Annotated in this window: 39 protein-coding genes and 1 pseudogene; 28 read left to right on the top strand and 12 right to left on the bottom strand. The window is 71.9% G+C overall.

All coding sequences use genetic code 11. The features are described from left to right. The first annotated feature begins 6 nt into the window (after positions 1 to 6). Positions 7 to 2,097 carry an elongation factor G gene (gene fusA, locus ACWDEW_RS02020; RefSeq protein WP_450508655.1) on the top strand — a complete coding sequence of 697 codons (2,091 nt, stop codon included), beginning with the start codon at positions 7 to 9 and terminating at the stop codon, positions 2,095 to 2,097. 300 nt (positions 2,098 to 2,397) lie between these two features. After that, a complete protein-coding gene (locus tag ACWDEW_RS02025; protein WP_450508657.1) occupies positions 2,398 to 2,724 on the top strand; it encodes a putative quinol monooxygenase in 327 nt (108 codons plus the stop codon). Positions 2,725 to 2,776: 52 nt separating this feature from the next. On the opposite strand, the gene ACWDEW_RS02030 is transcribed toward ACWDEW_RS02025, so the two are convergent. After that, on the bottom strand, positions 2,777 to 4,549 hold the full coding sequence (locus tag ACWDEW_RS02030) for a coagulation factor 5/8 type domain-containing protein (RefSeq protein WP_450508658.1): 1,773 nt from the start codon (positions 4,547 to 4,549) through the stop codon (positions 2,777 to 2,779). Positions 4,550 to 4,759: 210 nt separating this feature from the next. Here ACWDEW_RS02030 and ACWDEW_RS02035 point away from each other — a divergent pair, with 210 nt between their 5' ends. The 6 genes from ACWDEW_RS02035 (at position 4,760) to ACWDEW_RS02060 (ending at position 12,337) form a co-directional block, all read left to right on the top strand. After that, entirely contained in the window at positions 4,760 to 6,076 is a 1,317-nt protein-coding gene (locus ACWDEW_RS02035; RefSeq protein WP_450508660.1) for an ABC transporter substrate-binding protein, read from the top strand. A gap of 8 nt (positions 6,077 to 6,084) precedes the next feature. Continuing rightward, on the top strand, positions 6,085 to 7,080 hold the full coding sequence (locus ACWDEW_RS02040) for a carbohydrate ABC transporter permease (RefSeq protein WP_450508662.1): 996 nt from the start codon (positions 6,085 to 6,087) through the stop codon (positions 7,078 to 7,080). Further along, on the top strand, positions 7,073 to 7,933 hold the full coding sequence (locus ACWDEW_RS02045; protein WP_078532652.1) for a carbohydrate ABC transporter permease: 861 nt from the start codon (positions 7,073 to 7,075) through the stop codon (positions 7,931 to 7,933). Before ACWDEW_RS02040 ends, ACWDEW_RS02045 begins: the two co-directional genes overlap by 8 nt. 38 nt (positions 7,934 to 7,971) lie before the next feature. Further along, positions 7,972 to 9,330 (top strand): GH1 family beta-glucosidase, encoded by a 1,359-nt coding sequence (locus tag ACWDEW_RS02050; RefSeq protein WP_450508664.1) that lies wholly within the window; start codon positions 7,972 to 7,974, stop codon positions 9,328 to 9,330. A gap of 182 nt (positions 9,331 to 9,512) precedes the next feature. Continuing rightward, the gene (locus ACWDEW_RS02055) at positions 9,513 to 11,378 is read left to right on the top strand and encodes a discoidin domain-containing protein (RefSeq protein WP_450508666.1); all 1,866 of its coding nucleotides are present in this window, start codon (positions 9,513 to 9,515) and stop codon (positions 11,376 to 11,378) included. A gap of 116 nt (positions 11,379 to 11,494) precedes the next feature. Next, on the top strand, positions 11,495 to 12,337 hold the full coding sequence (locus ACWDEW_RS02060) for an alpha/beta fold hydrolase (protein WP_450508668.1): 843 nt from the start codon (positions 11,495 to 11,497) through the stop codon (positions 12,335 to 12,337). On the opposite strand, the gene ACWDEW_RS02065 is transcribed toward ACWDEW_RS02060, so the two are convergent. Together ACWDEW_RS02065 and ACWDEW_RS02070 are read right to left on the bottom strand one after the other, a co-directional pair. Continuing rightward, positions 12,324 to 12,716, bottom strand: coding sequence for an SCO5389 family protein (locus ACWDEW_RS02065; RefSeq protein ID WP_450508670.1), 393 nt, complete (start codon positions 12,714 to 12,716; stop codon positions 12,324 to 12,326). The two genes, ACWDEW_RS02060 and ACWDEW_RS02065, sit on opposite strands and share 14 nt — an antisense overlap. A gap of 62 nt (positions 12,717 to 12,778) precedes the next feature. Then, positions 12,779 to 13,726, bottom strand: coding sequence for an ATP-binding protein (locus ACWDEW_RS02070; protein WP_450508671.1), 948 nt, complete (start codon positions 13,724 to 13,726; stop codon positions 12,779 to 12,781). Positions 13,727 to 13,862: 136 nt separating this feature from the next. Between ACWDEW_RS02070 and ACWDEW_RS02075 the strand changes: the two genes are divergently transcribed. The 6 genes from ACWDEW_RS02075 to ACWDEW_RS02100 all read left to right on the top strand — a co-directional run bounded on the left by ACWDEW_RS02075 (position 13,863) and on the right by ACWDEW_RS02100 (position 20,441). Continuing rightward, entirely contained in the window at positions 13,863 to 14,399 is a 537-nt protein-coding gene (locus ACWDEW_RS02075; protein WP_450508673.1) for a GNAT family N-acetyltransferase, read from the top strand. Next, a complete protein-coding gene (locus tag ACWDEW_RS02080) occupies positions 14,396 to 15,913 on the top strand; it encodes an ABC transporter substrate-binding protein (RefSeq protein WP_450508675.1) in 1,518 nt (505 codons plus the stop codon). The genes ACWDEW_RS02075 and ACWDEW_RS02080 overlap by 4 nt, the downstream gene beginning before the upstream one ends. Positions 15,914 to 15,916: 3 nt before the next feature. Next, complete coding sequence (locus tag ACWDEW_RS02085; RefSeq protein WP_450508676.1) at positions 15,917 to 17,683, top strand: ABC transporter permease subunit; 1,767 nt, start codon at positions 15,917 to 15,919, stop codon at positions 17,681 to 17,683. Next, positions 17,680 to 18,909 (top strand): MDR family MFS transporter, encoded by a 1,230-nt coding sequence (locus ACWDEW_RS02090; RefSeq protein WP_450508678.1) that lies wholly within the window; start codon positions 17,680 to 17,682, stop codon positions 18,907 to 18,909. Before ACWDEW_RS02085 ends, ACWDEW_RS02090 begins: the two co-directional genes overlap by 4 nt. A 146-nt stretch (positions 18,910 to 19,055) precedes the next feature. Then, positions 19,056 to 19,658: a hypothetical protein gene (locus tag ACWDEW_RS02095; RefSeq protein ID WP_450508680.1), complete on the top strand. Its 603-nt coding sequence runs from the start codon at positions 19,056 to 19,058 to the stop codon at positions 19,656 to 19,658. A 39-nt stretch (positions 19,659 to 19,697) separates the two neighbouring features. After that, the gene (locus tag ACWDEW_RS02100; RefSeq protein ID WP_450508682.1) at positions 19,698 to 20,441 is read left to right on the top strand and encodes a YcnI family copper-binding membrane protein; all 744 of its coding nucleotides are present in this window, start codon (positions 19,698 to 19,700) and stop codon (positions 20,439 to 20,441) included. Between the two features lie 67 nt (positions 20,442 to 20,508). Here ACWDEW_RS02100 and ACWDEW_RS02105 read toward each other — a convergent pair whose 3' ends face one another. Then, positions 20,509 to 21,279: a CDP-alcohol phosphatidyltransferase family protein gene (locus tag ACWDEW_RS02105; protein WP_450508683.1), complete on the bottom strand. Its 771-nt coding sequence runs from the start codon at positions 21,277 to 21,279 to the stop codon at positions 20,509 to 20,511. 105 nt (positions 21,280 to 21,384) lie between these two features. Here ACWDEW_RS02105 and ACWDEW_RS02110 point away from each other — a divergent pair, with 105 nt between their 5' ends. The 5 genes and pseudogenes from ACWDEW_RS02110 to ACWDEW_RS02130 form a co-directional block, all read left to right on the top strand. After that, complete coding sequence (locus ACWDEW_RS02110; RefSeq protein ID WP_450508685.1) at positions 21,385 to 22,365, top strand: zinc-dependent alcohol dehydrogenase; 981 nt, start codon at positions 21,385 to 21,387, stop codon at positions 22,363 to 22,365. Between the two features lie 150 nt (positions 22,366 to 22,515). Then, positions 22,516 to 22,914 carry a 6-pyruvoyl trahydropterin synthase family protein gene (locus tag ACWDEW_RS02115; RefSeq protein ID WP_019073017.1) on the top strand — a complete coding sequence of 133 codons (399 nt, stop codon included), beginning with the start codon at positions 22,516 to 22,518 and terminating at the stop codon, positions 22,912 to 22,914. Further along, positions 22,911 to 24,095: a glycosyltransferase family 4 protein gene (locus ACWDEW_RS02120; RefSeq protein WP_450508688.1), complete on the top strand. Its 1,185-nt coding sequence runs from the start codon at positions 22,911 to 22,913 to the stop codon at positions 24,093 to 24,095. Before ACWDEW_RS02115 ends, ACWDEW_RS02120 begins: the two co-directional genes overlap by 4 nt. After that, positions 24,092 to 25,210: a trans-aconitate methyltransferase gene (locus ACWDEW_RS02125; protein ID WP_450508690.1), complete on the top strand. Its 1,119-nt coding sequence runs from the start codon at positions 24,092 to 24,094 to the stop codon at positions 25,208 to 25,210. Before ACWDEW_RS02120 ends, ACWDEW_RS02125 begins: the two co-directional genes overlap by 4 nt. An 11-nt stretch (positions 25,211 to 25,221) precedes the next feature. Continuing rightward, positions 25,222 to 26,337: pseudogene (locus ACWDEW_RS02130) on the top strand (lysylphosphatidylglycerol synthase transmembrane domain-containing protein); the annotation flags it as partial. Between the two features lie 98 nt (positions 26,338 to 26,435). Here the strand turns inward: ACWDEW_RS02130 and ACWDEW_RS02135 are convergent. Continuing rightward, positions 26,436 to 27,191 carry a creatininase family protein gene (locus ACWDEW_RS02135; RefSeq protein ID WP_381251436.1) on the bottom strand — a complete coding sequence of 252 codons (756 nt, stop codon included), beginning with the start codon at positions 27,189 to 27,191 and terminating at the stop codon, positions 26,436 to 26,438. A gap of 38 nt (positions 27,192 to 27,229) precedes the next feature. Between ACWDEW_RS02135 and ribA the strand changes: the two genes are divergently transcribed. The 5 genes from ribA to ACWDEW_RS02160 are packed head-to-tail and all read left to right on the top strand — an operon-like array spanning position 27,230 to position 31,416. Then, positions 27,230 to 27,892, top strand: coding sequence for a GTP cyclohydrolase II (gene ribA / locus ACWDEW_RS02140; protein WP_359609727.1), 663 nt, complete (start codon positions 27,230 to 27,232; stop codon positions 27,890 to 27,892). A gap of 33 nt (positions 27,893 to 27,925) precedes the next feature. Then, positions 27,926 to 28,063: a hypothetical protein gene (locus tag ACWDEW_RS02145; RefSeq protein ID WP_381251438.1), complete on the top strand. Its 138-nt coding sequence runs from the start codon at positions 27,926 to 27,928 to the stop codon at positions 28,061 to 28,063. Then, positions 28,060 to 29,205, top strand: coding sequence for an NAD(P)/FAD-dependent oxidoreductase (locus ACWDEW_RS02150; protein ID WP_450508693.1), 1,146 nt, complete (start codon positions 28,060 to 28,062; stop codon positions 29,203 to 29,205). Before ACWDEW_RS02145 ends, ACWDEW_RS02150 begins: the two co-directional genes overlap by 4 nt. Next, positions 29,202 to 30,269: a saccharopine dehydrogenase gene (locus tag ACWDEW_RS02155; protein ID WP_450508695.1), complete on the top strand. Its 1,068-nt coding sequence runs from the start codon at positions 29,202 to 29,204 to the stop codon at positions 30,267 to 30,269. The genes ACWDEW_RS02150 and ACWDEW_RS02155 overlap by 4 nt, the downstream gene beginning before the upstream one ends. Next, the gene (locus tag ACWDEW_RS02160; protein ID WP_450508697.1) at positions 30,262 to 31,416 is read left to right on the top strand and encodes a saccharopine dehydrogenase family protein; all 1,155 of its coding nucleotides are present in this window, start codon (positions 30,262 to 30,264) and stop codon (positions 31,414 to 31,416) included. Before ACWDEW_RS02155 ends, ACWDEW_RS02160 begins: the two co-directional genes overlap by 8 nt. 15 nt (positions 31,417 to 31,431) lie before the next feature. Here the strand turns inward: ACWDEW_RS02160 and ACWDEW_RS02165 are convergent, their stop codons facing one another. The 3 genes from ACWDEW_RS02165 to ACWDEW_RS02175 all read right to left on the bottom strand — a co-directional run bounded on the left by ACWDEW_RS02165 (position 31,432) and on the right by ACWDEW_RS02175 (position 34,669). Next, positions 31,432 to 32,661, bottom strand: coding sequence for a serine hydrolase domain-containing protein (locus ACWDEW_RS02165; protein WP_450508699.1), 1,230 nt, complete (start codon positions 32,659 to 32,661; stop codon positions 31,432 to 31,434). Positions 32,662 to 32,726: 65 nt separating this feature from the next. Further along, positions 32,727 to 34,088 (bottom strand): MFS transporter, encoded by a 1,362-nt coding sequence (locus tag ACWDEW_RS02170; protein ID WP_450508701.1) that lies wholly within the window; start codon positions 34,086 to 34,088, stop codon positions 32,727 to 32,729. Next, entirely contained in the window at positions 34,085 to 34,669 is a 585-nt protein-coding gene (locus ACWDEW_RS02175) for a TetR/AcrR family transcriptional regulator (RefSeq protein WP_450508703.1), read from the bottom strand. Before ACWDEW_RS02175 ends, ACWDEW_RS02170 begins: the two co-directional genes overlap by 4 nt. 74 nt (positions 34,670 to 34,743) lie before the next feature. Here ACWDEW_RS02175 and ACWDEW_RS02180 point away from each other — a divergent pair, with 74 nt between their 5' ends. Next, the gene (locus tag ACWDEW_RS02180) at positions 34,744 to 35,187 is read left to right on the top strand and encodes a PPOX class F420-dependent oxidoreductase (RefSeq protein ID WP_450508705.1); all 444 of its coding nucleotides are present in this window, start codon (positions 34,744 to 34,746) and stop codon (positions 35,185 to 35,187) included. Then, complete coding sequence (locus tag ACWDEW_RS02185) at positions 35,184 to 35,771, top strand: hypothetical protein (RefSeq protein WP_450508707.1); 588 nt, start codon at positions 35,184 to 35,186, stop codon at positions 35,769 to 35,771. Before ACWDEW_RS02180 ends, ACWDEW_RS02185 begins: the two co-directional genes overlap by 4 nt. Positions 35,772 to 36,020: 249 nt before the next feature. On the opposite strand, the gene ACWDEW_RS02190 is transcribed toward ACWDEW_RS02185, so the two are convergent. Together ACWDEW_RS02190 and ACWDEW_RS02195 are read right to left on the bottom strand one after the other, a co-directional pair. Continuing rightward, positions 36,021 to 37,361, bottom strand: a complete 1,341-nt coding sequence (locus ACWDEW_RS02190) for an MFS transporter (protein WP_450508709.1) — start codon at positions 37,359 to 37,361, stop codon at positions 36,021 to 36,023. A gap of 211 nt (positions 37,362 to 37,572) precedes the next feature. Then, entirely contained in the window at positions 37,573 to 38,238 is a 666-nt protein-coding gene (locus ACWDEW_RS02195; protein WP_450508711.1) for a TetR family transcriptional regulator, read from the bottom strand. A 157-nt stretch (positions 38,239 to 38,395) separates the two neighbouring features. Here ACWDEW_RS02195 and ACWDEW_RS02200 point away from each other — a divergent pair, with 157 nt between their 5' ends. Both ACWDEW_RS02200 and ACWDEW_RS02205 read left to right on the top strand, forming a co-directional pair. Further along, positions 38,396 to 39,301 carry a shikimate dehydrogenase gene (locus tag ACWDEW_RS02200; RefSeq protein ID WP_450508712.1) on the top strand — a complete coding sequence of 302 codons (906 nt, stop codon included), beginning with the start codon at positions 38,396 to 38,398 and terminating at the stop codon, positions 39,299 to 39,301. A 515-nt stretch (positions 39,302 to 39,816) separates the two neighbouring features. After that, positions 39,817 to 41,616: a bifunctional sugar phosphate isomerase/epimerase/4-hydroxyphenylpyruvate dioxygenase family protein gene (locus ACWDEW_RS02205; RefSeq protein WP_450508714.1), complete on the top strand. Its 1,800-nt coding sequence runs from the start codon at positions 39,817 to 39,819 to the stop codon at positions 41,614 to 41,616. Here ACWDEW_RS02205 and ACWDEW_RS02210 read toward each other — a convergent pair. Further along, positions 41,603 to 43,066: a membrane-associated oxidoreductase gene (locus ACWDEW_RS02210; protein ID WP_450508716.1), complete on the bottom strand. Its 1,464-nt coding sequence runs from the start codon at positions 43,064 to 43,066 to the stop codon at positions 41,603 to 41,605. The genes ACWDEW_RS02205 and ACWDEW_RS02210 overlap by 14 nt on opposite strands. A 101-nt stretch (positions 43,067 to 43,167) precedes the next feature. After that, entirely contained in the window at positions 43,168 to 43,755 is a 588-nt protein-coding gene (locus ACWDEW_RS02215) for a histidine phosphatase family protein (protein ID WP_450508718.1), read from the bottom strand. Between the last annotated feature and the right edge of the window lie 62 nt (positions 43,756 to 43,817).

Genomic DNA, 43,817 nt, shown 5'->3' on the forward strand with positions numbered 1-43,817 from the left:
CGGGCCGTGCGCACCGAACGCCCTGTCACCAACCCGCTCGCCGCCGTCCGCAACCTGGGCATCCTCGCCCACGTCGACGCAGGCAAGACCACCGTCACCGAGCGGTTCCTCTACCTCACCGGCACCACGCACAAGCGCGGTGAGGTCCACGACGGCACCACCGTCACCGACTTCGACCCCCAGGAACGCGACCGCGGCATCACCATCTTCGCCGCGGCCGTCAGCTGCGCCTGGGACGGCCACCGCGTCAACCTCATCGACACCCCGGGACACGTCGACTTCGCCGACGAGGTGGAGCGCTCACTGCGCGTCCTCGACGGCGCGATCGCCGTGTTCGACGCCGTCGCGGGCGTGGAGCCGCAGAGCGAGTCGGTGTGGCGCCAGGCCGACCGGTACGGCGTGCCGCGCATCGCCTTCGTCAACAAGCTGGACCGCGCGGGCGCCGACCTCGACACGGCCGTCGCCTCCATCCGCGAACGGCTCCATCCGGCGCCGCTGGTGGTGCAGTTGCCGATCGGCACGGAGGGCGGCTTCACCGGAGTCGTCGACCTGCTGCGCCTACGGGCGCTGGTGTGGCCGGACACGGACGGCCCGGCGGCCGAAGTCCCGGTGCCGGACGGCCTGTTGGCGGAGGCACGGCGGCGTCGGCGGCTGCTGGAGGAGGCGGTGGCGGAACTGCATCCGGGTGCGCTGGAGGAGTTCTGCGCCGAATCCACCCTGTCCGCAACGACGTTGAGCGCGGCACTGCGCGACCTGACCCGTACCGGCGACGGTGTGGTCGTGCTGTGCGGCTCGGCCTACCGCAACCGGGGCATCGAACCGCTGCTGGACGCCGTGGTGGCGTACCTCCCCTCGCCGTTGGACGTGCCCCCGGTCCGGGGAACGTACGACGGCGGCGAACAGGAGCGGGCTGCCGATCCCCAAGTGCCGTTGTCCGCCCTGGCGTTCAAGGTGAGCGCGGCGGGGACCGGACGGCTGACGTATCTGCGGATCTACTCGGGCACGATCGAGAGGGGCGACACAGTGTGGGATCCGGGCACACGGCGCACCGAGCGGATCGGGCGGATCCTGCGGGTGCAGGCCGACCGGCACGAACGGCTGGAGCGGGCGTTCGCCGGGGACATCGTCGCCGTGGCCGGACTCAAGTCCGTCCGCGCCGGTTCGACCCTGTGCGCGCCCGACGCCCCGCTCGTCCTCGAACCGCCCGCGGTCGCCGACCCGGTGGTCTCGGTGGCGGTCGAGGCCCGCAGGAGCGCCGACACCGAACGGCTGGCGTCGGCGCTCGCCCGACTGGCCGAGGAGGACCCGTCGCTGGTCGTGCGGACCGACGCCGAGACCGGTCAGACGGTCCTGTCCGGCATGGGCGAACTGCACCTGGAGGTCGCGGTGGAGAAGATCCGCCTGGCCACCGGGGTCGAGGTCGACGTCGGCCGGCCGAGGGTGGCCCACCGGGAGACGGTGGTGCGCGGGGTGTCCGGTTTCGTGTTCCGGCACGTCAAACAGGACGGCGGCTCAGGCCAGTTCGCGCACGTCGTACTGGACGTGGAACCGCTCGACGGCACCGGCACCGGCACCGGCACCGGCTCGGGCTCGGGCTCGGATTTCGAGTTCCGTTCGGCGGTCGTCGGCGGGCGGGTGCCGCAGGAGTACGTCCGCTCGGTGGAGGCCGGCTGCCGCGACGCCCTCGCCGCGGGGCCGGTCGGCGGGTTCCCGGTGACCGGGCTGCGCGTCACGCTGACCGACGGGGCGACCCATGTGAAGGACTCCTCGGAGCAGGCGTTCCGCACGGCCGGCCGCCTCGGCCTGCGGGAAGCGTTGCGCGCCTGCGAGACGGTCCTCCTCGAACCGGTCGCCGAGGTCACGGTCACCGTGCCCGAGGACGCGGTTGGCACGGTCCTCGGCGACCTGGCCGCCCGCCGCGGCCGGATCACCGGCTCGACGACCCGCACGGGCACCGCGCTCGTCACGGCGACCGTGCCGCTGGCCGAACTCTTCGGCTACGCGACGAGGTTGCGCAGCCGCACCCAGGGCCGCGGCACGTTCACGGCCCGGCCGACGGGGTACGCGCGGGTGCCGGGCGCGGTGATGGCCCGGTAGCGGGCACGGCGGGAGACGTCTCCACGTGGGGGCGCCTCCCGCCGTGGTGTCGGGGGGACGCTCTCCGCGTGGGTGTGGGTGTGGGTGTGGGTGTGGGTGTGGGTGTGGGTGCGGGTGCGGCGGCGGTGCCCCGGCGCGTGGACGGGGTGTGCGCCGACATCGGCCGCGGTAGTGAACCAACCGGTGCCCGCCCCCGTAGGGCAGGTGTCCACGGTGGGGCACCTCCCGCCGCCTGTCCGTGGGAGGCACGCTCGGAACGGCACGTTTCCGCGTGTCGGCCCGACACCCCAGGAGCACCGCATGATCTTCATCGCCGTACGGTTCCCCGTCCGCCCCGAGTACCGGGACGAATGGCTGGACCGGGTCGCCGAGTTCACCGCCGCGACCCGGGCCGAGCCCGGCAACCTGTTCTTCGAGTGGTCCGTCGACGCGGCCGACCCCAACCGCTTCGTCCTGCTGGAGGCGTTCGCCTCCCCGGAGGCCGGCGCCGTCCACGTCGGCTCCGAGCACTTCAAGGCCGCCATCGCATGGATGCCGGACGTCGTCGCCGCGACGCCCGAGATCATCCATGTCGAGGTGGAGGGCGGGGGCTGGTCGCCGATGGCGGAGATCACACCACGGGGGTGACGGTGGTGGGTGCGGACCGGAGGGGGAGCTCCGGCCCGCACCCACCACGACCTCAGGGGTACGACACCACGGTGGACGGGACCGTCGACGTGCCCGAAGTCGCCGCGCCCGTCTCGTTGATGACGTGTTCGTACTGGCCCTGCCCGCCGAGCGAGACGACCAGCAGGTCGTGGAACTTCACGCCCGAACGGTTGGGGGCCGCGAAGCCGTTGTGCTGCACGATCGTCGGGTCGACGTTGTAGTAGCAGTAACTGCCCAGGCCCCAGCCCTCGTGCACGGTCACGTTGTCACCGACCTTGTAGGCCGCGTACCCCTTGATCGAGCCGTTCTGGATGGCCGCCTGGTTCGGGGCGTCGTACGCCTTCTCGTTCTGGAAGAAGATCGTGCGGCCCCGCTCGCCGTTCCACTGCACGTCGTACTTGTTGAAGTGCTCGACGAACAGGCCGGTGGTCAGTACGTCGGCGCCGTTGACGACGAGGCCGTAGTCGGCCCGGTTGACGTCCCAGCCGATGCCCGTTCCGTGGTCGGCGCGCCAGAGCCAGGTGTGGTCGACGATGGTGTGCCGGTTGTTGATGACCATGCTGGTGGTGGCCTTGCCCGCGCCCGCGCCGCCGATGCGGACGAACACGTCCTGCACGGTGGTCGGGTTGGCGGAGTGGTCCTTCGTCGTGCCCGAAGGGCCCACTTCCAGCAGGGTGTTGGAGTTGACCGTGCCCGCGTCGATCAGAAACCCGGCCAGGCGTACGCCGTCCACGTCGGCGGTCTTCAGGGCCGTGACTCCGTTGTCGGGGACGAGAGTCGCGTAACCCAGGCCCAGGACAACGGTGTTGGCGCGGTTCACCTGGATCGGCTGGTCGAGATGGTAGATGCCCGGCGTCAGCAGGAGGTGAAGTCCCTGCGTGAGAGCCTGGTTGAGGGTCGCCGCCGTGACGCCCGGCTTCGCGACGTAGAACTGCGACAGCGACAGCGAGGTGCCGCGCGGGGTGCCGTTGCCCCAGGTCACGCCACTCGCGTTGGTGCGCTTCTCGGGGAGGAAGACGCGGTACTCGGTGCCGTTGAGGTAGAGGAAGGGCTTCTCGCGGGAGACGGGGGTCGTGGCGAGGGTGGTGTACACGGGGTTCGGGAAGCTCTGGGCGGGGGCGCCCTGGACGCCCGAAAAGACCATGTTCCAGACGCCGTTGAGCCAGCTGCCGATCGCGCTGTCCCGGGTGTACCACTGCTGCTGCGAGTACGGCTGGACCTGGCCGTCGATCCGGCTGTCGGCGATGTAGCCGCCGCTGGCCCAACCGTAGCCGTTGGGCGCGAGGTTGAGGTTGCCGCGTACGTGCATACGACGGAAGGGGGCCGCCTGAGCCACGGCCCACCTGTTGGTTCCGCTGACGGGCACGAGCGCGAGGTTCTCCGCCGAACGCCAGAAGTTCTGGGTGGCGTTGCCGTTGAACCAGCCCGCGTCGACGGTGACGTCGCCGTTGATGGTTGTGTCGTCGGGGGAGAGGCCGAGGCCCGCGATCGAGGTGTAGAAGCCGAGCTGGGCGTTGAGCCCGGAGTAGGTGCCGGGCTTGAAGAAGAAGGCGTAGCGGCCGGTGCCGAACTGGGCCGTCTCCTGCTGGGCGAAGACCTGGTCCAGCTTGGCCTGGATGCCGGCGGTCGACGGGTCGAAGACGATGACGTTCGGACCGAGGTCGCCGCCTCCGGGCAGGGCGCGCGGTGTCACCGCGGTGGGGGTGGGGGTGGAGGCGGCGGCGGAGGCGGCGGTGGGCAGGCCGGCCAGCGCCGATGCGGCCGCGGCCGCGCCGAGAACGGTTCTGCGTCGCACTGAGGACATAAGGCGGCTCTCCTTGTTCATGAAATGAACGCCGGTGGGGTTGGGAGCGCTCTCTCGCGGGGGAATGCTTCAGGTCCGTGAACGCGGCCGTCAAGAGGTACGACCGAGTTCGACGAGTGGCGTCCAAACTCTTGACGCGTCTTCCTTCCGAGGTTTAACTCACGTCCTAAATTAAGTCGTGAGTGCATTCCCTGAAGGGACACCCGGAGTATGCGCAGCATCCGAGCCGCGGCCGTAGGCGCCGTCACCATGTCAATCGCCCTGGCGGCCACGGCCTGCGGAGGCGGTTCGTCCACGGGTGGGGGATCCAACGACTCGCCCAAGACGCTCACCTACTGGGCCTCCAACCAGGGCGCCAGCATCGCGATCGACAAGAAGGTCCTGCAGCCCGAGCTCGACAAGTTCAAGAAGCAGACCGGCATCACGGTGAAGCTGGAGGTCGTGCCCTGGTCCGACCTGCTCAACCGGATCCTGACCGCGACGACTTCCGGCCAGGGCCCCGACGTCCTGAACATAGGCAACACCTGGAGCGCCTCCCTCCAGGCCACCGGCGCCTTCCTGCCGTGGAACGCGGCCAACTTCGCGAAGATCGGCGGCAAGGACCGCTTCGTCGACTCCGCGCTCGGCTCGACCGGCGCCACCGGCAAGGACCCGGCCGCTGTCCCGCTCTACTCGATGGCGTACGCGCTCTACTACAACAAGCAGATCTTCGCCGACGCGGGCATTGCCCAACCCCCCGCCACCTGGGCCGAGTTGGTGGCAGACGGCAAGAAGATCCAGGCGAAGGGCAAGCAGGTCCTCGGCGCCGAGGGCGCCAACGTCTCCGAGAACATCCACCACACCTTCGTCTTCGCCAAGCAGCACGGCGCCGACTTCTTCACCGCCGACGGAAAGGCCGACTTCACCAACGACGGTGTGGTGGCGGCCGTCAAGCAGTACGTCGACCTGATGGCCAAGGACAAGGTCATCCCGGTCGGCAACGCCGAGTACGCGCAGAACCAGTCCGTGAGCGACTTCGCCAAGGGCAAGACGGCGATGCTGATGTGGCAGTCCGCGTCCGCCAACCTCAAGTCCCAGGGCATGAGCGACAGCGCGTACGGCATCGCCCCGATACCCGTGCAGTCCGGCACCCCCGGCACCGGCACGCAGGTCAACTCGATGGTGGCCGGCATCAACCTGGCCGTCTTCAAGAACACGAACAACTTGGACGGTTCCACCAAGTTCGTGAAGTTCATGACGAGCGACGCCGAGCAGAAGATCCTCAACACCGCCTACAGCTCCATCCCGCCGGTCAAGACCGCGCAGACGGACACCGCGTTCAACACCCCCGCGAACGCCGTCCTGAAGAACACTCTCGCCACCAGCGCCGCCGCGCTGCCGCAGGTCGCCGACGAGTCGCAGTTCGAGACGGCGGTCGGTACGGCCGTCAAGAACCTGTTCGCCGATGCCGCCGCCGGACGCGCGGTCACCACCGCCTCGGTCAAGGCGGAGCTCGAAAAGGCCCAGCAGCAGATGCCGGCGAAGTGAGTGCGACTGTGACGAGCACTGTCACCCCGGAGGCCGCCGTGCGGAAGAACCCTTCCGACCCGGCGGCCCCCGGCCCGCGCCGGCGGCGCGGCGAACGGATCCGCCGTATCGGACTGCCCTACCTGCTGCTCCTGCCCGCGCTGGTCCTCGAACTCCTGGTCCACCTGGTGCCGATGGTCATCGGTATCGTCATGAGCTTCAAGGAGCTCACCCAGTTCTACATCCGCGACTGGGGCACCGCGCCCTGGTCCGGCTTCGACAACTACAAGGTGTCGGTGGACTTCGACGCTCCCGTGGGCAAGGCGCTCCTCCACTCCTTCTTCGTCACCGTCGGCTTCACCCTGCTCTCGGTCGCCTTCTGCTGGCTGATCGGCACGGTCACCGCGATCTACATGCAGGACAACTTCCGCGGCCGTGGCTTTCTGAGAGCGCTCTTCCTCATCCCGTACGCGCTGCCGGTCTACGCGGCGGTCATCACCTGGGTGTTCATGTTCCAGCACGACAACGGCCTGGTGAACCACGTCCTGCACGACCAACTGCACCTCACCGACAAGCCGTCGTTCTGGCTGATCGGCGACAACAGCTTCTACGCGCTGCTGATCGTCTCGGTCTGGAAGGGCTGGCCGTTCGCCTTCCTCATCGTGATGGCCGGCCTGCAGAACATCCCCAAGGAGCTGTACGAGGCCGCCTCCATCGACGGCGCCGGCCTCCTGCAGCAGATCCGCCGCATCACCCTGCCGTCCCTGCGCCCGGTCAACCAGGTCCTGGTCCTGGTGCTGTTCCTGTGGACGTTCAACGACTTCAACACGCCGTACGTCCTGTTCGGCAGGTCGGCCCCCGAGGCCGCGGACCTCATCTCGGTGCACATCTACCAGGCGTCGTTCGTCACCTGGAACTTCGGCACCGGCTCGGCGATGTCGGTCCTCCTGCTGCTGTTCCTGCTCGTCGTCACCGGCGTGTATCTCGTGTTCACCTCACGCGGACGGAAAACCGCCGATGTCTAGCCCCACCTCGCCCATGGCCCCGCCCCGCTCCTTCATCTGGTCGCGGCGGATCTTCCTCACCCTGCTCACCGGCTTCGTCCTGGTGCCGGTGTACGTCATGCTCTCCAGCTCCCTGAAACCGCTCTCGGACGTCACGGGCAAGTTCCGCTGGCTGCCGAGCGGGCTCACGATCCGCCCGTACATCGACATCTGGTCGACGGTCCCGCTGGCGAAGTACTTCATGAACTCGCTGATCGTGTCCGTCGCCGCGACGGTCTGCTCGGTGGTCATCGCCGTCTTCGCCGCCTACGCCGTCAGCCGCTACGAGTTCCGCGGCAAGCGCGTCTTCACGGTCACCGTCCTGTCGACCCAGATGTTCCCGGGCATCCTCTTCCTGCTCCCGCTGTTCCTTCTCTACGTCAACATCGGCAACGCCACGGGCATCGCCCTGTTCGGCTCGCGCGGCGGCCTGATCCTGACGTATCTCACCTTCTCGCTGCCCTTCTCCATCTGGATGCTGATCGGCTACTTCGACTCCGTCCCGAAGGACCTGGACGAGGCGGCGCTGGTGGACGGCTGCGGTCCGCTCGGCGCACTGCTGCGGGTCGTCGTACCGGCCGCGATCCCCGGCATCGTCGCGGTCGCCGTCTACGCCTTCATGACCGCGTGGGGCGAGGTCCTCTTCGCCTCCGTGATGACCAACGACTCCACCCGCACCCTCGCCGTCGGACTCCAGGGCTACTCCACGCTCAACGACGTGTACTGGAACCAGATCATGGCCGCCTCGCTGGTCGTCAGCGTGCCCGTGGTCGCCGGCTTCCTGCTGCTGCAGCGCTATCTCGTCGCCGGGCTGACGGCGGGCGCCGTCAAGTGACCGACCCGACCAACTCCGTTGACCGTAAAGGGACTTCAGTGACCATCGACTTCGCCGCACTCCCGCACGACTTCCTGTGGGGCACGGCCACCGCGGCGTACCAGATCGAGGGGGCCGTCGCCGAGGACGGGCGTTCGCCGTCGATCTGGGACACCTTCTCGCACACCCCCGGCAAGATCGACAACGACGACAACGGCGACGTCGCCTGCGACCACTACCACCGCTGGCGCGAGGACATCGGTCTGATGCGCCGACTCGGCGCCAACGCCTACCGGTTGTCGATCGCCTGGCCCCGGGTGGTCCCCGGCGGCGACGGCCCGGTCAACCCCAAGGGCCTCGCGTTCTACGACGAGTTGGTGGACGGACTCCTGGAGGCGGGCATCACCCCCTCCGTCACCCTCTACCACTGGGACCTGCCCCAGGCGCTCCAGGACCGCGGCGGCTGGCCCGAGCGCGCGACCGCCGAGCACTTCGCCGCGTACGCCTCGGTCGTCGCCGAACGGCTCGGCGACCGCGTCACCCACTGGACGACCCTCAACGAGCCGTCCTGCTCGGCCTGGATCGGCCACCTCGAAGGCAAGATGGCACCCGGTTGGACCGATCTAACAGCCGCCGTCCGAGCCTCCTACCACCTGCTCCTCGGCCACGGCCTCGCCGCCCAGGCGATCCGTGCCGCCGCCCCGAACGCCCAGGTCGGCATCGTCAACAACCTCTCCACGGTGTACCCCGCCAGCGACCGCGACGAGGACGTGCAGGCCGCCCGCAGGCAGGACGGCCACGTCAACCGCTGGTGGCTCGACCCGGTCCACGGCCGCGGCTTCCCGGCCGACATGGTCGAGACGTACGGCGTCGAACTCCCCGAGCAGCCGGGCGACTTGGCGACCATCGCCGCCCCGATGGACTGGCTCGGCCTGAACTACTACTTCCCGGCGACCGTCGCCGACGACCCCACCGGCCCCGCCCCCTTCACCCGCGCCGTGCGCCGCCTCGACGTCCCTCGCACCGGCATGGACTGGGAGATCGACGCCTCCGGCATCGAGACCCTGCTGCTGCGCCTCACCGAGGAGTACGACCCGCGCCGGATCTACGTCACCGAGAACGGCTCCTCGTTCCCCGACGTCGTACGCCCCGACGGCACCGTCGACGACCCGGAGCGCCAGGACTACCTGGTCCAGCACCTCGCCGCCTGCGCCTCGGCGGCCCGCAAGGGTGCCCCGCTGGCCGGGTACTTCGCCTGGTCGCTGCTCGACAACTTCGAGTGGGCGTACGGCTACGAGAAGCGCTTTGGACTGGTCCACGTCGACTACGACACCCAGGTCCGCACGATCAAGGGCTCCGGCCACCGGTACGCGGAGATCATCCGCGACCACCGCAGCCGGGCCCGGCGCGCGGCCTGACCGAGACCGCCCCGGTGGGTGCGGGCGGGGGAGCCCGCGCCCACCGGGGCACCAACAGCCCCAGCAGTCCTATGAGTTCCGTCAACCCCATGAGTCCCGTCAGTTCCATCAACCCCGTGAATGTCATGCGCACGTCAGCACGAGCACCCCCAGAAGGAGATCCGCCCCTCAGGGAGACCCGCATGCGAACCCGCACCCTGCTCACGGCGCTCACCGCGCTGACCCTGCTCTGCGCCACCCCGGCCCTCGCCGCCCCCGCCGCGCAGGCCGCCGCCGCGGCGACCTGGGACACCGACCGCGCGGCCGCCGCCTACGCGGCGAACCCGGCCGCCGTCACCGCCTCCGGCAGCGAGAACGCCGGCACCACCCCCGGCCTCGCCTTTGACGGCGACGGCGTCACCCGCTGGTCCAGCAACTTCGCCGACGACGCCTGGATCCGCCTCGACCTCGGCACCACCCTCCGCGTCGACCGCGTCACCCTCGACTGGGAGGCCGCCTACGGCAAGAGATACGTCCTGGAGATCTCGAAGAACGGCACCGACTGGACCCCTTTCTACACGGAGACGGCCGGCACCGGCGGCTCGGTCACCACGAGCACCCACCCCCAGGAGGCGACGGGCCGCTACATCCGCCTGCGCGGCCTGGAACGGGCCACGCCCTACGGCTACTCGCTCTACTCCTTCAAGGTCTACGGCGGCGAACCGGCCCCCGCGTCCACGACGCGCATCAACCTCGCCCTGAACCACCCCGCGTACTCCAACTACTACCAGCACAACGGCAATTCACCGTCGTACGTCACCGACGGAGGCTGGCCCGCCAACCTCAAGGACGACGCGACCCGCTGGTCCAGCGACTGGAACGCCGACCGCTGGGTCTCGGTCGACCTCGGCGCCACCTCGACGATCGACACGGTCGACTTCTACTGGGAATCCGCCTACGCCGTCGACTACTTGCTCCAGGTCTCCGACGACAACAGCACCTGGCACACGGTGTACGAGCCGCCGGCCGCCGACATCGTCGCGCGGAGGGCGAACATTCAGGCCCCCGCCGACGCGACGGGCCGCCACGACACGGTGACCCTGCCCCAGCCGGTCACCGGCCGTTACGTCCGCATGCTCGGCAAGGAACGCCGCTCCTTCTACAACCCGGCCCCCTACACAGCCCAATTCGGCTACTCCCTCTACGAGTTCCAGGTCTGGGGCACCGGCGGCAACGCGTCCGCCGCCTACCCGGCCCTCCCCGGCGACCAGTCGGGGACGTACCGGACGACGTTCTTCGACGACTTCACCTCCACCGCCCTGGACCGCTCCAAGTGGCGGGTCCTGCGGACCGGCACGGAGATGGGCCCGGTCAACGGCGAGTCCCAGGCGTACGTCGACTCGACGGACAACGTTCGTACGCAGAACGGTGAGTTGATCCTCGCGGCGAAGTACTGCGAGGGCTGCACCCGGGCGGGCGGCGGCACCTACGACTTCACGTCGGGCCGCATCGACACCAACACCAAGTTCGACTTCACGTACGGCAAGGTCAGCGCCCGTATGAAGCTGCCGGTCGGCGACGGATTCTGGCCCGCCTTCTGGCTGCTCGGCAGCAACGTCGACAACCCGTCGGTCTCCTGGCCGGCCTCCGGCGAGACCGACATCATGGAGAACATCGGCTACGCGAGTTGGACCAGCACCTCGCTGCACGGCCCCGGTTACTCGGCGGACGGCAACATCGGCGCCCGCCAGACCTACCCGAACGGCGGCACCGCCGACCAGTGGCACACGTACGCCGTCGAATGGACCCCGACCGCGATGCGCTTCTCCGTCGACGACAACCTCGTCCAGGAGACCACCCGCAACAAACTCGAATCCACGCGCGGGCAATGGGTCTTCGACCACAACCAGTACGTCGTCCTCAACCTCGCGCTGGGCGGCGCGTATCCGGCCGGCTGGAACCAGGTGACCACGCCTTACCGGGGCCTGCCGCAGTCGAGCGTCGACAAGGTCGCGGCCGGGGGAGTTCAGGCGGAGGTGGACTGGGTGCGGGTCGAACAGAAGCAGTGAGAGCTGGGCCGGTCCGGAGCGCGGAACCGGACCGGCCCGTCCGCCGCACGCGGGGCGCCGAGCCGTACCCGGGAATCAAGTTGCCGCACATCGTGCCCCCTGACACGCTCACGTCCATGCCGACCTTCACCGCACCCGACGGAACCCGCCTCGCCGCGCACGTCTTCGGCGACGGCCCGCCCCTGGTCTGCCTGCCCGGCGGACCGATGCGGGACTCGTCCTACCTCGGCACCCTCGGCGGCCTGAGCGCCCACCGGCGGCTGATCCGGCTGGACCTCCGGGGCACGGGCGCGTCCGAGGTGCCGCGGGACCCGGCGTCCTACCGCTGCGACCGGCTCGTGGACGACGTCGAGGCGCTGCGCGAACACCTCGGCCTGGACCGGATCGACCTGCTCGCGCACTCGGCCGGCGCGAACCTGGCCGCGCTGTACACGGCCCGCCACCCCGACCGGGTGGCCCGGCTGACGCTGGTCGCTCCCAGCGTCTACGCGGTCGGCATCCAGATCTCGGCCGAGGACCGGCTGCGGGTCGCGCGGCTGCGCGGGTCCGAACCGTGGTTCGGGCCCGCGTTCGCCGCCCTGGAGGAGATCACCGCCGGGCGGGCCACGCCCGACTCCTGGGAGGCCATCTCGCCCTTCGCCCACGCCCGTTGGGACGAGACGGCACGAGCCTTCGAGGAGGCCGACGCGAAGGAGAAGAACGCGGAGGCCGCGGCCGTCTACGCCGCCGAAGGCGCCTTCGGCCCGGCCGACACCCGCGCGGCGCTGGCCGGCTTCACCTCCCCGGTGCGCGTTCTCGCCGGGGAGTTCGACATCTCCGCTCCGCCGCAGGTGCTGGCCCGGTACGCGGAACTGTTCCCGGACGCCGAGTTCGTGGTCCAGCCCGGCGCCGGACACATGCCGTGGCTGGACGACGCCGAGCGGTTCGTCGCGCTGGTGCTGCCCGTCAGCAGTCCCTGAACTCCGGTGACTGGTTCAGCACTTGGGACCGCAGTGAAGTGAACCTGGCGTACGTCTCGCCGTCCCGTGCCGCGGGCCGGAACGCCGCCACCCGGTGGCAGTTCTGGAAGGCCAGCGCCACCCCGAAGTGACGCTCCAGGCTGCCCCGGATCGCGTCGCTGGCCAACGCCCGCAGCAGCTGGCCGCGTTCCTTCTCGGACGGCGGCGGGGTCTGGTTGTCGGTGAAGTCGGCCGTGCCGTCGTGGAGTTCGGCGGCGAGGCCGGCGACGAGGTCGTAGGCGTACGGCAGGGACGTGCGGACAGTGTCCACGAAGTCCGCCTCGCGGATGTCACCGTGTTCGGCTTCGGCGAGGAGCTTCGGGGAGACGTCGAGAGACATGAAAAGGGGTGTCCTGTCGGGTAGTTGGGAGTGGTGGGGGGTGAGGCGGGGTGGGGCGGTCGTCAGGTCAGTGCCGGCGGGCCCGGTACGTAGTCCGGGTCCACCTGGGCGGCGAGGTCCAGGCCCGTCGCCCGGTCCGCCCAGGCCCGTGCGTTGCGCAGATGGAACTCGACGGCGTGGCGGTGCAGGGTCGGCCAGTCCCGGAGGCAGGAGTCCACGGCCTCGCGCAACACACGTAGGGCGTGCGCGTTGTGCGGTTCCAACTCGCCCTCCGACCGGCCCTGTTCGGCGGCGCGGACGGCGGGGGAGTGGACGAAGTGGGTCAACAGGTCGTCGCCCACCTCGTGTTTGAGGAAGAGCAGGTCGTCCTCGCCGGTCACCTTGTTGCCGATCACGGCGATCCGGATCCCGAACTCCCGTGCGTGGTCCCGGTACTGGCGGTAGACGGAGACGCCCTTGCGGGTGGGTTCGGCCACCAGGAAGGTGAGGTCGAAGCGGGTGAACAGGCCGGAGGCGAAGGCGTCGGCGCCCGCCGTCATGTCGACCACCACGTACTCGCCGGGGGTGTCGACGAGGTGGTTCAAGTACAGCTCCACCGCGCCGAGTCTGGAGTGGTAGCAGGCCACCCCGAGGTCGCTCTCCGCCAACTCGCCCGTCGCCATCAGCGGTACGTCACCCGCCCGGGCCACGTGCCGGGCGTGCACCTCGTCGTCGCCGAGCAGCCGCAGCAGGCGTGAGCCGCGTCCCGGCGGGGTGGTCTTGATCATGGCCTCGGGGGAGGCGATGCGCGGGTTGGAGCCGCGCAGGTAGTCCTTGAGCTCGGCCAGCCGGTCGGCCAGGGGCGGGGCGGTGACCGGTTCGGTGCCGGGGGCCAGGGCCTCGGCCAGGTGCTGGTTGATGTCGCCGTCGATGGCGAGCACGGGGGCGCCGGAACGGGCCAGTTGTCGGGCGAAGAGGGCCGACAGCGTGGTCTTTCCGCTGCCGCCCTTGCCGACGAACGCGACGCGCACTACCGGTCCGTCGCTTTCGCGGTTTTGAAAATGAATGTCATGTGGCTAGGTTTTAGGGGTCGGCCGCCGGGCTGTCAAATCGAGAGCGATCACGGGAGTGATCAAGGATGGGAGTCTTAATGCATAAGATATGCAAGTGCTCAACTACTGCATCAGGGCGGCAGGCCCGGACGACCTCGACGGTGCGCGTGCCGTGATGCTCGACACCGTCTACCGCGACTTCGCCACCGGCTATGTGCCCCGCTGGCACGCCGACGTCATCGACCCGGCCGCCGCCTACCTCGCTCCGGCCCGCCACACCCTCCTCGTGGCGCTCGACCCGGCCGACGGCCAGGTCGTCGCCACCGGCGCGCTCGACTCCCGTGGACCGGTCCACCCGCCGAACCCGCGCGAACTCGCCGAGCGCTACCCCTCCGGCGAGACCGCGCAACTGCGGCGCGTCTACGTCCGCCCCGCGCACCGCCGCCGCGGCCTCGCCCGGCGCCTCGTCGCCGAACTGCTCGCGTTCGCCGCGGCCGACGGCGGCTACCGCGCCGCGTATCTGCACACCGACCCCGCCGTGCCCGGCGCCGAGGCCTTCTGGCGGTCGCTCGGCAAGGTCGTGCACGACGAGCGCGACGACCCGGCCGGCGGCCAGGGAATCGTGCACTTCGAACTGGCGATGGAGCGATGACCGCGATGCGATTCCGACGAACCCGTCCCGCCCGACTGCTCCTTGGGCTCGCCCTCGCCCCGCTGCTCACCGGCTGCTTCGCCTCCGCCGGTGAGGAGAGCGGGGACACGACCGGGAAGTCCGGTTCCCGGCTGCGCGTCGCCCTCGCGTTCCCACCCGCCGAGAACCTCTCCCCGTACGGCGCCGACGCCACCATCCTCAGCCGGCTCGGTGTCACCGAGGGCCTGACCTCCCTGGACGCCAACGGCTCCGCCGCGCCCGCGCTCGCCCGGTCCTGGCGGCGGGAGAGCGACCGCGGCTGGCTGTTCACGCTGCGCGAGGCCACCTTCCAGGACGGCACCGACGTCACCCCGGCCCGGGTTGCCGCCGCCCTCACCCGTGCCACCGAGGCGAAGCCCGCCCCCGCCGCCCTCTCCGGCGTCACCCTCACCGCCGAGCCCGCGGGCGGCGACCGGGTACGCGTCACCACCGACTCCCCGGATCCCGTACTGCCGTTGCGGCTCGCCGGTCCCGCCCTCGCCGTCCTCTCCCCGAAGGCGTACGAGAACGTGAAGGGTCGCGTCGACCCTGTCGGCACCGCCACCGGCCCCTTCGAACTGACGAAGGTCACCGGCTCCACGGCCGCCACCCTCGACCGCTACGACGACTACTGGGGCGGGCTCGCCCACGCCTCCGGCATCGACGCGCGGTTCATCGCCGACGGCACCGCCCGCACCAACGCGCTGCGCACCGGGCAGGTCGACATCGCCGAGGCGATACCCGTCGCCCAGGCCGCGACCCTCAAGACGGCCACTCGCCGGGAGACGGCGACGACCCGCACCACCAGCCTCCAACTCAACACCGCTACAGGTTCGTTCAAGGACCCGAAGCTCCGGGCCGCCGTGCGCGAGGCCGTCGACACCGGCGCGCTGGCCAAGGGTGTCTACGAAGGTCACGCCGACGCGGGAACCGGCATCTACGGCCCCGCCGTCACCTGGGCCGCCGGTAAGCGCGAACAGCCGGTCGGGCGGGCGAAGGCGACGGTGCCCGACGGTACCTCGATCACCCTCGCCACGTACGACAACCGGCCCGAACTGCCCGAAGCGGCCCAGGTGTTGAAGCAGCAGCTGGAAAGGGCCGGATTCCGGGTCGAGTTGGAGGTGCGCGAGTACTCCCGGATCGAGAGCGACGCGCTGGCCGGGAGGTTCGACGCGTTCGTCGCGGCCCGCAACACCCTGGTGGACACGGGTGATCCGGTCGCCGTGCTGGCCAGTGACTACACCTGCGACGGCGGTTACAACCTGGCCCAGCTGTGCGACAAGGGTGTCGACCGGGCCGTGACGAAGGCCGAGGGTGCCGCCGACACCTCCGCGCGGCAGAGCGCCGCGATGGCCGCCGAGGCCGAGATCCTCGGCACCGACGCGGTCGTGCCGCTCGTCCACCAGCGCGTCGTCACCGGCGTCGGCGACTCCGTCGAGGGTGTCCTCCTCGACCCGTACGAGCGCACCCTCGTCGGCACCGGAACCCGGCGCTGAACCATGCCGCACCGCACGGCCGCGCTGCTGTGGCGCACCCTTCTCTCGGCCGGACTCGTCTGCGCCGTGGGCCTGTTGCCCTGGCTCTCGCACACCGACCCGGCGCTCACCGTACTCAGGGCACGCTCGGCGGAACGCGACCCCGACCCCGAGGTCCTCACCGCGATCCGCGCCCAACTCGGCCTCGACGACGGGCCGTTGCGACTGCTCGCCCAGTGGCTCGGCGGCCTCCCGCGCGGCGACGCCGGCCGGTCGTGGATCTCCGGCGCGGAGGTCATGCCCGGAGTGCTCCAAGCCCTGGGCGCGTCCTTGCTGTTGATGACCACGGCACTCTCGGTGGCCGTGCTGACCGCGGGGGCGGTGTGCGCGGGCACGCTGCGACGCGGCGGGCGCGCGAGGGGACGTTCCGGCGGCGGCGGTTGGCAATGCGGCGACCGTCCCGGTGGCGGCACCGCCTCCGCCGCCCTCGCCGCGCTCCCCGAGTTCCTCACCGCGTCCGTGCTCGCCACCGTCGTCGGGGTGCAGTTGGGCTGGCTCCCGGCACTCGGGTGGTACGGGCCGCAGTGGACGGTGCTGCCCGCGCTCGCGCTCGGGCTGCCCGCCGGGGCCGTGCTGGGGCGGCTGCTCGACGATCTGCTGCCCGGCGCCTTCGCCGAGCCGTGGGCGCGGGCCGCCGCCGCGCGCGGACTTCCCGGGCGGCGCATCGCCCGGCAGGCCGTACGCCGGTGTCTGCCCGGACTGCTGCCGAACACGGGGCTGTTCGTCGTCGGGCTGACCGGTGGGGCCGTCGCCGTCGAGCAGGTCTTCGACATCCCCGGCCTCGGCCGCACCACCCTCCAGGCCGCCCTGGCCCAGGACCTGCCCGTCCTCCAGGCCGGCACCCTCGCCCTGCTCCTGCTCGCCGCGCTCGCCGCCGGACTCTGCCGACTCGCCACCCGCCTCCTCGCCGGACCGGCACTGCGAGCCGGGGCCCTGCCCTCCCTCCACGGACCTGCCCCAACACCCCGACGGATTGCGCCACTTGTGTACGGAGCTCTCCTCCTCGGCGTCCTCGCGCTCGGCCTGCCCCGCGACCCCCTCGCCCTGAACACCGGACTGCGCCTCCAACACCCCACCCGGGCGCACCCGTTCGGCACCGACGCGCTCGGCCGTGATCTGCTCGCGCGGATCGCCCACGGGGCCGTCGACACCCTGCTGCTCGCCCTCGGGATCAGTGCCGTCGCGCTTGTCGCCGGCGTTCTGCTGGGACTGCTGCCCCGGCTGTCCGGCCCCCTCGTCGACACGGTGAACGCCGTACCGCCCGTCCTCGCCGCCCTGTTGGTCTCCGCGGTGGCCGGCGGCGGGAGCGGTACGCCCGCCCTCGCCGTCGCCCTCCTGGCCTGGACTCCCCTCGCCGCGCACACCTCCGCACTGCTGCGGCAGGAACGCGCCACCCTGCATGTGACCGCCACCCGGGGCCTGGGCGCGGGTCGTCGGCACGTCCTGCGCCGTTCGCTGCTGCCCGCCGTCCTGCCGCCAGTCGCCCGGCACGCGCTGCTGCGCCTGCCCGGTGTCGCCCTCGCCCTCGCCTCGCTCGGCTTCCTCGGCCTCGGCGCCCAACCGCCCTCCCCGGAATGGGGCCTCCTCCTCGCCGAGAACCAGCCCTACGCCGAACGCGCCCCCTGGGCCGTCCTCGCCCCCGCCGCCGTCCTCGCCCTGCTCGGCGCCCTCGCGGTGACGGCGGCGGGCAGCCTACGAGCCGCAGGACAAGGGGAGTTGGCGGCCCGGTGAGCACGGCGACCGTCGTACGGACTCCGCTCCCGCCGCTGCTCCGGCTGCTGATCCTCACCCAACTCGCCTTCAACCTCGGCTTCTTCGCCGTGCTGCCGTTCCTCGCCGAGCACCTTGCGGACGTGATCGGCATGGCGGGCTGGCTCGTCGGACTGGTGCTGGGGCTGAGGACCTTCAGCCAGCAGGGGCTGTTCGTGGTCGGCGGAGCACTGGCCGACCGCTACGGGGTGCGGCCCGTGGTGCTCGCCGGGTGTGTGCTGCGGATCGCCGGGTTCGGCTGGCTCGGGTACGCGGAACGGACGTCGGCGGTCGTCGGCGCCGTGCTGCTCATCGGGTTCGCCGCCGCCCTCTTCTCACCGGCCGTCGAGTCCGAGGTCGCACGCCAGGCCGTCGAGTGGGAGGAGGTCGGTGGTGGCCAACGGACGCGGGTGTTGGCGCTGTTCACCGTCGCGGGTCAAGTCGGCGCGTTCGTCGGGCCGTTGCTCGGTGCGCTGCTGCTCTCGGTGGACTTCCGGGTGACCTGTCTCGCCGGGGCCGGGATCTTCGTGCTCGTGCTCGCGGGGCACGCCCGGCTGCTGCCGCAGCACATCCCCGGGCGGGCGCGGATGACGGAGAGGCGCGGTACCCGGGCTCTCGTACGCAACCGGCCCTTCCTGGCGCTGTGTTGCGCCTACGGCGCCTATCTCCTCGCCTACAACCAGCTCTATCTGGCCCTGCCCGAGGAGGTCGAGCGGGCGGCGGGCTCGCAGGCGCCGTTGGCCTGGCTGTTCGCGCTGTCCTCGCTGCTCGTGGTGACCGCGCAGTTGCCGGTCACCCGGTGGGCGGGGGAGCGGCTCGATCCGCGCCGGTCCATGGCGGCCGGGCTGCTGCTGATCGCCGTAGGATTCGCGGCCGTCGCCGTGGCCCGACCCGCCCAACTCACCGGCGCCACCGGGCTGTTGCCCGCCACCGCCCTTGTCGTGCTGCTCACCATCGGCCAGATGCTCATCGCGCCCGTCGCCCGCGCATGGGTCCCGGATCTCGCCGAACCCGGCCGCCTCGGTCTCTACACCGGGGCCCTGTCCTCCGTCTCCGGGCTGATCGTCCTCCTCGGCAGCGCGGTCACCGGCACGCTCCTCGACACGGGGCTGCCCGCGGCCGTTCCGTGGCTGGTGCTGGCCGCCGTACCGGTCGCGGCGGTCACGCTGATGCCGCGCGCGGGCGTCCCGGCCGCCGTATCCCGGTAAATCGACGCATCCGCGCACGAGTCCGCCCACCCGCACTGAACGCCCCACGCGTCACCGCCGTACCAAGCCATGAACCAGATATGAGCTGCCCCCTAAACAGCCATCGACGGCAACGGCGGCAGCGGCCCGTGGGAGGATCCGTCACCATGAGCGCATCCCCGGCGGTACGGAGCCTGCGCGCCGCGGTGTTCGCCGCGGTGTGTGTGCTGCTGGCTGCCGCCGGGCACGGGCTCGCCACCGGTGCGACGCCCCCGCTGTGGGCGGACGGCGCCGGGTTCCTCGTCGTGTTCGCCATGGGGTTCCTGCTCGGCGGGCGGGAACGGTCCATGCCCGGTATCGGTGCCGCCATGCTCGCCACCCAGGCGGGGCTGCACCTCGGCTTCGACCTCGCGCGGCCTCGCGCCGGTATGGCGATGGCCGGGATGGCCCCCATGCCGGGGGGCGCCATGGCCTCCATGCGGCAGACGCAGGCGATGACCCCGCACGCCGTGGCCGCGCACGTCGTCGCCGCCCTCGTCGCGGCCTGGTGGCTGCGGTGCGGGGAGGCCGCACTGTGGTCGCTGCTGCGCTGGGCCGTCGCCCTCGTACCCGGACTGGTCGCCTGGTGGCGGGTCGCCCCCGCACCCCTGCCCGCCCACACGGTGGGTCCCGGCCGCACCGGCGCCGACGCGGCCCCCTCCCGCCAGCTCCTCCTGCGGCACGCGGTCAGCCGCAGAGGGCCACCGATCTCGATCCCGTACCCGGTCTGACCTGCCACCTTCCTTTTCCCGTACGGAGATCGCCTCACCATGTCCGCATACCGCACCACCCTGCGCCGCGCAGGCACCGTCGCCGCGCTCGCCACCGCCGGAGTCCTGGCCGCCGCCGGCGTCGCCTCCGCGCATGTCACCGTCCACCCCGAGAGCTACGCCAAGGGCGCCACGGACGGCGTGCTGACCTTCCGCGTCCCCAACGAGGAGGACAAGTCCAGCACCACCAAGGTCCAGGTCTATCTGCCCACCGACCACCCCGTCCTCGGCGTGCTGGTCACCCCGCAGAACGGCTGGACCGCGAAGGTCACCACCAGCAAGCTCAAGACGCCGGTCAAGACCGACGACGGCACCATCACCGACGCCGTCTCCGAGATCACCTGGACCGGCGGGAGGATCGCGGCCGGACAGTACGAGGACTTCAACGTCGCCTTCGGCCAACTGCCCGAGGACACCGACCAGTTGACGTTCAAGACGCTCCAGACCTACGCGGACGGCGATGTCGTGCGCTGGATCGAGGAGGCCGCGGCCGGCGACGACGAGCCGGAGAACCCGGCGCCCGTCCTCAAGCTCACCGCCAAGGAGAGCGAGGACGGCGACGGAACCCCGGCCGCCTCGGCCTCGACGGCGGCCACCGCCACGAAGACGACGTCCGCCTCCTCGTCGGGCTCCAGCAGCGACTCGACCGCCCGCGGGCTCGGCATCGCCGGGCTGATCGTGGGCGTGCTCGGCCTCGCGGCAGGGGCGTTCGCGATCGTACGCAGCCGGTCCCCGCAGTCGTAGCACGCCTGCCGTAGCACGCCGAAGGGCCCGGATCACCAGTGATCCGGGCCCTTCGGCGCAACCGTCCCTACTGCGAGACCAGTTCCAGCAGCTTCTCCTCCGCCGGAACCTCCTCGACGAGGGCGGTGCGGGAGGTGCGCCACAGCCACAGGATGTCGCGGCCGAAGGACCACACCAGGGTGCCCAGGGCGAGCGCCACCACGGCGAGGTTGGCCGTGTGAGGGAGCAGGTCCGAGCCCGCCAGCAGCAGGAGGATGCCCTGGGTGGCGGCGACCGTCTTGCGGGCCGTGCTCGGCGGCAGCGGGGCGTTCAGCCACAGCCAGACGCGGGCGGCGGCCACGAAGGCGTAGCGCATGGCGCCGATCAGCAGGACCCACGGGCCGAGCTGCGTCGACACGTACACGCTGAGCACCAGGATCAGGAACGCGTCGACCTCCATGTCGAAGCGCGCGCCCAGCGCGGTGGAAGTGCCGGTGCGCCGGGCGACCTTGCCGTCGACGCCGTCCAGGATCAGGGCCACCGCCGTCAGACCGACCAGCAGCGTGACCGGGGGCGAGCTCTCGAAGGAGTCCGCGACCAGCGCGGTCACTCCGCCGACCAGGATGGCGCGGCCGAGCGTGACACGGTTGGCCGGGCCGAAGTTGCGCGTCCGGGTCCTGTGCAGGGCCTGGGAGAGCACCGCCCAGGTGGCGATCGCGAACGCAAGTCCGGTCAGCCAGCCCGCCGGGCCCATCCCGATCGCCGTACCGAGCAACGCCAGCAACAGGATCTGAACGCCCGCTCCCACAGCGGTCTCCTGCTGGACCAGCCTTGCTTCGTATGTGTTGTTCAGGGCCACCGCACACCCTCCGGCCGTATGACAGAGTCGATCAACGCCGCGTACTGTGCGCGGCCTGTGGTTACCCGTACGTGAACAGCTTCCCGATCGTTCAGGAGGATCCCGATGAAACGCACCGCCAGGGCGTTTTGGATCGGTGCACCGGGTCATGGCGAGATACGCGACGTCGTTCTGCCGGCCCCCGCCGAGGACGAGGTGGTGGTCCGTTCCCTGTGGTCGGGCGTGAGCCGCGGCACCGAGACCCTGGTCTTCCGCGGGGGCGTCCCCGAGAACCAGTACGCGACCATGCGAGGACCGTTCCAAGAGGGCGACTTCCCAGGTCCGGTCAAGTACGGCTACCTCAACGTCGGGATCGTGGAGGAGGGCCCGGCCGCGCTGCTCGGCCGTACCGTCTTCTGCCTCTATCCGCACCAGACGCGCTACGTCGTCCCCGCGAGCGCCGTGACACCGGTGCCGGACTCCGTGCCGGCCGGGCGGGCCGTCCTCGCCGGGACCGTGGAGACCGCCGTCAACGCCCTGTGGGACGCGAGGCCGCTGATCGGCGACCGGATCGCCGTCGTCGGAGGCGGGATGGTCGGGTGCTCGGTGGCCGCGCTGCTGGCCCGCTTCCCGGGCGTACGCGTGCAGTTGGTGGACGCCGACCCGGCGCGCGCCGAGACCGCCGAAGCTCTGGGCGTCGGTTTCGCGCTCCCGGCGGACGCGCTCGGCGACTGCGACCTCGTCGTGCACGCCAGCGCCACCGAACAGGGCCTCGCCCGCGCGCTGGAACTCCTCACCCCCGAAGGCACCGTCCTCGAACTGAGCTGGTACGGCGACCGGAAGGTGAGCCTCCCGCTCGGCGAGGCATTCCACTCCCGCCGTCTGGTCATCCGCAGCAGCCAGGTCGGCACCGTCTCCCCGAACCGGGCCGACCGCTCCTACGCCGACCGCCTCGCCCTCGCCCTCGACCTCCTCGCCGACCCGGCCCTCGACGCGTTGGTCACGGGGGAGAGCGACTTCGAGGAGCTGCCGGACCTGCTGCCGAGGCTCGCCTCCGGAGAGATCCCGGCGCTGTGCCACCGGGTCCGATACACCGACATCGGTTGAGAATCGTTCAATCCGCTACGACAAGCGCTTCTGACCTGAGAAAAGAGTGAGAGTCGGCTGAACAGGGGGAGGCGAGGAGCCGTACTACACGGCATCCCCCGGCAGGGATCAGCCGGGGGACCAGACGCGCCGCACCTGGAGGGTCGTCCGTTGTTCAGCATCACCGTCCGCGATCACATCATGATCGCCCACAGCTTCCACGGCGAAGTGTTCGGCCCCGCGCAGCGCCTGCACGGAGCCACGTTCCTGGTGGACGCCACCTTCCGGCGCGCAGAGCTGGACGACGACAACATCGTTGTCGACATCGGACTGGCCACCCAGGAACTGGGCGCCGTCGTCAGCGAGTTGAACTACAGAAACCTCGACAACGAGCCCGACTTCGCCGGCGTCAACACCTCCACGGAGTTCCTGGCGAAGGTCATCGCCGACCGGCTCGCCGAGCGGATCGAGAAGGGCGCGCTGGGCGAGGGCGCCCGCGGCCTGGCCGCACTCCAGGTCACCCTGCACGAGTCGCACGTCGCCTGGGCGAGTTACGAGCGTGCCCTGTGAGCGACGTGACCATCGACCGCGCCCCCTCACTGGGATTCCTGCCCGCACAGCGCGCGGCCTCCCCGAATGCCGAGATCATCCCCATGTCCCTGCGCACCGTGCACTTCGTGATGCCGGGCGGCGTCGACGACCCGGCCGCGCCGAGCGGCGGCAACGCCTACGACCGGCGGGTCAGCCTGGACCTCCCCGGCTTCGGCTGGCAGGTCCACAAGCACGCCGTCGACGGCGAGTGGCCCCGGCCCGGTCAGGCCGCCCGCGCGGAACTCGCCCGGGTGCTGCGCGAGTTGCCGGACGGCGCCGCCGTACTCCTCGACGGGCTCGTGGCCTGCGGAGTCCCCGAGATCGTCGTCCCGGAGGCCGACCGGCTCGGCCTCGCGGTCCTCGTCCACCTCCCGCTCGGCGACGAGACCGGCCTCGAAGCCGCCGTCGCCGCGGAACTGGACGCCAAGGAACGCACGGTCCTGCGGGCCGTGTCGGCGGTCATCGGCACCAGCGACTGGGCGGTCCGCCGCCTCGTCTCCCACCACGGCCTGGCCCCCGACCGGGTCCATGTCGCCACCCCCGGCGCCGACATCGCCCCCCTCGCCTCCGGCACCGACGGCGTCTCCCGCCTCCTGTGCGTCGCCGCCGTCACCCCGCGCAAGGGCCAGCACCGGCTGATCGAGGCCCTCGCCGCCGCGGCCGACCTGCCCTGGACGTGCACCTGCGTCGGCGGCCTCGGCACCGACCCGGAGTACGTCGACCATCTGCGCGGCCTCATCAGGCAGTACGGCCTCCAGGACCGGCTGCACCTCGCGGGCCCGCAGGCCGGCGCCCAGCTCGACGCCAGCTACGCGAGCGCCGACCTCATGGTCCTCATGTCGTACGCCGAGACCTACGGCATGGCCGTCACCGAGGCCCTCGCCCGCGGCATCCCCGTGCTGGCCACGGACGTCGGCGGGCTGCCCGAGGCGGTCGGACGAGCCCCCGACGGCGGGGTGCCCGGCATCCTCGTCCCGCCGGAGGACCCCGCCGCCCTCGCCGCCGAACTGCGCGGCTGGTTCGGCGAGGCGGATGTACGCCGACGCCTCAAGGCGGCGGCGCGCGGCCGGCGCGCGGCCCTGGACGGATGGGCCACCACGGCCCGCAGCCTCGCCGGTGTACTCACCCGGCTCCCCAGCGAATCCCGGAGGGCGGCATGAGGAAGACGACCACCGCGCCGGCCGCGGGAGCGAGCGGCAAGACCGGACGGATCCCGGCCCAGCCGGGCCCCAGGGGCGTACCGCTGGGCATGTTGGTGGCCCCGGCACAGCCCGAGACGAAGGACGCGACGGCTGACCAGCCGGGGCCGGAGGACATGATGGTGGGGACCGTTTCAGCGGATGCCGGCGAGCAGGCCGGGCACGGCGCCGTGATCCCCGGCGCCGGACCCGCGACCCGCCCCGGCGAGCGGGCCACCGTACGGCTGCGGGACGTCGGCCCCGACGACCCGCCGCGCTACGCGCCCGAGTGGCTGGAGCTGCGCGAGGGCGCCGACGCCGTCGCGCGGGCCCCCGAACTCCTCGACCCGCTGCGCATCCGGCTCGCCAACCTGCCCGGGAAGTCCGGGGTCGTCATCCACGACCTGGGCTGCGGCACCGGCTCGATGGGACGCTGGCTCGCCCCGCGCCTGGACGGCGCCCAGCACTGGATCCTGCACGACCGCGACCCCTACCTCCTGCACTTCGCCGCCGTCGCCTCCCCGCGTGCCGCCGCCGACGGCAGCCGCGTCACGGTGGAGACGCGGCGCGGCGACGTGGCCCGGTTGACCCCGGACGCGCTGGTCGGCGCCTCGCTGGTGACGGCCTCCGCACTCCTCGACGTCCTCACCCGCGAGGAGGTCGACGCGCTCGTCACCGCCTGCGTCGGCGCCGGCTGCCCCGCGCTGCTCACCCTCTCCGTCGCCGGACGGGTCGAACTCACCCCGGCCCACCCGATGGACGCCGAGATCGCCGACGCGTTCAACGCCCACCAGCGGCGCGACGGACTCCTCGGCCCGGACGCCGTCACCGTCACCTGCGAGGCCTTCGCCGCGCGCGGCGCCACGGTCCGCGTCCACCCGAGCGCCTGGCACCTGGGCCCCGACGACCTCGCGCTGACCGCCGAGTGGCTGCGCGGCTGGGTCGGCGCGGCCGTCGAGGAACGCCCGGAACTGAAGGAACGCGCCGACCGCTATCTGCGCGAACGCCTCGCGGCCTGCGCGGCGGGGGAGTTGACCGTGCTGGTCCACCACAGCGACCTGCTGGCGCTGGCCCGGCCCACAGGGGGGACGTCATGAGCGTCGAGACGATGAGGACGGTCGCACCACGACCGGGCACCACCAGGCGCCGGGTGCGCGTCGAGCGGACCGCGCCGGTCGCACTCCAACTGCGCGACCGTGGCACCGTCGAGGAGGTGCACAGGCGGCCCGCGCACACCCCGCCGCTGCACAGCGCGGCCGTCTCCGGCGACCGTATCGGAGTGATCGTCGCCGCACCGCGCCCCACCGCCGACCGGGCCTCCGGAGTCCGCCGCGTGCTGCGCGCGATCCTGACCGGGGTGAACTCCCGCGCGGTGCGCACCCACTTCGGCTCGGTCGCCGGCATAGCCATCCTCGGCGTCCTCCTGTGGCGCATGGGCACCGGCGTCTTCGTGGACGGCCTGAGCCGCATCGACGTACCGACCCTGCTGATCGGGCTCGCGATCGGCGTCGTCACCACGGTGTTCAGCGCCTGGCGCTGGGCGCTGGTGGCGCGCGGGCTGCGCATCACACTGCCGCTCGGCCCGGCCGTCGCCGACTACTACCGCGCCCTGTTCCTCAACGCGGCCCTGCCCGGCGGCATCCTCGGCGACGTCCACCGCGCGGTACGCCACGGACAGAGCGCCGGCGACATGGGCCGCGCCGTCCGCGCCGTCGTCCTCGAACGCGTCGCGGGCCAGATCGCGCTGGCCGTCGTAGGGGTGGGGGTCCTGCTGGGCCTGGACTCCCCGGTGATGGCCGACGCCCGCAGCATCGCCCCGCTCGTCCTGCTCGCCGCCGTCGGCGCGCTCGCCGTCGTGGCCGCCGTACGGATGAACCGTCCGCCCACCGCCTCCCGCCGGGGCCGCGCGCTGCGCACCACCCTCGACGAGGTGCGCGCCGGACTCTTCTCCCGCGCCAACTGGCCCGGCGTCGCCCTCTCCTCGCTGGTCGTCCTGGCCGGCCACCTCGCGATGTTCGTGGTCGCCGCGCACGCCGCCGGATCCGCCGCCACAGTCGGCCAGCTGCTGCCGATCGCGGTCCTCGCGCTGGTCGCCATGGGCCTGCCGCTGAACGTCGGCGGCTGGGGACCCCGCGAGGGCGTCACCGCCTGGGCGTTCGGCGCCGCGGGCCTCGGCGCCAGCACCGGATTCTCGGTCGCCGTCATCTACGGCGTGCTCAGCTTCGCCGCCGCCCTGCCCGGCCTGTTCGTCCTGGTCGCCCGCTGGTACACCGGCCTGCGCACCGCCGGGCCCGGCACCGCCGTACCGGACCCGGCCCCCGCTCAGGCCTCCGCGGTCAGCACCGAGAAATACGCGCCGAAGGAATCGGCGAGGCTCGCCAGCAGTGCCTTCCCCTTTTCCGCCGAGCCGAGCGACGGGCGCCCGATGACGCCCGACTCGGTATAGCCGGCCATACCGAGCGTCAGAAGATGGCGACGGTCGTCGGCGACGAAATCGGAGGTCTCATAACCGGGACGGATCAATTCGGGATGAGCGTGCAGAAGAATGGAGGTCTCGATTTCCCCCGCGTGCATATCGGTGAGCAGCGAGGTCAGCACCCCGGCCCGCTCCCGCGCCGCCTCCCAGTCCTCGGCGGCCGGGAACAGCGCCATCCGCTCACCGCGCGCGGAGGACTCCTGAACGACGTTGCCCAGTACGTAGTTTCCGCCGTGCCCGTTGACCACCACCAGGGCCTTCACCCCCGAGCGGCGGAGCGAGTCCGCGATGTCCCGCACCACCGCATGAAGGGTCACGGAAGAGATGCTGACGGTCCCCGGCCAGGCCGCGTGCTCCTGCGAGCAGGCGATCGTCACCGGCGGGAGCAGGTGCACCGGGTACGCCGCGGCGATCTCCCGGGCCACGGCACAGGCGACGAGCGTGTCGGTCGCCAGGGGAAGATACGGGCCGTGCTGCTCGAAACTGCCGACCGGAAGGACCGCCACCTGTGCCGAGACACCTGCCCCCCTAGCCCGTACGTCCTCCGTGGTGTCCGCCGGCACCAGTCCGTATGCCGCCGTCCGTGAGCCCGAACCATTCATTGTTTCACGGCCTTTCGTCTCTGCTTAGGAACCAGATCATGACAGAAAACATTGGCGTACTCGGCAAGCAGAAGTCCGCGCAGCCCAGGGGCGCGGAACGCGTCGTGAATGCTCCGTTGCCCACCGTGTACGGCAAATTCCAGGCGATCGGTTACCTGGACCACGACCGCGGTGACGAGCAAGTGGCCCTGGTCTACGGCGACATCGGCACGGACGACGTACTCACCCGGCTGCACTCCGAGTGCCTGACGGGCGACGCCTTCGGCTCGCAGCACTGCGAGTGCGGCGACCAGCTGGACGCCGCGATGCGGGCCGTGGTCGCCGAAGGCCGGGGCATAGTCGTCTACTTGAGGGGTCACGAGGGCCGCGGCATAGGCCTGCTCGCCAAGCTGCGCGCGATGGCGCTGCAGGCGGAGGGCCTGGACACCGTCGAGGCGAACCTCGCCCTCGGCCTGCCGGTCGACGCCCGCGACTACGGCGTCGCCGCCGAGATCCTGCACGACCTGGGCGTGGCGAGCGTCCGCCTGCTCTCCAACAACCCGCGCAAACGCGAGGCGTTGCTGGAACACGGCATCAAAGTCACCGAAGAGGTACCGCTGTTGATCCCGCCCTGCGAGAACAACATCACCTACCTGCGCACCAAGCGGGAGCGCCTGGACCACCACCTGCCCCATCTGGACGCGGTGGCGCACTGGTCCTGATTCCGGTGAGCGGCATCCGGACAGGAAGAGGGAATGACCGAAGACGTCCTCTTCCTCTCCGGCGACCGGGTCGCTGAACCGCACGTCCCCCACAACAGCGCCGGACCCGGCATCCAGGACCCTGCCGCGGCCCGGGCCGTCACCGGCGCGCCACCGAAGGAGCGCCCGTGAAGCGTCAGGCCGAGGTTGTCGTCATCGGTGGCGGGGTCATCGGTACCAGCATCGCCTACCACCTGGCCCGCGCCGGCGTCAGAGACGTCGTCCTGGTCGAACGGGACGAACTCGCCGCCGGGTCCACCTCCAAGGCGGCCGGCGGGGTACGGGCGCAGTTCTCCGACGGGCTCAACGTGCAGCTCGGCGCACGCAGCCTGGAGGCCTTCGACCGCTTCGAGGAGGACACCGGGTACGACATCGGGTTACATCGCGTCGGCTACCTGTTCCTGCTGTCCAGGCCCGAGGACGTCGCCTCCTTCGAGGCGGGCGTCCGGCTGCAGAACTCCCTCGGCGTACCCAGCCGCCTGATCGACCCCGCCGAGGCCCGCCGCCTCTCCCCGCTGATCGACACCGAGGGCCTGCTCGCCGCCGCCTACTCGCCCGACGACGGCCACTGCACCCCCGAGGCCGTCGTGCACGGCTACGCGTCCGCGGCCCGCGCCCACGGCGCGACGATCCTGCGCCACACCGACGTCACCGGCGTCGAGACGCAGGGCGAGTACATCACCGCCGTGCTCACGACCCTGGGCCGCATCGACACGGACACGGTGATCTGCGCGGCCGGCGCCTGGTCGAAGGCCGTCGGCGCGATGGTGGGCGTGGACCTGCCCGTGCAGCCGCTGCGCCGCCAGATCGCCGTCACCGAACCCGTCCCCGGACTGCCGCCCGCGCTCCCCATGACGATCGACTTCACGACGAGCCTCTACTTCCACACCGAGGGCCCCGGCCTCCTCGTCGGCATGTCCGACCCCGACGAGCGTCCCGGCTTCGCCACCGACACCCACGACCGCTGGATCCCGCGCCTGGCCGAGGCGATGCGGCGGCGCGCCCCCGGCCTCCTGGACCTGCGCCGCACCGGCGGCTGGGCCGGCCTCTACGAGAACACACCGGACCACAACGCCCTGATCGGCGAGGCCACTTCGGTCTCCCGCTTCCTCTACGCGACGGGGTTCTCCGGCCACGGATTCCTCCAGGGGCCGGCCGTCGGCGAGGTGATCCGCGACCTGTACCTCGGCCGCGTACCCTTCGTGGACGTCAGCCCCCTGAGCGCCGGCCGGTTCGCGGCCGACGCCCCGCGCCCGGAGGACAACCTGGTATGACCGAGCTGCATCTGTGGCTGCGCCACGAGACCCGCACGACCGAACGCCGCACCCCGGTCGTCCCCGCCGACGCCCGCCGGCTCGTCGAGAGCGGTGCGACCCTCACGGTCGAGGAGTCCCCGCAGCGGATCTTCCCCGTGGAGGAGTACGAGGCGGTCGGCGCGAAGCCCGCGCCCGCGGGCTCCTGGGTGTCGGCGCCGAAGGACGCGGTGATCCTCGGCCTGAAGGAACTCCCCGACGAACCCGGCCAATTGACGCACCGTCATATCCTCTTCGGGCACGCCTACAAGGGCCAGCCGGGCGCGACGGACCTGCTGCGCCGCTTCGGAGCGGGCGGCGGCGCGCTGCTCGACCTCGAATACCTGGTGGACGACACCGGCCGCCGCCTCGCCGCGTTCGGCTTCTGGGCCGGCTACCTGGGCGCGGCTCTGGCCGTCCTCCAGCACCGGGGCAGACTGGTCGCGCCCCTCGCCCCCACCTCGAAGGACGAACTGGACGAGACGCTCCGACCCGCCGCCGGGGACGCCGAGTTCACCGCGCTGGTGATCGGCGCGCTGGGCCGCAGCGGCCGGGGAGCACGGGCCGCGTTCGGCACGGCCGGGATCGGGCCGACGAGTTGGGACCTGCCGGAGACCCGGAACCTGGACCGCCCGGCCCTGTTGGCCCACGACGTCCTGGTCAACTGCGTCCTGGCGACCACCCCCGTCCCGCCCTTCCTCCGCGAGCAGGACCTAGACGACCCCTCGCGCCTCCTGCGCACGGTCTCCGACGTCACCTGCGACGTCGGCTCCCCCCTCAACGTCCTGCCGGTCTACGACCGCACGACCGAATGGGACGCCCCGGTACGGCAGTTGCACGCGAAGCCCCCGCTCGACCTCATCGCCATCGACAACCTGCCGTCCCTCCTGCCCAAGGAGTCCAGCACCGACTTCTCGGCCGCCCTGCTGCCCCAGCTCCTGGACTTCGGGACCGGCGGGGCGTGGGGGCGCTGCCTGGACCTGTTCCGCACGAAGGCCCGGGAACTCGGAATCGCCGTGGCGGAAGGGGAGCCGGGCCATGTCTGACGTGGTGCGTGCGAGCGGCACCGTGCACTGGATCGGCGCCGGACTGTCCACGGGCAGCGGGCTCGCCCTGCTGTGCGACGCGGCCGACCGCGTAAGGCTGTGGCACCGCACCGAGGACCGGGCGGCCCAGGCCCTCGACCGGTTGGGGCTGACGGGACGCGCGCAGCCGCGCGCGTTCGACCTCGCCGCGCTCACCGCCGAACTGGCCCCCGGAGACGTCGTCGTCTCCATGCTGCCCGCCCCCGAACACGCCCCGCTGCTCGCCGCCTGCGTCCGGCGGCGGGCCCACTTCGCCTGCTCCAGCTATGTGTCGGACGCCGTCCTCGAACAGGTACCGGCGGCCGGGAGGGCGGGCGTCGTCGTCCTCACCGAGGCGGGCCTGGACCCCGGCCTCGACCATCTCTTCGCGCACAGCCTGGTCGCCCGGGCACAGGAGGCGATCGGCGCGGACACGGCGGCCTCCTACAGCCTCACCTCGTACTGCGGCGGGGTCCCGGCCGTGCCCAACGACTTCCGGTACCGCTTCAGTTGGGCGCCCGCCGGAGTCCTGGGCGCGCTGCGGTCACCGGCACGCCGTCTGGAGGACGGGACGGAGACCGTGGCCGAGCGGCCCTGGGAGGCGACCCGGCCGCACGTCGTCGACGGCGAGACCTTCGAGGTCTATCCCAACCGGGACAGCGTGCCCTTCATCGAGCAGTACGGGCTGCCCGCGGCCTGGCGGCCGCGCACCTTCGTGCGGGGCACGCTGCGGCTGGAGGGCTGGCTGCGGGCCTGGGAGCCGGTGTTCGAGGAGCTGAAGGGCGGTGACGACACCCGGATCGCCGCGCTGGCAGGGGAGTTGGCGGCCACCTACCCCACCACGGAGACCGACCGCGACCGGGTCGTCCTCTCCGTGTCCCTGGACGTCCGCGGCGACACGGGCCGTACCTGGTCCGGGAGTTACCTCCTCGACCTGGTGGGCGACGAGGAGGAGAGCGCGATGGCCCGCTGTGTCTCGCGCCCCCTGTCCCTCGCCGTCCGGCACATCCTCACCGACGACCTGCCGTCCGGCCTGAACCGGGCGGCCGAGACGGCGCAGCGGTCACGTGAGTGGCTGAGCGAACTGGCGGGGGAGGGGCTGGAGTTCACCCTGCGGGTGGACCGCTGAGCCGGCGGTCGCGGCTCAGCCCGTGACCGCCTCGTGCACCAGGTGCTTCAGCTCGGGCATGATCTTCAGTGAGGACTTGGGCCGCAGCTGGGTCATGAACTGCACGGTCAGGTCCCGGCTCGGGTCCACCCAGAACGTCGTCGTCGCGACCCCGCTCCACCCGAACGTGCCCAGTCCCGCCGGGGCCTGGGTGCGCTCGGGGTCGACGACCACGGAGACACTGAGGCCGAAGCCGATGCCGTCGTTGCCTGGCTCCTGGTGGGAGGGGCTGCCGAAGGCGCGCATGTCGGCGCCGCCCGGCAGGTGGTTGCTGGCCATCAGGTCGACGGTCTCGGGGGCCAGCAGCCGGACGCCGTCGAGTTCGCCCCGGCGGCGCAGGAACTCCGCGAACCGGTGCACGTCGTACGGGCTCGCCGCCAGACCGCCGCTGCCCGACAGGAACCGCGGCCGGCCGCCCCGCAGCGGCAGTCCGAGGATCGGCTCGATCCCGCCGCCCTCGGCGTCGCCGTACAGCTCGGCCAGCCGGTCGGCCTTCTCGTCCGGGACCTGGAAGCCGGCGTCCGGCATGCCGAGCGGGCGGAAGATCCGCTCGGCGAAGAACTCGTCGAGCCGCTGACCGGACACCACCTCCACGATCCGGCCCAGCACGTTCGAGGAGACGGAGTAGTTCCACTGCGTTCCCGGCTCGAACTGGAGCGGCAGGCTCGCGTACACGTCCATCGTCTCGGCCAGGTTGGCGCCGGCCGGCACGGACGACTCCAGGCCCGCCTCCCGGTAGAGGGCGTCGACCGGGTGCGAGTGGTAGAAGGCGAAGGTCAGGCCCGAGGTGTGGGTCATCAGGTGCCGGACCAGCATGGGCTGTTCCACCGGCCGGGTCTTCAGGTCGGCGCCGGAGCCGCTGTCGTAGACCCGCATGTCCGCGAAGGCCGGGAGGTGGTCGGCGACCGGGTCGTCCAGGGAGAGCTTGCCCTCCTCCATCAGGAGCAGCGCGGCGACCGCGGTGACCGGTTTGGTCATGGAGTAGATCCGGTACAGCGTGTCCGGTGTGACGGGCTGCCCGGCCGCCACGTCGCGGTGCCCGTGGGCGGTGAGGTGGGCGACACGGCCGCCGCGGGCCACGGACACCAGGAAGCCCGGCAGGCGCTCCACGTCGACGTAGTGGGCGAAGTGCTGGTCCAGGCGGTCCAGTGCCTTGTGATCCAGTCCGACCTCGTCCGGGTCGACTTCTTGTCGCAGTTGTGCCATGGCTCTCCTCCGAATTGCGTTCACGAGGTGGGGTCCCGCATACCCGGCCCCGGACACCTCGGAACTCATCGTCGCGCAGGAACACCTGCGCGGTCTCCTGTAACGCCGTGATGTGTGAGCGACGCGACTGTCCGGCCGGGCAGTACGGGACACGCGAGAGCACCGGTCAGGGCCACTGCGGCGAGGACGGAGAGGGCCGCGGCGGAGCCGCTCGCGGTCATCAGCGCGCTTCCCGCGGCGACACCCAGCGTCGGACCCACGTTCACCGCGGTCTGCTTGAGCCCGCCCGCCACCCCGGCGGACTCCACCGCCGCCGCCCGCACCACCACCTGCGTCGCCGCCACCGTCACCGTCCCGAACCCGGCCCCCAGCAGGGCGAATCCCCCGCACACCGCGACCGTGCCCGAGGCCCGCGACAGCACGAGCACGGCCAGCGCCACGACCACCGTCGACGCTCCCGCCGTACGACGGGCTCCGACCCGGCGCAGCACCACGGGGCACACCGGTGCCGCCAGGACCATCGCCGCCGCCAACGGCAGCCCCCGCAGGGCGCTTTGGAAGGGGCTGAGACCCATCGAGTCCTGGAGGACATAGGTGACGACGAACAGCGTTCCGGAGAGCGCGGCCGAAGCCGCGAGCAGCAGGCAGAGCGCGCCACGGATCGCCGCCGACCGGGCGACGTCCGGCGGCAGCAGCGGATGCTCCGTACGACGCTCATGGCGTACGAAGGCGAGGCCGGCGAGCACGGACACCACCAGCCCCGCGGCCGAACCGCGCGGATCAGCCAGCGCCTTGACGAGCGCGGCGAGGGACAGCGCGAGCAGCAGGGCGCCCGGCAGATCGAACCGTACGTCGTCCTTCGACTCCCGCCGCTCCGGCCCCCGCGCGGCGAGGGCGAGCACGCCGAACACCAGCGAGGGCACGACATGGAGGAAGAACACCGCCCGCCAGCCGACCGCGCTCACCAACGCCCCGCCCACCAGCGGTCCGGCCGCGGCGGCCACCCCGATCACACTCGTCCGTACGGCGATCGGCATCCCGAGCCGGTCGGACGGGAACGCGGCCCGCAGCATGCCGAGCGTGGCCGGCTGGAGCAGCGCCCCGAACACCCCCTGCACGACCCGGAGTCCGATCACCCAGCCGACCCCGGGCGCCAGCCCGACCCCGGCCGAGGCGACCCCGAACCCGAGCATGCCGAGCGCGAACACCCGCTGATGCCCGTACCGGTCCCCGATCCGTCCGGCCGACACCAAGAGGCTCGCCACGGCCACCAGATAGGCGGTGCTCGTCCACTGGACCTGCGCCGGCGAGGCCCCCAACTCCCTCTGCAGCGTGGGCTGTACGACGGTGAGCACGGATCCGTCCAGGGCGACGATCGCGGCCCCCGCCACACTGCTCGCCAGGACGAGCCGCCGGCGCGCCGTCACCGGGCTGCCTCCGGACCGAGGTGCGCGTCGAGGGCCGACCGCAGCAGGGGTGCGAAGTCGTCGGCGCCGGTGGCGAGTTGGAGGCTGCCCCAGCGCCAGAGCTGGGCGATGCCGTGCAGGTTCGCCCACAACGCGCCCGCGACCGGGCGGGCGTCCACGTCGGGACGGGCCCGCCCGACCAGGTCCACCAGCACACCGAACAAAGGCAGGCTGGTCTCCCGCAGCTCCAAGTGCCCGCTCTCCAACAGATCGTGACGGAACATCAACTCGTACATGCCGGGGTTGTCGAGTGCGAACCCCAGGTAGGCGCGGCTCAGCGCCGTCACCTGCGCGCGCGGGCTCCCCGTACCGTCCCCGATCGCCGCGCGCGCCCGCTCGCCCAGGTCGGCGAAGCCGCGCCGCGCGATGGCGGACAGCAGCTCCAGATGGGTGGGGAAGTACCGGCGCGGCGCCCCGTGCGAGACACCGGCCCGCCGGGCGATCTCCCGCAGGGTCAGCGCCTGCGCCCCCTCGCGCGCCACCAGCTCCACACCGACGTCGACGAGCCGGTCCCGCAGTCCCGCCGCGTCCGCATCACTCATAGACACTGTCTACCAGTCGGTCGTAGACAGTGTCTACCGGGAATGGTGGGTGCGCGGTACTCGTTGTCGCCGATATGACACAGGACGACGCCCCACTCCTCCAGCTGCTGTCCGAGGGCCATGGCGGGGTGCTGGTCACCCTCAAGGGCGACGGCCGGCCCCAGCTCTCGAACGTCAGCCACGCCTACTACCCCGACGAGCGCACCATCCGCGTCTCGATCACCGACGACCGCGCCAAGACCCGCAACCTGCGCCGCGACCCCCGCGCCTCCTATCACGTGACCAGCGCCGACCGGTGGGCGTACACGGTCGCCGAGGGCACGGCCGACCTCACCCCGGTGGCGACGGACCCGCACGACGAGACCGTCGAGGAGCTGATCCGGCTCTACCGTGACGTCCTCGGCGAACATCCCGACTGGGACGAGTACCGGGCGGCCATGGTGCGGGACCGGCGGCTCGTGCTGCGGCTGCGTGTGGAGCGGGTGTACGGGATCCCGAAGGGCGCCAACCAGGGGTGACCGACCGTCACCTCCCGTCCCCGGTGCCGCAGTTGATCCGCGGCACGGCGGCGGGCGGACGACGGGCGGTGACCGTGGGAACGCGCGCGTCCAGCTCGCCCTCGGGAGGGCACGAGGTGATCGATCCGGTGTCCGTGGGCGCCGTCGCCGCCGTGGTCGGGGCCGTCGGCTCCGGCACGGCGAGCGAGGCCGACGGACCGGCCCGGGAATCGGCGGCCGGACCGGTCCACCGCCCCGCCGGGCGCGAGGTGCCCGCACCGGCGCCCGCCCCCGGCGAACTCGACGCCGTCGCCCGCATGATCCAGGAGCGCGTCCACTCCGACCCCGAACTCGCCCTGATCCGGACCCTGTTCGCACGCGGCGTGCGCACCCCCGGCCGGTTCACGGGGTCGGGACGGCACTGCCTCCCGCCGGCGCCCCGTTCCTTCACGGACCGTCAGGAGGCCCTGAAACTCCTGGACAAGGAGGCCACGCGCCCTTCCGGCGGACGCCCGAGGCCGGTGTTCCTGCGCGGACCCGCAGCACCTTGCGGTGATCGGGCGACGACAGCCGGCCCCGGGCCCGCGTGTACCGGCCGCCCCTGAAATCGGCCGGTACACGCGGAGACCCCTCCGGGCGGCGCAGGGCCGCAATGCCTTGTCGGCGCCCCGCGCGCGCAGGTTCACGGAGGCCGGTGCCGTCACCGTCGCCGGCCTCTTCACCGTCCTACCCCGGTTGGCGTCGTGCCACGTGCCCACCGGGGGAGCAATGCCATTGCCGTACGGCGGCGCTGTTCTTTTCTGCTCGTTCGGGCCGATGTTCTTGCGTGAAACGTCACCTGTCAACGGCGGCGGTCAGGCGGAGACCGTCTCCGGCCGGGACGCCTCCCGGAGTGGGCGCGTACCGAGCAGCTCCGTCGGGACCCGGTGGGTCTCGCGGGCGGACAGGGCGGCGACGGCCGGCGGGACGCACAGTGCCGCGGTGAACAGGGCCACCGAGGACCAGTCCGTGCCGTCGGGACCCGCGATCCGCGCGGCGAAGGTGACCGCGAACCCGGCCACGGCGAAGCCGATCTGGGTGCCGACGGCCATCCCGGACAGCCGCACCCGGGTCGCGAACATCTCGCCGTAGAAGGAGGGCCACACGCCGTTCGCGGCGCTGTAGACGACACCGAAGGCGACGATGCCGAGGGCAAGAGTGAGCGGGTAGGAGCCGGTCGAGATCGCCCAGAGGTAGAGGAACATGGTGAGCGCGCTGCCGATCGCGCCGATCAGGTACACGGGGCGGCGGCCGATGCGGTCGGACAGGGTGGCCCACAGGGGGATGGCGCCGAGGGCGACGAGGTTGGCGAGCGCGCCCACCCACAGCATCGACGTGCGCGACATGCCGACCGAGTCGCTGGTCGCGTAGGCCAGCGCCCACACCGTGAAGATCGTCGAGACGGAGGCGACGAGGGCGCCCGCGATCACCCGCAGGACGTCCGCCCAGTGCTCGCGCAGCAGCACCACGAGCGGGAGTTTCACGACACCCTCGGTCGCCGCCTGCTCGGCGAACACCGGGGTCTCCTGGAGCCTGCGGCGGATGAACCAGCCGGCCACCGCGACCAGCACGCTCGCCCAGAACGGGACGCGCCAGCCCCAGGACAGCAGCTGGCTGTCGGGGAGTTGGGCGACGCCGAGGAACACGAGGGTGGCGATGAGCTGGCCGCCCTGCGTACCACTGAGGGTGAAGCTGGTGAAGAAGCCGCGCCGGTCCGGCGGCGCGTGCTCCAGCGTCATGGAGCTGGCGCTGGCCTGTTCGCCCGCCGCGGAGATCCCCTGGAGGACCCGGCACAGCACGAGCAGGACCGGGGCGAGGGAGCCGGCCTGGGCGCGGGTGGGCAGACAGCCGATGAGGAACGTCGACAGGCCCATCAGCAGCAGCGTGAAGATCATGACCTGCTTGCGGCCGACCCGGTCGCCGAAGTGCCCGAGGAACAGCGCGCCGACCGGGCGGGCCGCGTAGGCGACACCGAAGGTGGCGAGGGAGAGCAGGGTCGCGGTCGCCGGGTCCGAGTCGTCGAAGAAGACCTTGGGGAAGATCAGCGCGGCGGCGCTGCCGTAGATGAAGAAGTCGTAGTACTCCAGGGCGCTGCCGATCCAGGCGGCGGCTGCCGCCTTCTTCGGCTGCCCGACGGCTTTGGCGGGGACGGACACGGCTTGCTCCTTCGCGGAGACTCCGCCGACGGCGGAGTGAGCGGAGACGGGGAGATGTGTGCGGAGACGGGGAGGTGCGTGTGGGGGAGGGAGACGGGAGCGGGGTGGCGGCGCCGGGTCGCGGCTAATTAACCCACTGGGTAGTTAGTCTCGATGGGTAGGGATGTTGCGCCCACGTTTCCCGGGTGTCAAGGGGTGCCGTCGGACCGCCTCAGTCCGTCGCGCGATCCGCCGTCAGATAGGCGATCACCATGTCGCCCAGCATGGTCCGGTAGTGCTCGCGCCGGTCCGGGGCGGTCAGGTCGCGGCCGAACAGGGCGCCGAAGGTGGCCCGGTTGGCGACCCGGAAGAAGCAGAAGGAACTGATCATCGCGTGCAGGTCGACGGCGTCCACGTCGGCCGTGAACAGGCCGGACTCCTGCCCCGACGCGAGGATGCGGCGGATCACGTCGACGGCGGGCGAGCCGATCTTGCCGAGCTTCTCGGAGGCGGCGATGTGCTCGGCCCCGTGGATGTTCTCGATGCTCACCAGGCGGATGAAGTCCGGGTGCTGCTCGTGGTGGTCCAAGGTCAGCTCCGCGAGCCGCCGGATGGCCGCGACCGGGTCCAGGTGCTCGACGTCCAGGCCCTGCTCGGCCTCGCGGATCACGCCGTAGGCCCGCTCCAGGACGGCCGTGAAGAGCTGCTCCTTGCCGCCGAAGTAGTAGTAGATCATCCGCTTGGTGGTGCGGGTGCGGGCGGCGATCTCGTCGACGCGGGCGCCGTCGTAGCCGGCCCGGGCGAATTCCTTGGTCGCCACGTCGAGGATCTCGGCCCTGGTGCGGACGGCGTCGCGGATCCGCCCGTTGGGTCGTGCCGGTTCTTCGACGCTGGTCATCGGGTTCCTTCGGGCGGGGGGCCAGTGCCGGTGATTGTAGAAGCCGGGCCCGGGCGGCGGGGCGTCGAGTTCCCGTCCGGGGCTTCCCGGGGGTCCGTGATGCCGATATAGCTAACGTACTGGTTCGTACATTGGCGAGTCGCTCAGGAGGGCCGACGTGGCCGACGTCTTCAAGGAATCGACGGTCCTCAAGGACTCGTATCTCGTCGGACTGATCGGTTCCGGCATCGGGCCCTCTCTCAGCCCGGCCCTGCACGAACGCGAGGCCGACCGGCAGGGCCTGCGCTATGTGTACCGGCTCATCGACATCGACCTGCTCGGCGTCGGCCCGGAGGCGGTGGGCGATCTGCTTCGCGCCGCCCGGGACCTGGGCTTCGACGGGCTCAACATCACCCACCCGTGCAAGCAACTCGTCATCGGGCACCTGGACGGGCTCGCCCCGCAGGCCGAGGCGCTGGGCGCGGTCAACACCGTGGTCTTCGGTGCGGACGGCCGTGCGATCGGCCACAACACGGACGTCACCGGGTTCGCGGCCTCCTTCGCGCGCGGACTGCCCGACGCGCCCATGGAACGCGTCGTCCAGCTGGGCGCGGGCGGCGCGGGCGCGGCCGTCGCGCACGCCACGCTCACCCTGGGCGCGGAACGCGTCACCGTCGTCGACGCGCTGCCCGACCGGGCCGCCGCGCTCGCCGAGTCCCTGAACCGTCACTTCGGCGCCGGTCGCGCGGTGGGCGCCGCCGCCGACCTGTTGCCCGGGCTGCTCGCCGCCGCCGACGGCGTCGTCCACGCCACCCCCACCGGCATGGCCGCCCATCCCGGACTGCCCTTCCCCGCAAGCCTGTTGCACCCCGGACTCTGGGTCGCCGAGGTCGTCTACCGCCCACTGGAGACCCAACTCCTGCGCGCCGCCCGCGCGTTGGGCTGCGCCACTCTCGACGGGGGCGGCATGGCGGTCTTCCAGGCGGCCGACGCCTTCCGCCTGTTCACCGGGCGCGAGCCCGACAGCACGCGGATGCTCGCCGACATCGCGGACCTGGCCGGTGCGGTGGCCGCGCCCAAGTAGCCGTGGGCGCGCGGAAGTGGAGAGGGGCGCGCGGAAGTGGGGAGTTCGCGCCGCAGTGGAGACGGACGCGCCGAGGTTGTTGTGCCCGCGCCGCTAGGTACGGGCCTGCGTCGGAGCGGTTGTGCCCGCGCCGTGGGAGACGGGCCCGCGCCGAACCGGCCGTGCCCGCGTGCAAGAGGCGAACCTGCGCCGGGGCGATCGTGCCCGCGCCGAAACAGCAGTCCCTGTCAGAACCGGCCGTGCCCTCTCCGAATTGGCTGCGCCCGTGCCGAACCACCCGTTTCCGCACCGCAAGAGACGGGCCCGCGCCGAGGCGATCCTGCTCGCGAAGCAGCCTTCCCGGCTCAAACCGGCCGCGCCTGTCCGTCCGTATCTGCCTGAACCCACCTTGCCCGTGCCGAACTGCCCGTGCCCGCGGCAACCAGGTGCCACGCCCGCCCCGAACCGCCCATGCCCGAAACGATTGCGCCCGTCCCGAACCCACCGTGCCCACAGCGGAATTGAGAGGTACCCCGATGCGTACGTCCATCGCCACCGTCTCCCTCGGTGGCTCCCTCACCGAGAAACTCACGGCCGCCGCCCGGGCCGGCTTCGATGGCGTCGAGATCTTCGAGAACGACCTCCTCGCCAGCCCTCTCACCCCCGAGGAGATCCGCGCCCGCTGCGCCGACCTCGGCCTGAGCATCGACCTCTACCAGCCGATGCGGGACATCGAGGCGGTCCCCGAGGCCGAGTTCGCCCGCAATCTGCGCCGCGCCCGGCACAAGTTCGAGCTGATGCGCAGGCTCGGCACCGACACCGTCCTCGTCTGCTCCAGCGTCTCGCCGCTGGCCGAGGACGACGACGCCCTCGCCGCCGCGCAGCTCAGCCAACTTGCCGACCTCGCCCAGGAGTTCGGCGTCCGCGTCGCCTACGAGGCGCTTGCCTGGGGGCGGCACGTCAGCACGTACGACCACGCCTGGCGCATCGTCGAGACGGCCGACCACCCCGCGCTCGGCACCTGCCTGGACAGCTTCCACATCCTCTCCCGGGGCTCCGACCCCAAGGGCATCGCGGACATCCCCGGCGAGAAGATCTTCTTCCTCCAGCTCGCCGACGCCCCGCTGCTCGCGATGGACGTCCTCCAGTGGAGCCGCCACTACCGCTGCTTCCCCGGCCAGGGCGGCTTCGACATCGCGGGACTCCTGCGGCACGTCCTGAGCGCGGGCTACGACGGCCCGCTGTCGCTGGAGGTCTTCAACGACGTGTTCCGGCAGGCGGACGCGGGCCCGACGGCGATCGACGCCCACCGCTCGCTGCTGGTCCTCCAGGAGACGGTCGGTCTCGCGCGGCTCCCCGCCCCCGTCGTCCCCACGGGCATCGCCTTCGCCGAACTCGTCACACCCGACGCGGAACCCGTCTCGGCGCTCCTCGGCGCCCTGGGCTTCGCCCGCAGGGCCCGCCACCGCGGCAAACCCGTCGACCTGTGGCAGCAGGGCGAGGCCCGCATCCTGGTCAACACCGGCCCCGCCGTACGCCGCGACGGCACCGCGCTCGCGGCGATCGGCCTGGAGTCGCCCGACCCGGAGGGCGCCGCCCGCCGCGCCGAGGCCCTCCTCGCCCCCGTCCTGCCGCGCCGCCGCACACCCGAGGACGCCCGACTCGACGCCGTCGCCGCACCCGACGGCACGGAACTCTTCTTCTGCGCCCCGACCACCCCCGAACACCCGGGCTGGCGAGCCGACTTCACCGACACCCCCGGTCAACTCCCGCCGGGGAACGGCGTCCTGCGCATCGACCACCTCGCCCTCACCCAGCCCTGGCACCAGTTCGACGAGGCGGCCCTCTTCCACCGCAGCGTCCTCGGACTGCACGCCCAGGAGAGCGTCGACGTGGCCGACCCCTACGGCCTGCTGCGCAGCCGCGCCGTCACCACCCCCGACGGCGGCGTCCGCATCGCCCTGAGCGTCGGCCCGGCCCCCACCGAGGACGGCGCCCACGCCCAGCACCTCGCCCTCGCCGTCGAGGACGTGGTCGCCGCGGCCCGCCGCTTCCGCGAGGCGGGCGGCCGGCTGCTGCCGATTCCCGCGAACCACTACGACGACCTCGCGGCCCGATTCGACTTCGCCGAGGGCGAGTTGGAGACGTACCGCGAACTCGGCATCCTCTACGACCGGGACGCGGGCGGCGAGTTCCGCCACTGCTACACCCGCACCGTCGGCCGGGTCTTCCTCGAACTGGTCCAGCGCGACGGCGACTACCGGGGTTACGGAGCCCCGAACGCGCCGGTGCGGCTGGCCGCCCAGCACACCGCGAGGCGGCTCACTGGCGGCTGACGGTCCTGGTGACACCGGTGACGACCGTCGTGGCCAGGATCCAGCCGGTGATGATCAGGGCGTAGCCCAGGTACTGGTACCAGCCGGTCGGCGCGAACGCCTCCTCCTGGCCGAAGGAGATCACCGGCAGCAGCAGGTCGAGGGTGTAGAACACCGCGTTGAAGTGCGGGGCCTCGGACGGCTTGAGGGCGTCCGGGGGATGGAGGCCGTAGGCGATGGAGCCGATGGCCAGCAGCGACAGCAGCCAGGCGCAGGCGCGCAGCGGGCGGAAGCCGTAGCCGACGGTGGCGTCCTGGACGTAGCCCCAGATCCGGCTGTACCACTGGAGGGTGCCGCGCAGGCGGCGCTGCTTGGCGAGCTGGACGCGGCGGGCGGCGTAGTCGTCGCCGGTGCGGCGGTAGGAGAGGGCCAACTGCTCGTAGGCGTGCGGGACATAGCCGTCGCCGTCCTGCTCCAGCATGGCGAGGCGCCGCTCGGCGGGCTCGTGGGGGATGAGCGAGGTGTAGACGAGACTGTTCAGGTGGACCCGGCCCGGCACCACCTGCGGCTCCAGCAGCAGGACGTCGATCTGGGCACTGCTCAGCACGACACCGCCCTCGATGGGCGGGCTCTCCCGCAGCCAGAGTTCCCCGATGGTGGCGCTGCTCGCCAGCAGCGCGGAGCTGCCGGGGTTCGACAGGGTGCTGTACGACAGGTCGAGGCGGCCCGCGATCCGGGCGCCGCGCAGTCCGACCCAGCCCTCCACCCGGGCGTGCCGGAACAGGATGTTGCCCGCGACGACGAGCACCTCGGCGTCGATGGCGGAGTTTCCGGGGTGGGAGAGGCGCGCGGTGTTGAAGCGGACCGATCCGGCGACACTCGCGCCGCTGAGCCGGATCTGCCCCTGGGTGCGCAGTCCGGCCGCCCGGAGATCGTCGCCGACGGAGGCCTGGTTGAGCTGGAGGACCGGTTCCTCGGCGTCCGGGGCGATGATCTCCGCGCTCTCCATGAACAGGCTCCCGGCGACCTTGACCTCCGCCAGCCGCACCACACCGCGGAACCGGGCCCGGGTCAGCCGCAGCACGCCGTCCACCCGCATGGCGTGCGCGGTCAGCCCGGGCAGGAAGGAGTCGCCGAGGTTGAGTTCGCGCAGCCGGGCCGCGTAGCAGCGGGGCACCTCGTCGAAGTGGCAGTAGCGCAGCCGCACGGGGTGGTCGATCGTCGCGTACTGCAGGTCGAGCCGGCCGGTGATCCGGGCGCCCGCCAGGCTGAGGGACGCTATCTCCCCCGCTTCCTGCGGCCCGTTGAGCAGCAGCGCCCGCAACACCGCGGCGCGCACGGTCCGTTCGGGTCCCCAGTCGCCGCCGAGGGCGATGTCCTCGTCCTCCGCGGTACGGAAGTCCACGGACTCGCCCAACGGGAAGGCCCGCCATACCTGTTCCTCGGCCGCTGTCAGATCGTTGATCTCCATCAAGGGGGACTCTAGCCCGGCGGAAGTCGCGGGCACAGAGGACGACCGCGGCCCGGACCGCGCGCCAACGCGCGGTCCGGGCCGGGGAGTTGTGCCGTTAGTTACGGCCGGGCGTTCCACTCGGCGACGACGGGGCGGTCGTGCTCGGTGGAGAGGCGGCTGACGGTGCCGGTCGCCAGCTGGAACAGCCGTCCGTCCGCCGCCGGCAGGCCCAGCCGACGCGCCGTGAGGACGCGCAGGAAGTGGGCGTGCGCCACCAGGACCACGTCACCGTCGGCGAGCGCGGAGTCCACCCGCTTCAGCACCCGGTCGGCGCGTGCGCCGATCTCGTCCGGGGACTCGCCCGGGTGTCCGGCCGGGCCCGGCGGAACCCCGTCGGTCCACAGGTACCAGTCGGGGCGGACGCGGTGGATGTCGACGGTCGTGACGCCCTCGTAGGCACCGTAGTCCCACTCGTGCAGGTCGGGGTCGGGTACGGCCCCGGTGATGCCCGCGAGTTCGGCGGTGCGTATCGCGCGGTCCAGTGGGCTGGTCAGGGCGAGTGCGAAGGACCGGCCGGCCAGGAGCGGGGCGAGGGACTTGGCCTCTTCCTCGCCGTGCCGGGTGAGGGGCAGGTCGGTCCAGCTGGTGTGCCGGCCCGACACGCTCCACTCCGTCTCGCCGTGGCGGACCAGCAGAAGATCCCCCACGGCGCGCCTACTTGGTCTCGACGGCGTGGCCGCCGAACTGGTTGCGCAGGGCCGCGACCATC

This window comes from Streptomyces sp. NPDC001100 (genome assembly GCF_053598575.1).

What these genes read in the sequence shown, in the direction of transcription:
- ACWDEW_RS02160 (WP_450508697.1), top strand. Translation starts at nt 30,262, where the DNA reads ATGTCTGACGTGGTGCGTGCGAGCGGCACCGTGCACTGGATCGGCGCC.
- ACWDEW_RS02135 (WP_381251436.1), bottom strand. Translation starts at nt 27,191, where the DNA reads ATGAATGGTTCGGGCTCACGGACGGCGGCATACGGACTGGTGCCGGCG.
- ACWDEW_RS02210 (WP_450508716.1), bottom strand. Translation starts at nt 43,066, where the DNA reads ATGGAGATCAACGATCTGACAGCGGCCGAGGAACAGGTATGGCGGGCC.
- ACWDEW_RS02095 (WP_450508680.1), top strand. Translation starts at nt 19,056, where the DNA reads ATGAGCGCATCCCCGGCGGTACGGAGCCTGCGCGCCGCGGTGTTCGCC.
- ACWDEW_RS02175 (WP_450508703.1), bottom strand. Translation starts at nt 34,669, where the DNA reads ATGAGTGATGCGGACGCGGCGGGACTGCGGGACCGGCTCGTCGACGTC.
- ribA (WP_359609727.1), top strand. Translation starts at nt 27,230, where the DNA reads ATGACAGAAAACATTGGCGTACTCGGCAAGCAGAAGTCCGCGCAGCCC.
- ACWDEW_RS02195 (WP_450508711.1), bottom strand. Translation starts at nt 38,238, where the DNA reads ATGACCAGCGTCGAAGAACCGGCACGACCCAACGGGCGGATCCGCGAC.
- ACWDEW_RS02065 (WP_450508670.1), bottom strand. Translation starts at nt 12,716, where the DNA reads ATGTCTCTCGACGTCTCCCCGAAGCTCCTCGCCGAAGCCGAACACGGT.
- ACWDEW_RS02110 (WP_450508685.1), top strand. Translation starts at nt 21,385, where the DNA reads ATGAAACGCACCGCCAGGGCGTTTTGGATCGGTGCACCGGGTCATGGC.
- ACWDEW_RS02125 (WP_450508690.1), top strand. Translation starts at nt 24,092, where the DNA reads ATGAGGAAGACGACCACCGCGCCGGCCGCGGGAGCGAGCGGCAAGACC.
- ACWDEW_RS02165 (WP_450508699.1), bottom strand. Translation starts at nt 32,661, where the DNA reads ATGGCACAACTGCGACAAGAAGTCGACCCGGACGAGGTCGGACTGGAT.
- ACWDEW_RS02030 (WP_450508658.1), bottom strand. Translation starts at nt 4,549, where the DNA reads ATGTCCTCAGTGCGACGCAGAACCGTTCTCGGCGCGGCCGCGGCCGCA.
- ACWDEW_RS02055 (WP_450508666.1), top strand. Translation starts at nt 9,513, where the DNA reads ATGCGAACCCGCACCCTGCTCACGGCGCTCACCGCGCTGACCCTGCTC.
- ACWDEW_RS02060 (WP_450508668.1), top strand. Translation starts at nt 11,495, where the DNA reads ATGCCGACCTTCACCGCACCCGACGGAACCCGCCTCGCCGCGCACGTC.
- ACWDEW_RS02180 (WP_450508705.1), top strand. Translation starts at nt 34,744, where the DNA reads ATGACACAGGACGACGCCCCACTCCTCCAGCTGCTGTCCGAGGGCCAT.
- ACWDEW_RS02035 (WP_450508660.1), top strand. Translation starts at nt 4,760, where the DNA reads ATGCGCAGCATCCGAGCCGCGGCCGTAGGCGCCGTCACCATGTCAATC.
- ACWDEW_RS02080 (WP_450508675.1), top strand. Translation starts at nt 14,396, where the DNA reads ATGACCGCGATGCGATTCCGACGAACCCGTCCCGCCCGACTGCTCCTT.
- ACWDEW_RS02100 (WP_450508682.1), top strand. Translation starts at nt 19,698, where the DNA reads ATGTCCGCATACCGCACCACCCTGCGCCGCGCAGGCACCGTCGCCGCG.
- ACWDEW_RS02205 (WP_450508714.1), top strand. Translation starts at nt 39,817, where the DNA reads ATGCGTACGTCCATCGCCACCGTCTCCCTCGGTGGCTCCCTCACCGAG.
- ACWDEW_RS02085 (WP_450508676.1), top strand. Translation starts at nt 15,917, where the DNA reads ATGCCGCACCGCACGGCCGCGCTGCTGTGGCGCACCCTTCTCTCGGCC.
- ACWDEW_RS02045 (WP_078532652.1), top strand. Translation starts at nt 7,073, where the DNA reads ATGTCTAGCCCCACCTCGCCCATGGCCCCGCCCCGCTCCTTCATCTGG.
- ACWDEW_RS02155 (WP_450508695.1), top strand. Translation starts at nt 29,202, where the DNA reads ATGACCGAGCTGCATCTGTGGCTGCGCCACGAGACCCGCACGACCGAA.
- ACWDEW_RS02145 (WP_381251438.1), top strand. Translation starts at nt 27,926, where the DNA reads ATGACCGAAGACGTCCTCTTCCTCTCCGGCGACCGGGTCGCTGAACCG.
- ACWDEW_RS02025 (WP_450508657.1), top strand. Translation starts at nt 2,398, where the DNA reads ATGATCTTCATCGCCGTACGGTTCCCCGTCCGCCCCGAGTACCGGGAC.